This is a genomic window from Brevibacterium sp. CBA3109, from assembly GCF_040256645.1.
In the GTDB taxonomy this organism is placed as follows: domain Bacteria; phylum Actinomycetota; class Actinomycetes; order Actinomycetales; family Brevibacteriaceae; genus Brevibacterium; species Brevibacterium koreense.
Genome location: NZ_CP158281.1, coordinates 400,442 through 456,402, shown reverse-complemented (window position 1 = coordinate 456,402; position 55,961 = coordinate 400,442). Strand labels below are relative to the sequence as shown.

The 55,961-nt window shown below is 59.7% G+C and carries 53 protein-coding genes and 4 pseudogenes (2 of these 57 running past the window's edge); 19 read left to right on the top strand and 38 right to left on the bottom strand.

The genetic code is table 11. The features are described from left to right. From AAFP32_RS02065 to AAFP32_RS02035, 7 genes are all read right to left on the bottom strand, one after another. A protein-coding gene (locus AAFP32_RS02065) for an alpha/beta hydrolase (RefSeq protein ID WP_350270420.1) crosses the window boundary here: on the bottom strand, positions 1–604 show its 5' portion. It extends 353 nt beyond the left edge of the window; 604 of the gene's 957 nt are visible here — the first part of the coding sequence; its start codon is at positions 602–604; its stop codon lies off the left edge, out of view. A gap of 63 nt (positions 605–667) precedes the next feature. After that, positions 668–1,378 carry a TetR/AcrR family transcriptional regulator gene (locus tag AAFP32_RS02060; protein WP_350270419.1) on the bottom strand — a complete coding sequence of 237 codons (711 nt, stop codon included), beginning with the start codon at positions 1,376–1,378 and terminating at the stop codon, positions 668–670. Between the two features lie 50 nt (positions 1,379–1,428). Next, complete coding sequence (locus tag AAFP32_RS02055) at positions 1,429–2,454, bottom strand: phosphotransferase family protein (RefSeq protein ID WP_350270418.1); 1,026 nt, start codon at positions 2,452–2,454, stop codon at positions 1,429–1,431. Then, positions 2,451–3,674: an acyl-CoA dehydrogenase family protein gene (locus AAFP32_RS02050; protein ID WP_350270417.1), complete on the bottom strand. Its 1,224-nt coding sequence runs from the start codon at positions 3,672–3,674 to the stop codon at positions 2,451–2,453. Before AAFP32_RS02050 ends, AAFP32_RS02055 begins: the two co-directional genes overlap by 4 nt. Before the next feature lie 66 nt (positions 3,675–3,740). Next, positions 3,741–4,736, bottom strand: coding sequence for an NADPH:quinone oxidoreductase family protein (locus AAFP32_RS02045; protein WP_350270416.1), 996 nt, complete (start codon positions 4,734–4,736; stop codon positions 3,741–3,743). A gap of 29 nt (positions 4,737–4,765) precedes the next feature. Continuing rightward, positions 4,766–5,569, bottom strand: a complete 804-nt coding sequence (locus AAFP32_RS02040) for an SDR family oxidoreductase (RefSeq protein WP_350270415.1) — start codon at positions 5,567–5,569, stop codon at positions 4,766–4,768. A gap of 117 nt (positions 5,570–5,686) precedes the next feature. Further along, positions 5,687–6,166 carry a MaoC family dehydratase gene (locus tag AAFP32_RS02035; RefSeq protein ID WP_350270414.1) on the bottom strand — a complete coding sequence of 160 codons (480 nt, stop codon included), beginning with the start codon at positions 6,164–6,166 and terminating at the stop codon, positions 5,687–5,689. A gap of 179 nt (positions 6,167–6,345) precedes the next feature. On the opposite strand from AAFP32_RS02035, the gene AAFP32_RS02030 reads away from it, so the two are divergent. Next, on the top strand, positions 6,346–7,305 hold the full coding sequence (locus AAFP32_RS02030; protein WP_350270413.1) for a phosphotriesterase-related protein: 960 nt from the start codon (positions 6,346–6,348) through the stop codon (positions 7,303–7,305). A 69-nt stretch (positions 7,306–7,374) separates the two neighbouring features. Here the strand turns inward: AAFP32_RS02030 and AAFP32_RS02025 are convergent, their stop codons facing one another. After that, positions 7,375–8,169, bottom strand: a complete 795-nt coding sequence (locus AAFP32_RS02025; RefSeq protein ID WP_350270412.1) for an SDR family oxidoreductase — start codon at positions 8,167–8,169, stop codon at positions 7,375–7,377. A gap of 96 nt (positions 8,170–8,265) precedes the next feature. Between AAFP32_RS02025 and AAFP32_RS02020 the strand changes: the two genes are divergently transcribed. Further along, positions 8,266–9,801 carry a class I adenylate-forming enzyme family protein gene (locus AAFP32_RS02020; protein ID WP_350270411.1) on the top strand — a complete coding sequence of 512 codons (1,536 nt, stop codon included), beginning with the start codon at positions 8,266–8,268 and terminating at the stop codon, positions 9,799–9,801. A 63-nt stretch (positions 9,802–9,864) separates the two neighbouring features. On the opposite strand, the gene AAFP32_RS02015 is transcribed toward AAFP32_RS02020, so the two are convergent. Next, complete coding sequence (locus AAFP32_RS02015; protein WP_350271438.1) at positions 9,865–10,209, bottom strand: nucleotidyl transferase AbiEii/AbiGii toxin family protein; 345 nt, start codon at positions 10,207–10,209, stop codon at positions 9,865–9,867. Between AAFP32_RS02015 and AAFP32_RS02010 the strand changes: the two genes are divergently transcribed. Next, a complete protein-coding gene (locus AAFP32_RS02010) occupies positions 10,132–10,353 on the top strand; it encodes a hypothetical protein (RefSeq protein ID WP_350271521.1) in 222 nt (73 codons plus the stop codon). The genes AAFP32_RS02015 and AAFP32_RS02010 overlap by 78 nt on opposite strands. 429 nt (positions 10,354–10,782) lie before the next feature. On the opposite strand, the gene AAFP32_RS02005 is transcribed toward AAFP32_RS02010, so the two are convergent. The 3 genes from AAFP32_RS02005 to AAFP32_RS01995 all read right to left on the bottom strand — a co-directional run bounded on the left by AAFP32_RS02005 (position 10,783) and on the right by AAFP32_RS01995 (position 14,285). Continuing rightward, the gene (locus AAFP32_RS02005) at positions 10,783–11,322 is read right to left on the bottom strand and encodes a type IV toxin-antitoxin system AbiEi family antitoxin domain-containing protein (protein WP_350270410.1); all 540 of its coding nucleotides are present in this window, start codon (positions 11,320–11,322) and stop codon (positions 10,783–10,785) included. A 181-nt stretch (positions 11,323–11,503) separates the two neighbouring features. After that, positions 11,504–12,625 carry a response regulator gene (locus AAFP32_RS02000; RefSeq protein ID WP_350270409.1) on the bottom strand — a complete coding sequence of 374 codons (1,122 nt, stop codon included), beginning with the start codon at positions 12,623–12,625 and terminating at the stop codon, positions 11,504–11,506. 277 nt (positions 12,626–12,902) lie between these two features. After that, positions 12,903–14,285 (bottom strand): NAD-dependent succinate-semialdehyde dehydrogenase, encoded by a 1,383-nt coding sequence (locus AAFP32_RS01995; protein ID WP_350270408.1) that lies wholly within the window; start codon positions 14,283–14,285, stop codon positions 12,903–12,905. 422 nt (positions 14,286–14,707) lie between these two features. Between AAFP32_RS01995 and AAFP32_RS01990 the strand changes: the two genes are divergently transcribed. Both AAFP32_RS01990 and AAFP32_RS01985 read left to right on the top strand, forming a co-directional pair. After that, complete coding sequence (locus AAFP32_RS01990) at positions 14,708–15,166, top strand: MarR family transcriptional regulator (RefSeq protein ID WP_350270407.1); 459 nt, start codon at positions 14,708–14,710, stop codon at positions 15,164–15,166. 247 nt (positions 15,167–15,413) lie between these two features. Beyond that, a complete protein-coding gene (locus AAFP32_RS01985) occupies positions 15,414–16,073 on the top strand; it encodes an oxygenase MpaB family protein (protein WP_350270406.1) in 660 nt (219 codons plus the stop codon). A 184-nt stretch (positions 16,074–16,257) separates the two neighbouring features. Here AAFP32_RS01985 and AAFP32_RS01980 read toward each other — a convergent pair whose 3' ends face one another. From AAFP32_RS01980 to AAFP32_RS01970, 3 genes are all read right to left on the bottom strand, one after another. Beyond that, positions 16,258–16,725, bottom strand: coding sequence for a response regulator (locus AAFP32_RS01980; RefSeq protein ID WP_350270405.1), 468 nt, complete (start codon positions 16,723–16,725; stop codon positions 16,258–16,260). A gap of 168 nt (positions 16,726–16,893) precedes the next feature. Next, positions 16,894–17,304, bottom strand: a complete 411-nt coding sequence (locus AAFP32_RS01975; protein WP_350270404.1) for a hypothetical protein — start codon at positions 17,302–17,304, stop codon at positions 16,894–16,896. 36 nt (positions 17,305–17,340) lie between these two features. Beyond that, positions 17,341–17,745, bottom strand: coding sequence for a hypothetical protein (locus AAFP32_RS01970; protein ID WP_350270403.1), 405 nt, complete (start codon positions 17,743–17,745; stop codon positions 17,341–17,343). A gap of 160 nt (positions 17,746–17,905) precedes the next feature. Between AAFP32_RS01970 and AAFP32_RS01965 the strand changes: the two are divergent. After that, positions 17,906–18,289, top strand: a pseudogene (locus tag AAFP32_RS01965) (cation:dicarboxylate symporter family transporter); the annotation flags it as partial. Here the strand turns inward: AAFP32_RS01965 and AAFP32_RS01960 are convergent. The 3 genes from AAFP32_RS01960 to AAFP32_RS01950 are packed head-to-tail and all read right to left on the bottom strand — an operon-like array spanning position 18,210 to position 20,985. Next, complete coding sequence (locus AAFP32_RS01960) at positions 18,210–19,151, bottom strand: hypothetical protein (RefSeq protein ID WP_350270402.1); 942 nt, start codon at positions 19,149–19,151, stop codon at positions 18,210–18,212. The pseudogene AAFP32_RS01965 and the gene AAFP32_RS01960 sit on opposite strands and share 80 nt — an antisense overlap. A gap of 42 nt (positions 19,152–19,193) precedes the next feature. Continuing rightward, positions 19,194–20,282, bottom strand: a complete 1,089-nt coding sequence (locus AAFP32_RS01955; protein ID WP_350270401.1) for a hypothetical protein — start codon at positions 20,280–20,282, stop codon at positions 19,194–19,196. A gap of 40 nt (positions 20,283–20,322) precedes the next feature. Then, on the bottom strand, positions 20,323–20,985 hold the full coding sequence (locus AAFP32_RS01950; protein WP_350270400.1) for a TetR/AcrR family transcriptional regulator: 663 nt from the start codon (positions 20,983–20,985) through the stop codon (positions 20,323–20,325). 284 nt (positions 20,986–21,269) lie between these two features. Here AAFP32_RS01950 and AAFP32_RS01945 point away from each other — a divergent pair, with 284 nt between their 5' ends. Together AAFP32_RS01945 and AAFP32_RS01940 are read left to right on the top strand one after the other, a co-directional pair. Beyond that, positions 21,270–21,539 carry a general stress protein gene (locus AAFP32_RS01945; protein ID WP_350270399.1) on the top strand — a complete coding sequence of 90 codons (270 nt, stop codon included), beginning with the start codon at positions 21,270–21,272 and terminating at the stop codon, positions 21,537–21,539. 117 nt (positions 21,540–21,656) lie between these two features. Next, a complete protein-coding gene (locus AAFP32_RS01940) occupies positions 21,657–21,836 on the top strand; it encodes a hypothetical protein (RefSeq protein WP_350270398.1) in 180 nt (59 codons plus the stop codon). A 324-nt stretch (positions 21,837–22,160) separates the two neighbouring features. Here the strand turns inward: AAFP32_RS01940 and AAFP32_RS01935 are convergent, their stop codons facing one another. The 6 genes from AAFP32_RS01935 to AAFP32_RS01910 form a co-directional block, all read right to left on the bottom strand. Then, on the bottom strand, positions 22,161–22,688 hold the full coding sequence (locus AAFP32_RS01935) for a Dps family protein (protein ID WP_167193787.1): 528 nt from the start codon (positions 22,686–22,688) through the stop codon (positions 22,161–22,163). A gap of 449 nt (positions 22,689–23,137) precedes the next feature. Continuing rightward, positions 23,138–23,440 (bottom strand): DUF4235 domain-containing protein, encoded by a 303-nt coding sequence (locus tag AAFP32_RS01930; RefSeq protein ID WP_167193785.1) that lies wholly within the window; start codon positions 23,438–23,440, stop codon positions 23,138–23,140. Between the two features lie 31 nt (positions 23,441–23,471). After that, entirely contained in the window at positions 23,472–24,566 is a 1,095-nt protein-coding gene (locus AAFP32_RS01925; RefSeq protein ID WP_350270397.1) for a YihY/virulence factor BrkB family protein, read from the bottom strand. A gap of 68 nt (positions 24,567–24,634) precedes the next feature. Next, on the bottom strand, positions 24,635–25,075 hold the full coding sequence (locus tag AAFP32_RS01920; protein WP_350270396.1) for a DUF3618 domain-containing protein: 441 nt from the start codon (positions 25,073–25,075) through the stop codon (positions 24,635–24,637). Next, on the bottom strand, positions 25,059–25,478 hold the full coding sequence (locus tag AAFP32_RS01915; RefSeq protein WP_350270395.1) for a phage holin family protein: 420 nt from the start codon (positions 25,476–25,478) through the stop codon (positions 25,059–25,061). The genes AAFP32_RS01920 and AAFP32_RS01915 overlap by 17 nt, the downstream gene beginning before the upstream one ends. A 129-nt stretch (positions 25,479–25,607) precedes the next feature. Next, a complete protein-coding gene (locus AAFP32_RS01910; protein ID WP_350270394.1) occupies positions 25,608–26,054 on the bottom strand; it encodes a hypothetical protein in 447 nt (148 codons plus the stop codon). Between the two features lie 204 nt (positions 26,055–26,258). Here AAFP32_RS01910 and AAFP32_RS01905 point away from each other — a divergent pair. Continuing rightward, positions 26,259–27,540: pseudogene (locus tag AAFP32_RS01905) on the top strand (ISL3 family transposase). A 553-nt stretch (positions 27,541–28,093) separates the two neighbouring features. Here the strand turns inward: AAFP32_RS01905 and AAFP32_RS01900 are convergent. Then, on the bottom strand, positions 28,094–28,426 hold the full coding sequence (locus tag AAFP32_RS01900) for a hypothetical protein (protein WP_242780242.1): 333 nt from the start codon (positions 28,424–28,426) through the stop codon (positions 28,094–28,096). A gap of 221 nt (positions 28,427–28,647) precedes the next feature. Then, positions 28,648–29,997 (bottom strand): NAD(P)/FAD-dependent oxidoreductase, encoded by a 1,350-nt coding sequence (locus tag AAFP32_RS01895; RefSeq protein ID WP_242780243.1) that lies wholly within the window; start codon positions 29,995–29,997, stop codon positions 28,648–28,650. Between the two features lie 317 nt (positions 29,998–30,314). Here AAFP32_RS01895 and AAFP32_RS01890 point away from each other — a divergent pair, with 317 nt between their 5' ends. The 5 genes from AAFP32_RS01890 to AAFP32_RS01870 all read left to right on the top strand — a co-directional run bounded on the left by AAFP32_RS01890 (position 30,315) and on the right by AAFP32_RS01870 (position 34,003). Beyond that, positions 30,315–30,533 carry a universal stress protein gene (locus AAFP32_RS01890; protein WP_350271437.1) on the top strand — a complete coding sequence of 73 codons (219 nt, stop codon included), beginning with the start codon at positions 30,315–30,317 and terminating at the stop codon, positions 30,531–30,533. A 148-nt stretch (positions 30,534–30,681) separates the two neighbouring features. Next, positions 30,682–31,977 carry an NAD(P)/FAD-dependent oxidoreductase gene (locus AAFP32_RS01885; RefSeq protein ID WP_350270393.1) on the top strand — a complete coding sequence of 432 codons (1,296 nt, stop codon included), beginning with the start codon at positions 30,682–30,684 and terminating at the stop codon, positions 31,975–31,977. Positions 31,978–32,041: 64 nt separating this feature from the next. Beyond that, positions 32,042–32,800, top strand: coding sequence for a BPL-N domain-containing protein (locus AAFP32_RS01880; RefSeq protein WP_350270392.1), 759 nt, complete (start codon positions 32,042–32,044; stop codon positions 32,798–32,800). 239 nt (positions 32,801–33,039) lie between these two features. After that, positions 33,040–33,741, top strand: coding sequence for a YceI family protein (locus tag AAFP32_RS01875; protein ID WP_350270391.1), 702 nt, complete (start codon positions 33,040–33,042; stop codon positions 33,739–33,741). A gap of 139 nt (positions 33,742–33,880) precedes the next feature. Beyond that, a complete protein-coding gene (locus AAFP32_RS01870; RefSeq protein WP_350270390.1) occupies positions 33,881–34,003 on the top strand; it encodes a hypothetical protein in 123 nt (40 codons plus the stop codon). Between the two features lie 339 nt (positions 34,004–34,342). Here AAFP32_RS01870 and AAFP32_RS01865 read toward each other — a convergent pair whose 3' ends face one another. From AAFP32_RS01865 to AAFP32_RS01840, 6 genes are all read right to left on the bottom strand, one after another. Further along, positions 34,343–35,563 carry an amidase gene (locus AAFP32_RS01865; RefSeq protein WP_350271436.1) on the bottom strand — a complete coding sequence of 407 codons (1,221 nt, stop codon included), beginning with the start codon at positions 35,561–35,563 and terminating at the stop codon, positions 34,343–34,345. A 26-nt stretch (positions 35,564–35,589) separates the two neighbouring features. Continuing rightward, positions 35,590–36,354, bottom strand: a complete 765-nt coding sequence (locus AAFP32_RS01860; protein ID WP_350270389.1) for an aspartate/glutamate racemase family protein — start codon at positions 36,352–36,354, stop codon at positions 35,590–35,592. Positions 36,355–36,358: 4 nt separating this feature from the next. Next, positions 36,359–37,357 carry a D-cysteine desulfhydrase gene (locus AAFP32_RS01855; RefSeq protein WP_350270388.1) on the bottom strand — a complete coding sequence of 333 codons (999 nt, stop codon included), beginning with the start codon at positions 37,355–37,357 and terminating at the stop codon, positions 36,359–36,361. 85 nt (positions 37,358–37,442) lie between these two features. Next, positions 37,443–38,741 (bottom strand): histidinol dehydrogenase, encoded by a 1,299-nt coding sequence (gene hisD, locus AAFP32_RS01850; RefSeq protein ID WP_350270387.1) that lies wholly within the window; start codon positions 38,739–38,741, stop codon positions 37,443–37,445. Positions 38,742–38,793: 52 nt separating this feature from the next. Continuing rightward, positions 38,794–40,023: a DegT/DnrJ/EryC1/StrS family aminotransferase gene (locus tag AAFP32_RS01845; protein WP_350270386.1), complete on the bottom strand. Its 1,230-nt coding sequence runs from the start codon at positions 40,021–40,023 to the stop codon at positions 38,794–38,796. 43 nt (positions 40,024–40,066) lie between these two features. Beyond that, complete coding sequence (locus tag AAFP32_RS01840) at positions 40,067–41,539, bottom strand: Na+/H+ antiporter NhaC family protein (protein ID WP_350270385.1); 1,473 nt, start codon at positions 41,537–41,539, stop codon at positions 40,067–40,069. On the opposite strand from AAFP32_RS01840, the gene AAFP32_RS01835 reads away from it, so the two are divergent. The 3 genes from AAFP32_RS01835 (at position 41,538) to AAFP32_RS01825 (ending at position 44,691) form a co-directional block, all read left to right on the top strand. Beyond that, positions 41,538–42,350, top strand: a complete 813-nt coding sequence (locus tag AAFP32_RS01835; protein WP_350270384.1) for a GntR family transcriptional regulator — start codon at positions 41,538–41,540, stop codon at positions 42,348–42,350. The two genes, AAFP32_RS01840 and AAFP32_RS01835, sit on opposite strands and share 2 nt — an antisense overlap. Positions 42,351–42,817: 467 nt before the next feature. After that, complete coding sequence (locus AAFP32_RS01830; protein WP_350270383.1) at positions 42,818–43,654, top strand: hypothetical protein; 837 nt, start codon at positions 42,818–42,820, stop codon at positions 43,652–43,654. A 113-nt stretch (positions 43,655–43,767) separates the two neighbouring features. Then, positions 43,768–44,691, top strand: coding sequence for an LCP family protein (locus AAFP32_RS01825; RefSeq protein WP_350270382.1), 924 nt, complete (start codon positions 43,768–43,770; stop codon positions 44,689–44,691). Between the two features lie 14 nt (positions 44,692–44,705). Here the strand turns inward: AAFP32_RS01825 and AAFP32_RS01820 are convergent, their stop codons facing one another. From AAFP32_RS01820 to AAFP32_RS01800, 5 genes and pseudogenes are all read right to left on the bottom strand, one after another. Further along, on the bottom strand, positions 44,706–45,260 hold the full coding sequence (locus AAFP32_RS01820; protein ID WP_350270381.1) for a hypothetical protein: 555 nt from the start codon (positions 45,258–45,260) through the stop codon (positions 44,706–44,708). A 31-nt stretch (positions 45,261–45,291) separates the two neighbouring features. Continuing rightward, a pseudogene (locus tag AAFP32_RS16675) lies at positions 45,292–45,816 on the bottom strand (IS1634 family transposase); the annotation flags it as partial. Then, positions 45,807–46,067 (bottom strand): hypothetical protein, encoded by a 261-nt coding sequence (locus AAFP32_RS01810; RefSeq protein ID WP_350270380.1) that lies wholly within the window; start codon positions 46,065–46,067, stop codon positions 45,807–45,809. The gene AAFP32_RS01810 and the pseudogene AAFP32_RS16675, both read right to left, overlap by 10 nt. A gap of 548 nt (positions 46,068–46,615) precedes the next feature. Further along, positions 46,616–47,419: a glycosyltransferase family 32 protein gene (locus AAFP32_RS01805; RefSeq protein ID WP_350270379.1), complete on the bottom strand. Its 804-nt coding sequence runs from the start codon at positions 47,417–47,419 to the stop codon at positions 46,616–46,618. 48 nt (positions 47,420–47,467) lie between these two features. After that, positions 47,468–47,803: a CDP-glycerol glycerophosphotransferase family protein gene (locus AAFP32_RS01800; protein ID WP_350271435.1), complete on the bottom strand. Its 336-nt coding sequence runs from the start codon at positions 47,801–47,803 to the stop codon at positions 47,468–47,470. Positions 47,804–49,155: 1,352 nt separating this feature from the next. Here AAFP32_RS01800 and AAFP32_RS01795 point away from each other — a divergent pair. Next, on the top strand, positions 49,156–52,827 hold the full coding sequence (locus AAFP32_RS01795) for a bifunctional glycosyltransferase/CDP-glycerol:glycerophosphate glycerophosphotransferase (protein WP_350270378.1): 3,672 nt from the start codon (positions 49,156–49,158) through the stop codon (positions 52,825–52,827). A 666-nt stretch (positions 52,828–53,493) separates the two neighbouring features. Then, positions 53,494–54,923, top strand: a pseudogene (locus AAFP32_RS01790) (integrase core domain-containing protein). 212 nt (positions 54,924–55,135) lie between these two features. Here the strand turns inward: AAFP32_RS01790 and AAFP32_RS01785 are convergent. Continuing rightward, on the bottom strand, positions 55,136–55,961 hold the 3' end of the coding sequence (locus AAFP32_RS01785) for a bifunctional glycosyltransferase/CDP-glycerol:glycerophosphate glycerophosphotransferase (protein WP_350270377.1). It continues 2,669 nt past the right edge of the window; only the last 826 of its 3,495 coding nucleotides appear in the window; its start codon lies off the right edge, out of view — the gene reads right to left on this strand; it ends in the stop codon at positions 55,136–55,138.

Genomic DNA, 55,961 nt, shown 5'->3' with positions numbered 1-55,961 from the left:
CACCTCGCAGAAGAGTTCGCGCAACTCCTTCCGGATGGTCCTGGATCGCTCGCATGTAGCCCATGCGCTGGTACTGATCTGGGTCCGTCTGCACCTGCTTGACATGGGCGATCGGGTGCGGGGTCGACACAACGGTGCTCGTGCGCAGACGTTCCGGATGGTTTGCCGCAAAATGCCAGGCAACCATCCCACCCCAGTCGTGACCGACAAGATGGAAACGGTCGAGCCCCACAGCACGAGAGATCTCGTCGAGGTCGGCGACCAGGTGGGGCATCGTGTACTCGTCCACGGATTCGGGCCGTGCTCCAGGAGAATATCCCCGCTGGTCATAGGCGAAGACACTCATTCCGTGTTCAAGGAGGATCGCTGCGGTCTGCTCCCAGCAGGACGCGAATTCGGGCCACCCGTGCAGCAGCAGCGCATCGCCGAGCTGCGGATCCGGATGAGCCGGCGTCGCCCGGAATCCGGCGAAGTCCCCGTGCTCTGTGCTTACCGTCAGTGCTTGCGCGTGCGCAGTCGAGGGCAGTTCGGCCAAGCGAGCTGCCACCGACGCGTTGTCGAATGGGTCACCACTGTTCAAGTCAGACGTCGTTGTCGATGCCATAGGTCAGCCTCCTCGCTGAACACAATCCGTTGTTTTACCTGCCTTCACCGATACAGGCATTGTTCAGTGTCTAAGACCCTGTGCGCTTGGGCCTCGACGAGAACCATCCCCCGGGATGCCCAGGGCATTGACCCACAGCTTCGTGGCGTTCTCGATGAGAAGGTCGTCGCTGCCCCAGCCCGACTCTTCCAATGCGTACTTGTGATACGCCATTCGTCCGACCATTGCCGATAACGCGCGTGCCGACATGTCCGGGTCGAGATCGGGATCAGCGAAGCCTCCTTCTTGGAGCTTCGTAATCCATCGGCAGTTGCGCTCAGCGAAAGCTCGCCCCCGTTTGAGCCGGAGCCGGCGAAACTTCGGGTCGATCGCCGCAACCTGCTCCAGCAGGAGCATCAGCTTCGCATTGCGCTTGTACGATTCGATATACGCTCGATTTCCGGCGTCGAGTGACTCGACGACAGTGCGATCCTCGTTATTGCCATCCGGAGGTCCGGGATGGAGCATATCGTCTTGGGCTTCCTGCAGAACTGCAGTGAAGGCCTCTTCCTTGCTGTCGAAATAGGTATAGAAGGTGCCAGTGGAGCACTGGGCTTCCTTGGTGATGTCCGTCAGCCGGGAATCGATGAACCCGTCTCTTTCGAAGACGGCGCGAGCAGCGGCTACCAGGGAGGCTCGTGTGCGCACTCCCCTGGCAGTCGAGGGCAGATCGCGCAGCAAAGCGGCATCCACGAGTGTCGGGAGGTCTTCACCCTGGTCTTCGGTCTTCGTCATGATCAGCCCATCTTACAATCCGCCTTCGGAGCTCTGGCCAACTGACGATTTCATGTCACCAGCCCGTTCTCCTTGGCAACATCCCAGCCATGGTCGACCAGCGCCTGGATGTTCTCCGGGGTGAGGGTGACCCCGGCGGCGTTCTCAGGTTCGTCGAGGACCCTGCGATAGACCCCCTCAGCGATGATGGCGACCTTCCACACTCCCAGCACATGCCAGAATCCCAGAGCCTGCCCGCTGCGCCCCGAGGCACGCAGATATTCCGCTGCCATCTCCGCCCGCGTAGGAAACCCGTCCAATGTGGAAGCAGCGAACATTCCGCCCGGCATGTCACCGGCCTGCGTCCAATAGGCCAGCGCACTGCCCATATCAGCCAGAGGATCGCCCAGGGTCGAGAGCTCCCAATCCAGAACAGCACGAATGCCACCTGTGGCTTCGTCGATGATGACGTTGCGGACGTGGAAGTCACCATGGACCAGTGCGATCTCATCCGGCTCCGGGATGTTCTCGCGGAGTAATTCGGTGAGGGCGTCGAGGTCGGGTCGGTCCTGAGTTCGACTCTCCTCCAGTTGCCGGGCCCACCGTTTGAGCTGCCTTGGCGCGTACGGCTTCCGTGAGGCCAGGTCGCCCAGTCCCACAGCATCGATGTCGACCGCGTGGATCTTCGCAAGCGTCCGTGCGAGGTCGAGGCCGAGCCTCCGACGCACATCTGGGGTCAGTGCACGGGCGGTCTCCTCATCATCGACAACCGTGCCTTCGACATGAGCCATGACGAAGACCGGAACATCGGCAACACCCACGTCGGTGCAGACACCGATTGTGGGCGGCACAGGAACCCCCGATCCCCGCAGCGCCGACATGATCCGGTACTCCCGTGCGACGTCGTGCGCCGAGGCCAGAAGCTTCCCCAGTGGGGGCCGGCGCGCAATCCAGGAATGTCCGGCCTCGTCGTCGATGCGGTACGTGAGATTCGACTGTCCTTGCCCGACTCGTCTCCCCGTGAGTTCGCCGACCACCGACTCCCCCGCACTCCGCATCCAAACGGCGAGCGCACCCAGGTCGAGTTCGACGCTCATCCGGCTTCCCGAGCGGTCTTCCTGCGGCGCAGTTCGCGCCTGGCGATCGAGCGCTTATGCACCTCGTCGGGTCCGTCAGCCAGTCGCAGGGTGCGCAGATGAGCGTAGAAGCCAGCCAGCGGGAAGTCATCTGTGACACCGCCGCCACCGTGGACCTGGATGGCACGGTCGATGATGGTCAGCGCCATCTCTGGGGCCTTGACCTTGATGGCTGCGATCTCCGTCGCCGCTTCCCTGTTGCCCACGGTGTCCATCATCCATGCCGCTTTGAGCACGAGGAGGCGAGTGGCTTCGATCTCGATGCGCGCTTCGGCGATCCAGTCCTGGATGTTGGCCCGCTCCGCGACCGGCTGTCCGAATGTGACCCTCTCCTGGGCACGATCGATCATCAGCTCGAGTGAGCGTTCTGCCATACCGATTGTCCGCATGCAGTGGTGGATGCGGCCTGGACCCAAGCGGGCCTGGCTGATGGCGAATCCTTCGCCTTCGCCGGAGAGCAGTGCGGACTTCGGCACACGGACATCCTCGAAGAGGATTTCGGCATGGCCTTCGCGGTCCATGTATCCGAACACGGGCAACCCACGGACAATGGTGATTCCGGGAGTGTCCTTGGGCACAACCAGCATCGATTGCTGACGGTGAGCCTCAGCATTCGGGTCGGTCTTGCCCATGACGATGAAGACCTGGCAGTTGGCGTGCAGCGCGTTCGAGGCGAACCATTTCCGCCCGTTGAGCACGTAGTCATCGCCGTCGGCCACGATGCTCATTTCGATGTTCGTCGCATCGGAGCTGGCGACGGCGGGTTCTGTCATGCAGAAGGCGGAGGCGATCTCGCCTGCCAACAGCGGCTTGAGCCACTTCTCTTTGTGCTCCTCGGTCCCGAAGAGGGTGAGCACTTCCATGTTTCCCGTGTCCGGTGCATTGCAGTTGATGGCTTCGGGGGCGATCTCCGGGCTGCGTCCTGTGATCTCTGCGAGGTGGGCGTACTGCAGGTTCGTCAGTCCCGCACCCCAGCCCTCATACGGCAGGAACAGGTTCCACAGTCCCTGAGATTTCGCCTCTTGCTTGAGGTCTTCCAGGATCGGCGGGTGGAAGTTCGGATCCCCGGACTCCGCCCGCTGGTGGTGATAGACCGACTCTGCGGGGTAGACGAATTCGTCCATGAAGGCGTTGAGCCTGGTTTGATATTCGTGGGTCTTCTCGTCAGGTGCGAAGTCCATAGTTCCTGCTTTCTGGTCAGTTCTCTCAAGTAAACGAATTTCTTCAGTACAGCGACGTTGTCAGCGTCATTGGGCAGCAGGCTCCTTGCCTTCGCCGTTGACTTCGAGGAGTACTTTGCCTCGAACTGAGCGGGAGTCGATGATCTTCAGCGCCTCCTCTGCCTGTGGCAGCGGGAGGACAGTGTGGATGGTCGGGTCGAGCACTCCTGTTGACAGATGCGGCCACAGAGATTCCCACTGCTTCGCGACCATGTCGGGCAGGCCTGCCAGAGCAGCGCCCCATCCCACTCCCGCCACGGAGATGTTGCCCAGCAGCAGGCGGTTGACCTTCACCTCGGGAATGTCTCCCGCCGTGAATCCGAGCACGAGGAGCGTACCGAACGTCGTCAGGCATCGCAGAGAATCCGTGAAGCGATCTCCACCGACAGGATCTGCGACAAGGTCGACTCCGTGCGGGAAGATCTCTTTCACCGCGTCCTTGAAACCATCGGCGAAGACCACATGCTGTGCGCCGAGGTTGGCCACCGTGTCCGCCTTCTCCTCAGTGGAGACGACGGCGACAACCTGTGCACCGTAGGCGAGTGCGACCTGGACCAGTGCGCTGCCGAGACCGCCGGCAGCACCGTGGACGAGGACGCTCTGCCCTGCTTCGAGTTTCCCCCGCACACGAAGTGCGAAGTCTGCCGTCAGCAGGTTCATCGGCATTCCGGCACCGGATCGCAGGGACACTGACTCGGGCAGCGGAAGGACACTCGCGGCGGGTACTGCCATGACTTCTGCGTATGCTCCGGTACCTGCGACGCCGACGACGCGGTCACCGACGGTGAAGCCGGTGACTCCTTCACCGAGTTCGCGTACCGTGCCGGCGACTTCCGAACCCATTGTGTAGGGCAGCGGTGGCTGCATCTGGTACTGGCCGCGCGATTGCAGCAGTTCGGGAAATGTGACGCCTGCATAGGCCACGTCGATGAGCACCGTGCCCGGTTCGGCTGCGGGTGTGTCGACGTCTGCGAGCGCGAGCGAACTCGGCCCGTCTGTTGCACTCAGCTGTACTGCTCTCATGATGCTCCGTCTTCTTTGTTGACTTCGATCTAGATGATTCCGGTGGATGCGACGACGCCGCCATCGACGACGATGGTGTCCCCGACTACGTAGTCACCGGCACGCGAGGCAAGGTAGGTCGCGACTCCGGCCATGTCCTCGGGTCCGCCGATGCGCCCGGCGGGGACGCGCTGCTGGACTTCATCACCGTGGTCACGGGCTTCCTTGTTCATCCGTGAGGGGAAGGCTCCGGGTGCGATTCCACTGACGATCACGCCCTCTGGTGCGAGTCGGGCGGCCAGACGTTTGGTCAGGTGGATGACTCCGGCCTTGCTCGCGTGATAGCTGTACGTCTCGTTCGGGTTTGTTCGGATGCCGTCGATGGAGGCGACGTTGATGACCTTGGCGAGGTGGTCCCCACCGGCAGCGGCTGCCCGCAGTTCGGGGGCGAGCTTCTGGGTGAGGAAGAACAATGCCTTGAGGTTGAGGTCCATGACCTTGTCCCAGCCGTCTTCCGGGAACTCATCAAAAGGTGCGCCCCAGGCGGCTCCCGCGTTGTTGACCAGGATGTCCAAGGTCGATTCGTGCTCACGGAGTCGGGAGACGACTGATTCGAGTCCCTCCGGTGTGGAGATGTCGCCGGGGATGGAGATGCAGGTTCCCTGCTCGGACATCTCGGCGGCGGCTGCGTCGCACTCATCGGCCTTGCGTGCGGTGATGTAGACGCGCACGCCCAGTTGGACGAACCCTTCTGCGATCATTCGGCCGATGCCGCGTGAACCGCCGGTGATGAGTGCGCAGCGTCCGTCCAGATCGAACAGTGTCGACATGTTCATGTGGTCTGACTTGGTCATTCGGATTCCTTCGTTCGGGTCGGGTGGTTCAGGTCCGTCGCCCTCGTCTTTGAGTGTGATCCGACCATAGTTGAACCTGACCTCAACTTCAATACTGTGGCTTCACTACCGCGACGCTCAGACCTCGGCGCCGTGCTCGGTGAAGAACCCGATCGACTCGGCAACGCAGACCGGCTTCTCGATCCCCTCGGCCTCAAATACTTGAGTCGTCGTGATCTGAGCGGAACCGGTCTTACGCCGCTCCACCTCGGTGACCGTGGCGCGCATACGAACCCGCGAGCCCACGGGGCGAGGATTCGGGAAGCGCACCTTCCCGTACCCGTAGTTGAGGCTGTGCGCGAAGCCGTCGAAGGCCATCAGCTCCTCCATGAATGCCGGACCCAGGGAGAGGGTGAACAGGCCGTGGCCGATCGTTCCCGCGAACGGCCCCGTCGCCGCCCGCTCCTCGTCGACGTGGATCCACTGATGATCATTCGTCAGGTCGGCGAAAGCGTTGATGTCGTCCTGAACCAACATGTGCCAGCCGGTCGGGCCAAGCTCCTGGCCGACGAGTGCCTCTAGGTCAGAGATCGAAGTGGGGCGAATAGGGCTTGTCATTGTCTGCCTTTCGGTTGGCGCAGCGCAGTGCAGGCGAGCGCAGAATGAAGGAATCCGAAGCCATACTTGAAATTGACTTCATATTCGATAACGTAAGGCTAACCGTGTGAGCACCATCACTTCAAGTGGCGCCAGTGCCCACCACACGGCCGAGCTACGTATGCAAAGGAGCAGCACGCATGGCAGAAGTGCAGACAGTCACCGGCACCATCGACAGCAGCAATTTCGGCAAGACCCTTGTCCATGAACACATATTCGTTCTCAGCGAGGAGATGCGGCAGAACTATGACTCAACCTGGGATGAAGAGGCGAAGATCGCCGATGCCGTGGCAAAGCTCAACGACCTCAAGGATGCTGGAATCGACACGATCTTCGACCCCACAGTCGTGGGCCTTGGCCGCTACATTCCGCGCGTGGCGAAGGTCGCGGAGCAGACCGACCTCAACATCGTCGTAGCCACCGGCCTCTACACCTACACCGACCTACCGCACCGGTTCGACATTCGCGGACCCGGTCTCCTCATCGATGAGCCCGAGCCCCTCGTCGGCCTGTTCGTCAGCGACATCGTCGACGGAATCGCGGGCACCGGGGTCAAGGCAGCATTCCTCAAATGCGCCATTGAGGAACCGGGTCTGACCACCGGAGTGGAGCGGGCAATGCGCGCGGTCGGGCAGGCCAGCGCGCAGACGGGCGCGCCGATCACCGTTCACACCAATCCGCACACAGAGTCGGGGCTCGTCGCGCAGCGGGTACTCAAGGAAGAAGGCGCGGATCTGAGCAAGGTGGTCATCGGGCACTCGGGCGATTCGACGGACCTCGACTATCTGATGAAGGTCGCTGACAACGGCTCGTTTCTGGGTATGGATCGCTTCGGTCTCGACGTCTATCTGCCGACACAGCAGCGCATCGACACGATCGTCGAACTCGTCCGCCGCGGCTACGCCGAGAAGATCACGCTGGCCCATGACGCCTCGTGCTACATCGACTACCTCTCGCAGGAGGAGAAGACGGAAATCCAGCCCAACTGGCACTACCGTCACATCCCAGACGACGTCATCCCGACGCTGCTGAAACGTGGTGTCAGCGAAGACGATATCGACACAATGCTGGTGAAGAATCCGCGCCGCTACTTCGAGTAGGACCCACGCCAGGCGCACACGGCACCAGATACCACCGCTGATCTCAGGCGCGGCGACGCTGAGGCAGGTTCACCCCTGCCTCAGCTTGGCTTGGTAGCGGCGCATTCCGCGGATCCAGCGGTCGTAGTCGGATCCCTTCATGCGATACATGTCGAGGACTTCGGGGTGGGGCAGGATGAGGAAGGTCTCTGCTTCGATCGCGGCCATCACGGTCGTGGCGACCTCGGCCGGCTCGAGGACATTGCCTGCTTCGGCGACTGCGCGCTGTCCCGTCAGGGCTGTCCCGGTGGCCGCTTCGGAACCGTCTCCCCACAGAATCTTCGTGTTCACTCCCATGGGGGCGAGCACTGACACGCGCAGTCCATCATCGCCATAGGTCACGGACAGCCATTCCGCGAAGGCGAGGGCGGCGTGCTTGGTCACCGAGTACCCGGCCGATCCGATCTGTGTGAGCAGTCCCGCCGCCGAGGCGGTGGCGACGAAATATCCTTCTCCACGAGCCTGCCACTTCGGTACCAGGCGTTCGGCTGCGCGGATGTGGGCACGCAGATTGACGTCGATGATCCGGTCCCAGTCACTTTCACCTCCCAGCCCGGTGACGCCGGTGATCCCGGCGTTGGCGAAGTAGAGGTCAACCTGGCCCAGTTCACGCTCGGCGGTGTCCACCAGCTCGGCCACGCCGTCCGCAGAGGAGACGTCCCCTCTCCAGTGCGGTTGGCCCAGCTGTGCCGCAGTATCACTCACCTCCTCGGCGAGGTCGGCGAGGAGCACGCGCGCCCCGCGCTCGCGCAGGGCCGCTGCGACTGCGGCACCGATCCCTCCGGCCGCACCGGTGACTACTGCATTCCGTCCCTTGAGTTCCATCGTCTCCCTCTCCACGAATCGCCCTCACCTCATTGTGTGCGGGGCCACACCCATCTATAGTTGAACCCGCACTCAGTTTCAAGTAAAAGGAGTCTCATGGCCGCGACCGACCGCACTTCAATCATTGATCTGCTTGTCCCCTGGGCGGAGACGATCCCCGATTCGGTTGCCGTTCGCACACCTCCTGGACCTGCCCGGGTCACGCTCTCGCACGTACGCTTCCTCGGCGAAATCGGGGCGGCACGCGACCGGTACCGAGCGGCAGGACTGGCCCCGGGCGATCGCACCGTCCTCATCTGCCCCTCCTGCCCCGAGTTCCTCATCGAATTGTTCGGCGCGCATGCCGCCGGGTTGGCGGTCGTCGCGGTCAATCCGCTGTCGACGACCAGAGAGCTCGACTACATTCTCAATGACTCAGGAGCTCGCCTGCTCGTGGCCCACCCCGCTGTGGCTGACGCGGCAAAGGCCGCTGCCGCCGGAAACGAGGTCGGCTTCGAAGCGCTGCCGCTTGTCGGCAATGAGGGGCCAGTCGTCAAGGCAGGGCCCGACGGTGCCATCGGCTTTGATCGTGCCGATTTTGAGTGGAACGATCTCGCCGCACTCCTCTACACGTCTGGAACGACAGGAAAGCCGAAGGGCGCGATGCTGTCGCTGGGCAATTTCGTCTCTGCCACGGACATTGTCAGGGAGATGATCAGGATCAGCCCGGATGATCGGTCCGCGACCGGTCTCCCCCTGTTCCACGTGTTCGGCCTTGCCGCCATGTCCCTGCCTGCTTTGGCCGCTGGTGTGCCCCTCACCCTCTTCCCGCGGTGGGATCCGCAGGCCTTCGTCTCAGCTCTCGCCGAAGATGCAGTGACCATCATCTCCGGGGTGCCGACCATGTGGATGTCCGTGCTCACGAACGCACCGAATGGCCAGGCGCCGAATCTTCGCCTCGTGAGTTCAGGCGGCGCGTCGATAGCAGGGGAGGTCATCAGGAAGGTCGAATCACGACTTGATGCTCCCCTTACCGAAGGGTACGGGCTCACGGAGACCTCCGGACTGGGAACATTCAATCCGCTGTTCGGGACGAGGAAGGTCGGCAGTGTGGGCGTAACCGCCCCCGGCTTCGAGGTGAAGATCATCGATCCTGCAGGTGCCTCACTCCCGGCCGGCGAAGTGGGTGAGGTCGTGTTGCGCGGTCCCGCAGTCATGCTCGGCTATTGGAAGAAACCGGAAGCCACCGCCGAGGTGCTCGATGCCGAGGGTTGGTTCCGCACAGGAGATCTCGGCAGATTGGATGATGACGGGTACCTCTTCATCGTCGACCGGATCAAGGACCTCATCATTCACGGCGGATACAACGTCTACCCACGCGAAGTCGAAGAGGTTCTCTACGAGATTCCGGGAGTCGCCCAGGCCAGCGTGGTCGGAACCCCGGATGAGAAGTACGGACAGCAGGTGACCGCTGTCATCGCCCTGTCACCCGGCGCACACCTCGACGCCGCCGAGGTGGAGAGGTACACCCGGGAGAGCCTGGCCTCCTACAAGATTCCGCGGATCATCGAATTCGTCGAAGAGCTGCCCAAAGGCCCGAGCGGCAAGATCCTCAAGCGCGAGATCGTGGCCATGTACACGCAGGGGACTTGATTTCAGGCGCGAAGGCAGCAATACCGGAAGGCACGCTGACACGCGCCGACCGTAGTCGTGCTTTCACGTCGTTGCAGCTGAATTGATGGACGTGACTATCTGCTTGAACCACGCTCGTGCCGAATCTATATCTGCCAGCACCAGTGAGTCACCATCAATCTCTGTCTCTTCGCGGGAAAGTTGATATGCGGGCTCCCAGCCGTCCATCGGGCGCATCTGCAGGGGAGGCCACTTCTGTGCGCGACGGAAGTCGAATGTGCGCACACAGAACTCTCGCACAGAGTCCAGCTCAGGATCAGCGGCCCACAGCAGCTGCAGATCCACCAGGTCATGGGCACGAGAGGAGTCGGGGTCCGTCAAGACGTGGATCTTCTGCGCAATCTGGTACTCCAGGTCGATCAGCTCCACTGGCTGCAGCGCTCCGAAGCCAAATCGATCACTCAGCTCAATGAGCTCGCCAACTATCTGGCGACGGGTATGAGCATGCGACTCGATCTCAGGATCGGATACCTCCTCCACATCGAGACCGCCCCATTCCCTACCGAGAAATGACAATGTGACCCGGTAGGGGTGCATCACGTACTGGGGCTGAGCAAGCCCCGGGTCGTGCAGCGGCCGAGGCTTCAAGTCCGCAGTAAACGCCACGCGATCCGGCGCGTCAGGGTCCTTTTTTGCGTGCGCCCTTGGTCGCGGGCACCGTGCCCCAGCCCGGTGCCAGACCTGCCCGGAACGCCTCTTCAAACTACTCACCCCGCCGCAGCGTGGAGACATCAAGGTCGGCTGTGGCTCGTGTTCCACTCTCCCCCATTCGGAGCTTCACGCCCATGCCGCCCTTGATGGCGACGGCCTCAGGCAGCATTTGGGACACGATGAGCGTGCAGAGCATTCTACGCACACGAATCGAAGGCACCCGAAGGTCTCGAGCAACCCCTTCCACCCGGGTGTTCAACTGCGCAAAGTTCAGAGGTGGTGTCGCGATGTTCATGCAGCGCCCTGTTGACCTGTCAGATTCGCGACGTCGTGGTTGTCGATCATCTCGCGCTGACGTGCCTGTTCGACCAGCGTTTTCCACCGCTCCGGTGGCATCCTGTCACGCACGTCGACGAGAGCGCGACGAACAGTGGTCGTGGGGATGCCTTCGTAATGCGTCAGGTCCTCGTCGGGGACATCCACCCGCGTCTCGAGGTCGACCCACTCGGGAAGGGTCCTGCGCACTCGGCGACGGGTCGCCACCCGGATGCGGTGCGGATTGAACTGTCCCAGATCCAGCAGATCGAGCACGGTCTCCCGCTCAAGGAATGCCCCGTCACCGGCCAGCGCCGCCGCCGCCGCCGGCTCGGTCAGCTCTGTCGTGGGCACACTACGGTGGACGTACACGCCCTTGCCATAAGCCTGCAATGCGCCGCGATGGGCAAGCTTGCGCACCTCCACAGCGGGAACTCCTGCATCCTCAGCCTCGGTGATCGTGACGACACCGTGCCGTTCTGCAGCGACCTCCCACAGATCGTGTCGGTAGCCCATGATCCCGCCCCTCTCCTTATGTCAGAACTGTACCATTTTCGGTACGGTTTTGACAGATTCGGGAGACCGAGTCGTCGTCAACATCTGCTTCAGCCCACTTGGGTCCAGGGGTCGTACGACAATTATGCTTCCCAGGACTACGCGCCTTCATCTCAGGCCACGTTCGGACACAGGCTCCCCCTCACACCCACCGATACTCATACTCAGGCCGGCCCGGTGTACCGTGTCGGGGCTGCTTGACCGCCTGCTTGATCTTGACCAGATGCTCCAGGTGCCGGCGCACCGTCACACGTGAGAGAGCCAATGCCGTTGCGACCTCGGTCGCGGACACCGTAGAACCAGCGTCCCGCACAACACCAGAGATCGCTGTGAGAGTCTCCTCGATCAGCCCCTTGGGCAACCGTCCCGACGAGACCGACCGCAGGGCGCTGAGTGCATTGTCGACGGTGGCCTGCGTCGCCAATGCCCCTCCCCTGCCCTGGTTAAGGCGGCAGTCTCGCTGGTTCTCCAGCTTCTCGCGGAAGATGGCGAAGGTGAACGGTTTGATCAGATACTGCGTCACCCCACCCGAGATCGCCGAACGGATGACCTGGAGGTGGCGCACGGCGGTGATCGCGATGATGCCGGCGCCATACCCCTTGGCGTTCATCCGCTTGGCCACATCGATGCCGTGCGAATCGGTGAGGTACATGTCCAGCAGAACGATGTCCATCGGATCCTCAGCAGCTCCGAGCGACTCGAATTTCTCGAGAGCATCGTGGCCGGACAGGCAAGTCCCGGCGACTAAGAATCCGGGCACTCTGCGCACGAAGTCCGCGTGGGCTTCGGCAGTCATCGGATCGTCTTCAACAATGAGCACCCGCAGTTCGCGTTCACTGACCATCGCTGCCAATTCGGTCAACGGCAATGTCACCGTGAAGATCGCTCCCCCGTCGGATTCGACGTCGAGATCCCCGCCGAGACTTGTCACGGCCTGGCGTGCAAGCACCCGCCAGAACCCGCGACCGCCGGAACCTGCCGGAGCCGCTTTCGCAGAGGCGCCGAGGTGGAAGATCGCGTCGATCTCATCCGTGTCGATGCCCGGGCCTGAGCCCGCAACCGTGATGATCAGCTCCCCGTCGGCGGCCACCAAGTCACGGGCGTCAAGACTGTTCGGCGGCAGCTCCACCGCGACGGTGACGGTAAGCTCGATTCCCCGCTCGTGGACCTGAGAGGCCTTGCCCAGCTGCCGGGGTTCGGGTGCGTGTACCCGGGTACGGTCGCGGTGCCGGGCGGGGAGTGTCGCAGCAGTGACCGTGGGCATGTCAAATAGTTTGTGCTCCGCATGGATCAACCACGGTGCCGCCAAGCCATCCGCTGCTTGAGAAACCAAGAAAAGCAGCCTCTATGAAACCCGATCGCTGCATGACGAAGTGTCTCAAGAACTTGACCCGCGCACACCGCCGCACAACACGGCCCCCAGACACCTGAAGCCAGTTCCGAGACTCTGCCCCGGACCGATCAGCCCGGCCTGGCGAACGCACCCCAGACAGAACTGCGGTGCGGGCTCCGGAATCCGGGGCCCGCACCGCACCTGCTATTTACTTCTTGGTTGCCGAGGTTCGACGCAACCGGGTGTTGACGAATTCTCCCATTCCCCAGCGGCCGAGTTCGCGTCCGAATCCGGATCGCTTCACGCCACCGAAGGGCAACCCGGGAAGCGTCGTGCCGTGCTCGTTGACGTAGGCCATTCCGACCTCGAGTCGGTCGGCAATCTGCTGGGCATGCGTGATGTCCGTGCCCCAGACCGAACCGGACAGGCCGAAGCTCACATCGTTGGCGAGTGTGACCGCGTCATCGGTCGAGTCGACGCCGTACACAACCGCAACGGGACCGAAGATCTCCTCGGCGTATGCGTCCATGTCCTTGGTGACACCGCTCAAAACGGCCGGACGCATGAAAGCGCCGTCCCCGGCGATCGCGTCACCTCCGGTATGCAGCGTGGCGCCTTGCTCGACCGCGCGTTGGACTTGTGCCACAACGTTGTCGCGGGCCGTGACCGAGGACAGCGGGCCCACCGTCGTGGACGGGTCGGTGGGATCTCCCACCTGCGCGGCATCGAATTCCCGCACGATCGTGGCGACAAAGTCATCGACGTGATCGGACGGGACGATCATGCGCTTGGGAGAATTGCATGCCTGCCCGGTGTTCGACATTCGGGCTGTCGCAGCGATCTTAGCGGTTGTCTCAATATCGCCGTCATCAAGGACAATCAGTGCATCCGAACCACCGAGCTCCAGGACGGCCTTCTTCAGGTTCTTTCCGGCAGTCTCGGCGACGGACGCCCCGGCACGCTCACTGCCGGTCAGAGAAATACCCTGCACGCGAGGGTCGGCAATCATGTCCGCGATCTGGTCGTTAGTCGCAAACACGTTGATATAGGCGTCCTCAGGGATACCGGCCTCATGAACGATTTCGGCCATGACCTGAGCAGAGGCCGCGCAAATCGAAGCGTGCTTCAAAATGATGGTGTTTCCGGCCATCAGGTTCGGGCCGGCGAACCGAGCCACCTGATAGTAGGGGAAGTTCCACGGCATTACCCCGACGAGGGGGCCAACGGGTGCAGTCTCAACGAGCGATTCGTCAGAGCCTTGCGGATCGAGAACCTCCGGGGCGAGCAGGTCCGGTCCGTGCTCTCCATACCAGCGATAGATTGCCCCGGCCAGGGCGGCCTCGCCTTGGGCTTCAGCCAGCGGTTTGCCCATCTCAGTGGAGATCAACGTCGCGAGCTCGTCCTTCCGTGCGTCATAGGCATCAGCGATGCGTGTCAACAACTTCGCGCGCTCCGCAACCGGTGTTGTCCGCCACGAGGCGAACGCCTCGGTTGATCGGGAGAGGACCTGTGGAACCTCGGCATCGGTCAGTTCAGTGAACTCGCGCTCGATCTGGCCGGTTGCTGGGTTAGCTGTTACGTACGTGGACATGTGTGATGTCCTTTCCGTTGCTGTTATGGGATCTCGTCGTCACGCGGACGACGAGCGGTGTTGGGGTCTCACCGGGAAGCATGCGGCCCGAGGCTGAGCGGGAGGCATGCGGTCCGATGAGCGGAGTCACCCGGTATAGGTGGTGCCTGTACCGATGGGGGCTACTCCCGGTCGGTCGATATGAGATCTGCCGTCATTCCCAGGGCAGGACTCCGAGAAGCTGTGTCGGGCCGTTCGTGCCCTGCTCTGTCGGATATTTGCACGTCGGCGTCGGTGTTTGTGCGATCTTCGCTGCTGGCAGTTGTCGAGTAGATCGGGTCAACCGCGATTCATTATTGGCGGTCCGATGAAACCATCGGGTACGTGACGATTCTATCGTGCACGCTAAGATCGCGCAAGAGAGAACACGATAGACTGTGTCGATGAGATCCACACCCGCCCTTAGCCTCGATCTAGACAGCCAGCTCTGCTTCGCCCTCTACGACGCAAGTCGCGCGGTGACCAGGGCTTACGGCCCCCTGCTGGGCGAGCTCGGCCTCACCTACGCGCAATACATCACGATGCTGGTGCTCTGGGAGGCATCCGGGCCTCTTCACGTCGGCGCGATCGGTGTCCGCCTGCACCTTGACACCAGCACGCTGACCCCACTGCTCAAACGCCTCGAAAGTCTCGGGTTCTTGAGCCGAAGTCGCGACCCTGCCGACGAGCGTCGGGTCCTCATTACGTTGACCACAGCTGGCGCAGAACTCCGCGATCGAGCCACAGCGATCCCGTATCAGATCGCGTCACAGCTGGGCCTTGATCGTGCCGCGGAGGAACGACTTCGAGACACTTTGCGCCACATCACGCATTCTCTCGACTCAGAGCAGTCGTCCGCTTAGGCCCTCACTGCTGATTTGGAGGGCGGCGCCGCACCTGTCTGGCATTCCGTTCGCCGATGGCCGTCTATCCCTGACACACACCTGTTCGAGCCCAGCGATCGCCTCTGTCCTCGCCGGCACGGGTCGGCTGGTCGATGGTGAGCTGCGGCGACTGACCGATACACGAAACTGGACCTAACACATAGTCTTCGCCGATGCTCTGCGCCCCGGCCAGGGAGGCTTCGAGCACACTGGCATGGTGCGAGCAATGCATGCCTTCTCACGCGCTCAGTACTTCAGTCGAGACGGTGGAACCGAGGACTACGGGGTCCCGATCAACGCTGTCGACATGCTGCGCACATGGTTCGACTTCACGTATGTGTCCTATCGCGCGCTGCACAACATGGGCTACGAAGTCGCAGACGAGCAGATCCGCGATGTCTGCTATTTCTGGCGTGTGGTCGGCCGGGTCCTCGGCATCGCCCACGACCTGCTCGAGGGTCTCGACGATCACGAGTCCTCGGAGGAGACTGTGGCGGCACTGGGCATGGTCGCCGGTGAACCCAATAACGACTCACGTGCACTCGTCGATGCCCTTGTCAACGCTGCGGCAGAACAGCTCGCTGTGGTCCTCCAGCTGCCCAAAGAGCCTCTGGCCGAGCGCACGCAGGCACATATCCGCATCATCCATGGCGACGAACTCGCCGATCAGCTGGAGGTCCCTCGCCGTTCCATCCAGGTCGCCGAAATGCTGTCTGTGCCCCTGGCGCGTCAGACCTTCAACTTCCAGCAGATGCTGCCGGCTGAGAGGCAACGGGAGATCGCCGCCGATGAGGCGATGATGGCTCAGCTGCTTCAGATGACCGAAGACGGAGAGTCCGCGCATGAAACGGCCCCGACGGAGGCTGCGACCTCACCGGCGTCCTGAGGCTGAAACAGTCTCACCCCCACCGGTACTCATACTCCGGCCGTCCCGGCGTCCCGTGCCGCGGCTGCTTCAACGCGGTCGCGACCTCCGTCGCCGACACCGGTGCAGACGCGGTGCGCACCTGCGTCGAGATCGCCGCCAACGTCTCTTCGATAAGACCCTTGGGCAAGCGCTCCGAGGACACCTATCGCAGCGCACTCAGCGCGTCATCGACCGAAGACTGCGCCGCCGACGACCCATTGCCGGTGAGGTTGAGCCGAAACGCCCGCTGATTCTCCAGCTTCTCCCGAAACACCGCGAACGTGAACGGCTTGATCAGATACTGCGTCATTCCCGTCGCGATCGCCGAGCGAATGACCTGGAGATGACGCACCGCGGTGATCGCGATGATGTCAGTGCCATGCCCGCGCCCGTTCAGGCGTTTAGCCACATCGAGTCCGTGGGAATCCGTGAGATTTATTACCAGCAAAACGATGTCAACGGGAGTTCCCGCGGCGACCAGCAGGTCGTAGCGCTCGAGCGCATCGTGCCCACTCGGTGCCACCGCCGCGACGGCGAATCCCGACACTCGCCGGACGAATTCCGCGTGTGCCTCAGCCGTCATGGGGTCATCCTCGACGATGAGAACCCGCAGCTCGCGCTCACGTCCCATCGTTGCCTCTTTCATTGTCCACACGCCGATCCGAGGTCAGGGGCAGTGTCACCGTGAAGATCGCCCCACCATCGCAATCAACGTCCAATTCCCCGCCGATGCGCGCCCCCGCCTGCCGCACCAGCAGGAGCCCGAACCCACGCCCGACCCAAGTACAGCACTGCCTCTTTAACCGTTGCGCCGAGGCGGAAGATCGCATCCCGGTCCGTCTCGTCCACACCCGGTCCGGAATCTGCGATCGAAATGATGAGCTCCCCATCGGCTGCCGCGAAGTCCGCCTACACATGACGCGGCCGCGGACTCCGCGGCCGCGACGAAGGCATTGTCGAGCAGGTTCCCGGCCACCGTGACCAGATCTCGAGCATCGAGACTGCCCGGCGGAAGCTCGCCCGTCGCCGACAGCGTCAGTTCGATCCCTCGCTCGTGCGCCTGGGCGACCTTGCCGATCATCAGCGCCGTGATGAATGGTTCGTCGAGGGAATCTACGAAGGAGTCGGTCAGCCGCTGCGACTCCTGCTCGTCGCGAACCGCGAAGTCGAGCGCTTCGCTCGAGCGCCCCAACTCGATGAGGGTGGCCACCGTGTGCAGCCGGTTCGCATGCTCGTGCGTCTGGGCTCACAGCGCATCGGAGAGCGTGCTCATCGTCTCAAGCTCCCCGGTCAGCTCCTGAATGTCCGTGCGATCGCGAAGCGTCACCATCGCCGTGACCTCATCGGATGAGTCGGTGATGGGCACCATCGCTCGCACATACTCTCCCAGGGTTCCCGCGTAGGTCTCGATGTGACTGTGGCCGGCGAGTGCGCGGTCGATGCTGCCGATGTACGGCTTACCCAACTGCTGGGGGTCCGGGTGGGTGTAGCGGGTGCGATCGCGGTCCATGATCGTCACGAAGTCGACGTCGGTGGTGGAGGTGACTGTCAGCGCATACGGTTGCAGCTTCGCAGAGGCAGCAGAAGCTTCCGAGGCCTCGACGGACTCGACAACGAAGGGGTCGTGGGCCAGTGTTTCGGCGATGGACAAAACACGCTGCGAGGTGGCGGCCCGGGTGAAGCCCAGCGTCGAAACGTGGCTGGTGATGGACAATGCGGTGCAGACGACGGTGATGAGCGCGAGCTGTGCGAAGAAGAGCCTGCGCGCGAGAGGTCCGCTGCGACGCCGGCCTCGGGCGCGACCACGCGCCACCGGGTATTCGTTCAACCTCGACGGCACCGCGATCTACCTGACCATGGCCTCGCTGTTCGTCTCCACCGCGATGGGCATGCCGATGAGTCTGGGCGAGCAGATCTCGCTGCTGGTGTTCATGATCATCGCATCCAAGGGTGCCGCCGGTGTCTCCGGTGCGGGTCTGGCAACTCTGGCCGCTGGTCTGCAGTCGCACCGCCCGGAGCTGCTCGATGGCATGGGTGTCATCGTCGGCATCGACAAGTTCATGTCCGAGTGCCGTGCGCTGACGAACTTCACCGGCAACGCCGTCGCCACCCTGCTCATCGGCAAGTGGACGAACGAGATCGACCTCGACGTCGCCCGCGCCCGTGCTGGATCCTGCGAACTCCTGAGCAGATGATATTGCGCACCGTCAGGGCCAGAGTCCAGGCACGTGCGCGGGAATACTCGTCACACCCGTCGGCTGCGGCCGCTGCCTGCGCGAGGACGCTGCGAATCGAGAAGATCTCAGCCTCGAGCTGACCGATGAGCATCTGACCGACTGAGGATGGGTTGGAGCGCTTGCTGTGCCGTCGCACGGCGTTTCTTGCCAGTCCCACGGCTGCGCCGAACCAGCACGCTGCCACTCGGATGCCTCCCCATGCGAATGCAGTTCGCTCCAGATACCAGTTCGGCGATCCGAGGACGGCGACGGGTGCTTTCGTGAACGCGACACTTCCGCTCGGGATCTCTTGCAGCCCTACGCTCGGCCAGGCAGTCGGCTGGACCTGCACTCGGGGGTCCCTGAGGTCCACGGTACAGGCGTACGATCCCCCGTCGCTGCCGGCGATGACGATCGCGTGCGTGAGCTCGGCGGCCAAGGAACACCAAGCTTTCTCCCCATCGATTACGGTCTGTTCGCCATCTGTACACACGGTGAGGACGTGAGCTGGAGACTCGGCGGCGTAGACGCCCCAGGTCGAGCCATCAGGTGCGTCGTGTCCGGCTTCGGCAAGGATGCCCAGCGCATCCACATGGGGTTCGAGCATCCGAGCGACAGCGACATCGATGGCCGCCACCTCGATCAGCGACTCCCACTGCCGCATGCGAGACGAGGTCCTGGTGAGTTCGAGACATCGACCTATGGCGAGAACCTTGTTAGCGGTCTGCGCAGTGCTGGTGACCAGCTTCCTGAGATCATCCTGGCAGGAAGGTTCGTTGCGCCAGGAGGCCAGAGGCATTGAAATCATCCCGGTGACATCTAAACGATGCTGCGTGTTCATGTCATTTCTTTCTGGAGTCGCTGGACGTGTCCTCATCAGCCATCAGGAGTTCTGGCTGACATCATCGGTGTCCGGGTCGTTGTCGGTGTATACCCGCTGTCGCATCCGCTGTCCGTGAGTCAGTCGCTTCACATCTAGGTCTGAGTCGAAGCTCGCACCGATACCGCCGGCGACGACGCCCATCGCTGCACTCAACCAGGCGAGATCGAGATAGTTCGCCACCGTCGCCTCCTGCCGGATCTGGGCCGTCATGAACTCGGGATCGATGACGATGAGCCCACCCAGCAGAATGAGGCCCACCAGTCCAGCGTAGAGCGCGAACACCGTGATCAGCAGCGTCAGGACGGTGGAGAGGTTGTAGTACATCACTACCGTGGCCAGGCTATCGCTGCGTGGCTCGTCCCAGAGTTTGTGGTTGACGATCAGCCAGGAGACCATGACCAGAATGGCTGTTGCACCGATCGACAGCAGCCGCGCGGTGGACAGATAGGTCGACATCTGCCAGATCGAGCTGTAGAAGATGCCGAAAGCTCCTGTAGCCGACGCCGCCGCGAGCGCTCCGGAGAGCTTCGGGACGGTGCGCCACGGGTCGTTGGCCATCGTCATTCCCAGCACCAGACGTGGGCCTCCAGTGAAGGTGTGGGCGTGCAGCGATTGGTGCTGCGTGTCTTCGTTCCTCGACCAGTTCGACCAGCGCAGCAGGAATCGTCGGGTCGCCTCTTCGGGATCCCACGGCACCAACTTGTTGACCGAACTCATCAGCACTTTGATGATGCGGCGCTTGGTCGACCATGCGCCAAGAGTGGGACAGGACACGATCGCTAAGTTGCTGTCGGAATGGACCTCGGCGATCAGCGGGTCGCCCTGAGTATGGCGCGGGATCTCGGTGAGGATCAGAACGATGTTGACGTCCGGGTAGTCGGCCCGAAGGTCCTCGACAGCGCTGAGGTCGAGTTCGCTTTCCGGTGTCAAGCGGATGGTGTCAGTCGCCGTGTACAGGGTCGTTGTGACCCCATACGCGTCTTGCAGAAGCCTTTCGAGCCGTTGATGAATAGCCGTGGCTCGGCGGCTGGGCAGGCCCGGGTCGGCCACGAGAAGGACCTGGAGGGCCTCTGAAGAGGTGTCGAGCATATTGATCCTTCTCAGCTCAGTGAGCTGTCTGAGTGTATGGCTAATTGGTTGGTGAGAGGCGGATGCGTTCTATGAGTTCGTCGAGGGCATCGTCGAACTGGCGTTGGCGATGATCTTCGCTGAGCAGGTCACTCAGCTCGTTCACGGTGGGATACTCCGATAAGTCGGAGTCGTCATCGGACCTCTCGTGATCGTCTTCGTCGGTGATGGCGAAATTCGTGGAATGGACTTGCAGGAGCAGATCCCCGATGAGGAAGCTGGTGAACGATTTGTAGGCACCGACCGCGGCCGCATCGGAGAACTCGAATTGCTGCAGCGTGGAAAGGAACTCTTCGACCCAGCGCAGGCTGCGCAACGGAGGGCGCAGCCACGGAGCTTGGGACGGTTGAGTAGCAATCAGAGGAAAGATCCCGGGATGATCGAGCGCCAGTTCTTTCGTCGTATTTGCCACCCGCTGGAGATAGTCCTCCCACGACGACGGCGTCTGCCTCATCAGCCGGTTATCGAACAGACTGTCGATGAGAGCTTCGACCATCGCTTCGAGAAGGTCTTCGCGTCCGGAAACATGCCTATACAACGCCATGGCTTCGACCCCGAGGGACTGCCCGAGACGTCGCATTGTCAGCGCATCGAGTCCGTGTACGTCGACGAATGTGATCGCCGCTCGCACGATGTCGTTTCTGGTCAGACGGTTCTGGGCCATGGGATCCTCCCTGCCCGGATTGACGAAGGTTGAACCTGCTCGCTCATCTTGCGTGTCACACAGGCGAACACATCCTCTCAATTCCCTGACGCGATTAGTGTGTAAACATTTTTGGGTTGCGCCCTCTAGGCCACATCGACTCCGCCACCAGGAGAACCCCCTTGAAAGTTCGGCTTCGGCCCCTCGGTCAGACGCATGGCTTCTGTTAGCGTGATTACGTCGTAAACATGAAAGGAGTCGACATAAAACCCGCAGTCAAAGAATTCCAGGACGATACCGAGCTGATGGGTGAAGTGAACCGCCAGGCGGCAGCGGGCATCGCCAAAGATGACCTCTTCGTCATCTCACATGACGATGACCGCACCGACCGCGTCGCAGGCAGTGTCAATGCCAACGAACCCGACGATCTCAGCAATCTCGTAGGCACGCGGTATGACAAGAAGGGCGACGAGCTGCGCGCGATCTTCGAGGAGTTCGGCTTCACGTCGAACGAGTCCGACGACCTCGAAGAGAAGCTCGACCACGGCAAGATCCTGCTGCTGATCAACAGCTGACGCACAGGCAGCCGAACACTTCTCAGACAGGATCTCCCTCACCCTGACGACAGGCGCTCAATCGCCGTGGAACCCACCGACTTGGCGAGTCGTGATGTACGGCGGAGACTCGTAGACATGCACGCCCGAATGCTGGACGTCACTGATGCGATGACTCCCCACGAGCGAGGTGTCGTCACTCGGTTTCTGCGTGACCTCAATCATGCGATGAACAAGCGCCCGGAGGATGCCGGCTCATCAACGACGAGCTTCACCGAGATACGCCAGCCGGGGCACGCCTCAGCCGAGACCAGCTGAAGCGCAGCACAGCTTTGAATGCTCGGGCGACCAAAGCCCGTACTCGTCAGCGCGATCATCGCGTTGCTGCTGAACTAGCTCACCGAGCGTTCTGCGGTGAAGACAGGCGTCGGCGTCATTTGCCTTAGAACTTTCTCGGCGCCGGGCGGCGCCTGTCAATGATCGCGTGGAGAAAGGCAATGTATGAGACCGCTCAGCAGCCGGTCACGGCAGGATCTGGTTATTGTCTTTCGGGGAGGAACGTGAGTGCGCCGCTGGTGAGTCGACGATCGACTCGCCAGCGGCGCATAGTCAGCCTGAAGAGCGGACCTCAGGCCCTACCTGTCAGTTCTCGGGACGTCGATTCTCGGCGCTGAGGAACCAGGCCTGCTGCTCGAGACGCGCGATGAAGTCATGGAAGATGTCGGCGGTGGTCGCATCCGCCTCATCAACTTCATCATGCACTTGCCGCATCGTGGCCACGGTAGTCTCGACCGCTCGGACAGCGAGATCAACCACGTCGCCGGTCAGCACTTCACCTGCCGGGAACTCCGGCAATGCAGTCTGCTCAGCGACCACAGCGGGACGTCCATCAGCGGTGGCGTGGAGTGCGCGCATACGTTCGGCGATTGTGTCGGCACCCTCTCGGGCGATATCGACTACCTCGTCGAGGTTGAGATGAAGGTCCCGGAAGTTTGGGCCCACAACATTCCAGTGCGCCTGTTTGCCGACGAGCTGGAGGGCGATGAAGTCAACGAGAACTGTCTGCATGTTCTTCGCCAACGCCGGCGACGCTGCGAAACCGCGCTCCGCGTTCTCAGTCCGTGTCGTCTCGCTCCCAGCCGGTTGCGGAACTTTCACTGTCTCAGTCATATCTGTTCCTTCCTGATTCTCACGGTCAGTCACGTGGCTCATTTTTCTGAGGCGTGAAGTCTGTTCGTATTACCCCGTCTTGGAAACGACAAAGAATCGTCGCGTCGATCATCGAGGCAGGCGCACTGATCAACAACGCAGACTCCCTGGTGAACAACATATCGACGTTCACATTCTAAGCGGGCCATCTGGCCGATATTCCAGGTCGCTGGAACGGCATTGCATGCCTACACATCGGGAATCCTGGCAAGAATGCTCTCGAACTCATTCGCCTTTGCGTAACCACGGTCTCGCAACTCAGCCAATGCGTCGAATCTCTCGAAACCGGCTCGTCGTCAATGACTTCCACGGTTTCACCATTGCCGTCGAAGGCTGCGTCGTTCATTCTTACACTGGCACCCACATTGGACGCGGTCGTGTCAGAAACTTCAGGACCGTGTGTGAAGTACTCAGTCACCCGGCCATTCGCCGATGAACTTTGTGAACACGTTTGCCATGCCCCGATCGACCAATGCTTTCACCAGAGCGAAGAGCGCACCCTGCAAAGCGGCTGCCACCAAGATCTCACGTAGCCTGTGCTCAGACTCCAAGGCACCGGGAGCATCGGCGTTGTCACCAGGAGTGGCACGCTTCCAGATCTGTTTGAACACCACCCCAGCCACGGCACCACCAGCGACGCTTCCGATCAGCCCGAACGGACGATACAACAGTTTAGCCGCGGTATTGCCGGTTGTGTCATCGGTCTTGACCATGTCTCACTCTCCTACGAGTCATCATTTCCTGTTAATCGTTGCGAGTCGGCTGGGCGCTTTCGCCTCGGGTTTTCCTCAGGGCCCGTGCTCTCCGAGCATCTTTGGCGTTCTTCCGCTCTGCCTTATCCAGTGTCGTCGTCTCACGCGGAGGCAGTTGAATATCCTCTTCGGCCCGTATACCGCCCTGAAGCTGACGCCCGCGTTCGATTTCAGCATTGAGCTCAGCCCCCAGCAGCAAGGCAATGTTCGTGATCCACAGCCAGAGCAAGAAGATGATGACCCCTGCCAGGGACCCATACGTCTTCGCGTAATTCGAAAAGTTCGCGATGTAGAACGCAAAAGCCGCCGAGGCCAGCACCCACACGACAATCGCGAAGACCGATCCGAGACTGATCCACTTGACCTTCGGCTGTCGAACATTCGGTGTCGCATGATAGAGCAAAGCGACCAAAGCGATCACGATGATGAGCAGAACGGGCCATTTCGCGATCTGCCACACCAGCAGAGCACCCGAGCCGAACCCGATCGCACCACCAACCGCCTGTGCCACCGGCCCCGAGACCACGAGGATCAACGCTGCGATGACAACCAGAATCACAGCCACCAGGGTGACAAGAAGCATGAGAGGGCGAAGCTTCCAGATCGGGCGACCTTCGCCTTTCTCATAGATGCGATTCATCGCCTTGCCGAAGGCAACTACATATCCAGATGCCGACCACAGAGCCACGAGAAGACCAATGACGAATGCCCATCCCGCCGACGAGTTCTGTGCCAACTGCATCAGAGTCGGCCTCAGCGTATCCGCGATGGATGTTCCGCCAAGATCGGTGATGATGCCGGTGACCGTCTCAACCGTCTGCTGACTTTGGCCCACCAGACCCAGGATCGACAGAATCGCCAGAAGAGCCGGAAACAATGCGAGAACCAGATAGTAGGTCAGACCAGCAGCTAACTGCAGGCAGTCATCGCCGAGGAATTCCCGCAGTGTCTTGCCCGCCACGTACTTCCACGTCGGTCCGGTCAGCTTCTGTGGAGTATCAGGTTTGGTCGGATGCTCAGCTGCGACACCGTGCCTCGAATCCTTCGCCTCGTCATAGGATACCGGACCAGTATCATCAGCATCCACACGCTCATCGCGGCTCGATTGCCGGTCAGAGCGTATCGGAGGCCCGGATGCTGACCGTCTTCTGCCGGTCATCGCCGCCACCCCACCGCAACAATGACAGCAGTCAGGGCCAGGCCCGAGGCGATCATCAACGGCGCAAGACTGGCCCAGTCAGGTCGAGACCTCAATGCCAGATGGGTCTCTGCCGTTGTGTCCGGTCCGGCTCCGGCAGCCGCGGAGGTGGTCTCATCGTCGTAGGAGAACACAGACTTCACTGCACCGGTGGCTGCTGAGAGCTTCTCAGTCACCTTGTGACCCGCCTCGTCGAGAGTATGGGTCGCGTTGTCTTTGATCTCCTCGATCGTGCGCTCGGCCCCGGCTCTGACGTCGAATTTCTCGACGAGCTGGGCCAGTGTCTGGCCAAGCTGCTCACGGGTACGGGCAATGTCAGCCTCGACCTCGGCTTGGGAGGCGTCCGGACCCGGTCTATCCGACGACGAGGCGGGACCCGCATCAATGGTGTCCGCCATCACGGGCTCCTTTCTTCACTGTGTCCACAGAGCGCTTCGTACCCTCGATTGCGCGCTCGGGCACGGGCGTAGTCGCAGTGACTCTAGTCTTCCCGACCAGTACGGCAATCCCTGCGACAGCGAGCAGAAAAACGGTGACAATCAGACCCGCTAACCATGCCGGCATGACGAGAGCGAGGGCGATGATGCCGGTCGCGATTCCCGCACCGAGACCAAATAGGGCGATAATGCCGCCCGCACCGAGCAGGCCCGCACCAACGCCGGCCTGTTTGGCTTTCGCGCTCATCTCGATCTGCGCGAGCTGAATTTCATCACGGACCAGGCGTGTAGCCTGCTCTGACAATTGCGAGACGAGCTCACCAGTCGAGACGGCGCTCGTTGAACTAGGGACATAGTCAGACATCAGGCACCTGCTTTCGAAGGCGAGGGCGGACTGGACCCTCTGTTTCTGAGATAAGAGAATCGGCACACACGCTGACCCAGAGGCCGTTCAATACGATGAGCTGCGGAGGCTGATCGTTGTCGAAGTCTGCTAGGCGTCCGACTCGTGGCGAGGTGCCTGTGTCGGCGCAGCCTCAGGCGAGGTCTCCGCGCTGGTGTCAGTGGGTGAGCTCCCACTGGAATCGTTGCTATGTCGAGCGGCAGCATTTGACGCGGCCTCCCCCACGGACTTGGCTGCGCCTTGCGCGAAGTCGCCGGCCTTGTCGAGAGTATCGGCTAAACCGGCTTGTCCACGCGAACGAGCCTCATCCGCGGCTCCGGCTCCGAACTGCTTCGCTTTCGCGCCCGCCTGTCCGGCGATGTCAGGTGCACGGTCTTTGACCGAGCCAGTCACAGCACCGATGAACCGCTGGAGCTGAGGACTGTTCCACATCTCGCGGGTCCTGGCAACGAGGGCGTTGTACTGTTTTCGGCCCGCTCGAGAACCGAGCACGAACCCGACCCCGATGCCAGTCGCTAGGATTAGCTTCTTCTTCATGAAAATCGATCCCCTCACCTTTGTGCGAAGTCATCGTCGTGGGTAATCACCCATTTCAATGCGGTGTAGATTACAGTATAAACACGTTTGGGGGCTCTTCATAAATAGGGCGGTGCTCAAGAGCTGAGGCAACCTCGAACGACAACGGGACCCTGGGTGCAATGATGTAGGTGTTCAAGACTCCATCACGACCCAAGGTCCCTGATGCACAACTTTACCCCGCCCTGCCTCGACACCACACTCCGCCTGGATGAGCTCGGGCTCACCGCGATCGGCCAACACCACACAGGTAGGCACTTGACCGTGTTGTGCCTGATCACCGACGGCAACGCCGACTGCCCTGAATGCCAGCGGCCGGGACGAGTCCGATCCACACGGATTCGCCGGCTCGTCCATCCCCCCGATCGGGCTTACAGCCGTGACCCTGGCCATCCGCATCCGCACGTACGCGTGCCCCAGTTGCGATCGCCGGTGGTCGCAGTCACCGGCGAAGGCGTGTGTGGGCCGCTCGAAGCTTTCTCGGCCTGCACGTCTTTGGGCTTTGAAATCCGTCGTGATCGACAAGATGAGCATCCACGCCATCGCGAAGAACCTTGCGACGTCGTGGAACACAGTCTGCTCGGCAGTGCTTGATCTCGGCCGGACGTTGCTGCTTGCCGATGCGACCAGGCTTGATGGGGTCACCACGATCGGAGTCGATGAACATTGCTGGTCCCATCGCGGTCTCGACCGGTGGGTCACCGTCATCGTTGACCTCGCCAACAGGCCAGCAGGGTTGATCGACATCGTTCCCGGCCGTTCGGCCGACGTGTTCTCTGATTGGCTCAACAATCAGCCCGATGATTTCCGGACCGGGATCGCCCACGTCGCTATGGATGCCTTCGCCGGGTACAAGAAAGCCGCGACCGAAGTAGTCCCCGACGCGGTCACGGTCATGGATCCGTTCCATGTTGTTGCTCTCGTTGGAACGAAGCTCGGCGAGACAAGGAGACGACTCCAGACCGAGCTCCATGGTCGTCGGGGCCGGGCTGGAGATGACTTGTACGGGATTCGGAAAGCGATCCGTACCCGAGTTGGGCTGCTATCTGAGAAGCAGAAACACCGACTCAACACGGTCTTCGCAGCCGATAATCATGCGGCTTTGGTGGTGTGTTGGCAGTTCTACCAAGACACGATCAAGGCCTATGCCGCCGCCCCGAAGAAAGGCAAAACGATCATGGCCGGGCTCATCGACAAGCTGGCCGACACGATCCCGGACGAGTTGAAGGAGTTGCGGAGTCTACGAACGACGTTTCAACGCCGTCGTAGCGATGTTCTGGCGTATTTCGACCACCCGGGAACGTCGAACGGGCCCACGGAAGCGATCAACGGCAGGCTGGAGCATCTGCGTGGGATCGCGTTGGGATTCCGTAACCGGGGCAACTATCTCATCCGGTCACTCCTCCATGCCGGAGGAATGGGCAGGCTCCTACAGCCCTATTTATGAAGAGCCCGTTTGGGGCGCGGATGGCAATGTCGTCAGTGCGCGTCATGGCTGGGCCACTTTCATCCCAATGCCCACGCGTAGTCCGGTACTCGGCAATTATCTGCTCTTTAGGCAGTACCTTCTTCTCGGCTGCTGGCAGAGCCTCATAGGTATAGGTGGCCACAGACATAGAAAAATCTGATCGTGTCAAGGCGTAGCGGACACTGTGGTCGTTGGAACGCGAATCGCTCCGGCCTCCTTGTTTCAAGTTTTCAGCTCAGCCACCCGCGCAGCACACGCCGTAGAGCGGAGTATGTGGCCGATCTGGCTCTCCCCAGAGACGTCCTTGGCGGCGCGGCGTCAAGAGAAGGCAGCCGTTCGTTGCAGATTCGACCGCGAATCGCCGCCTGGCCGGCCCCGTCCCATCACCGACAGTCAGATCCGCAACGCGATTCGACTCATCGACAGTGGTGAAACTGCTGCACAAGCAGCCCGGGGCCTCGGAATGTCCACAGCTGCGCTTTGTCGAAGAGTCCGCCTACTCAGCGACTAGCGCTATCATCGCGCCCGGGACTCAGCCCAGCCCGGAGGCGATGTAGTCGTCAAGCTTGCCCGCGTCCCGGGCCGCTGCGACAGCCAGCGCCTCGTTGGGGTCTTCGAGATGGATCACCAAAGCCGCGTCATCGTAGGCTCGACCCGCGCAGATCATTTCGCCATCGTTCTCACCACCGTCGATGATCCAGACTTTCAGATCCTGCTCTTCCAGCGCATCCCAGACATCCGCTGCTTGCTTCTCATAAGCGGGAGAGAAGCGCTCGAAGACCTTCTCGACCTCGTCACCGGTGGGAGCCTGTGCCCGCCCAGGTCGGGGAAAGTCTGGTCGCGTCGTTATCTTTTCAGTGCTCATAATCACAATCTAGCACTCCCCCGATTCGGCGAGTGCCCACCAAGCCCGACCACGTCGATGAGAGCGGCATCTTTCAGTGCGCACAATTGAGCGTGTCATCTTCGCCCAGAGCGTTGCCTGACCTAGAACGCCTCGGCCGCCGGGAGATCGCGGAACTTAAGGACCACGCAGGACACCGGGCGCACCGTACAGTGCGCCCGGTGAACCACCTCAACTGGTTCTCAGACTGCGGATGGATGTTCTGTTCGGGCATACCTGGCGATCTCGTAAGCCTCTGGTCGATAGACCACGGCGTGAGGCCGACTCGTCGTCAGATAGTCACGAGCCCAGGACAGCACCGCCCCGGCACGTTGTTGCCAGCCTGAGAGGAGAACTGCGTGGACTGCCAGCCAGCCAAGGAATGCCGGCATCCCTTGCACTTGGTATCGGCGCGGAGTCAGCTCGGCCACTGACTGCCCTCGACCGATCATGGCCATATACCCCATATCGACGAACTTGAATTCGCGGCGGGGCCGTCCAGTCAGGTCGGCTCGAATATTGTCTGCCGCCCATCGGCCCGACTGTTTGGCCACCGATCCCAGCTGCGGCAGCTTCCGATCCTTGGCATCGACGATATTGGCGGCATCACCAAGGACATAGACTCCCTGGCAGTCCGGTGCCGTCAGGTCTTTGGCCACATCGACCCGTCCTCCACGACCGGTCGTGAGTCCGGCAGGCTCCAGTAGGTGTGAGGCTTTCAATCCGGCGGCCCAGATGACGATCTCCGCATCGATCTTCGTCCCATCGGCAAGGGAGATATCTGTATCGGAGACTTCCGAGACCGCACTGCCCAAATGCACCTTGACGCCGAGTTTCTCCAACCGGTCCCTGGTGTATTGCTGCGATGCCTGCGAGAAGGGCGGCAGCACAGTGTCGACCATGTCCACCAGGTGGACCGCGCACGACGACGCGAAATCGTGCGAATAGTACTTGCCGACTACGTCCCTGATGTTTTCGGCGATCGCCCCGGCGGTTTCGACACCATTGGGCCCGGCGCCGACCACGGCAACCGCGAACTTCCTGTTGGCGGAGTGATCTTGGTTCGCGGATGCTCGCTCCACAGCTCCGAGCAGTGCTGATGACAATCGGGCGGCGTCGTCGACCGAATACAGGGGGTAGGCGTGATCTTCCGCTCCGGGAGTATCGAAGAAGTTCGGCTCCGCACCCGAGGCGATCACTAAGATCTCCGCTCGGTAGCGCACACCGTCTGCGGTGGTGACCGTTTTCCTCGCTGCATCGATCGCAGCTACTTGCGCAGTGCGAATTGTGACATGCCTGCTCTCCCTGTGGAGGATGGAGCGCAGTGGGCGAGCCACCGTCGACAGGGCGATCTGGGCGGTTGCCACTTGGTACAACAGGGGCTGGAACTGGTGATAGTTGTTCTGATCGAGCAAGAGCACGTCGACTCCGCCCCTCCCGAGGCGTTTGGCTGCTTCGAGGCCAGCGAAGCCGGCGCCGACGATCACGACTTCGTAGGTTCGTGCCACAGATTCCTCGCCCGCCGCCCGCGGTTCGGCAATAGTTTCGTTCATGCTGTCTGTCCTCCTAAGACATGCTGTCGAGCAACCGTGTCGCAGACGCAGTCGCTGAACTGGTGCCGTCCTGCTTTCTGCGAGCAGATCGCGCCCACAACCGGCGGATGATGGTCGGACTCTTGGACCAAGTCTGTCAGCGATGATGAGAACGCGATAGACCCATCTACTCGACCGGGTATTCCAGCTGTGAATTCCTCGCAAGCACTGAAACGAAGCTCTGCCGCCATCGGACCTCGAAACGGCAGACGCGGCTTGGGGTGAGCCCGCAGCACTGAGGATCCGACGCGGCCGCCTTCGAGGACAAGGCCAAAGAACTGCAGGCAGACGCGATCATCAGGGCCTTCGACAACGGCTGTCCCGTGCCGGCTCGCCAACGGTTAACACATGGCCGTCCCGCCACCGAGCTCATCACAGTCAGCGAGAATGCCCAACTGTTGGTCCTGGGAACCCACGGCCACGGGGAGTTCGCCAGCCTCATCCTCGGCTCCGTCAGCCTCGAGTGCATCGCTCACGCTCATCCACCACAGTCTTGACCGTCCGCGCACAATGAGCAGCGACTTCGGCACGCCCGCTATGACCTGAGCTGGCGTTCTCGGTCTCGAAGCCCACAGCATTCCGATGACTCAATGTTCCACGGTGGCGCGACGCGTATGCTGGTGTCGAACCGAGAAGAGGAGAATCGTGGACGCCGACGTTGTAGTCGTGGGAGCAGGTCTCGCAGGCCTGCAGTGTGCCAGACGGTTGCAGCGCAACGGCTTGACTGTCCAGATCTGCGAATCGCGTGATGGGGTGGGCGGTCGTGTGCGCACCGATCGAATCGACGGCTTCCTCTGTGACCGCGGGTTTCAGCTGCTCAATCCTGCGTACCCCGCAGTGCGCGCCTTCATCGACGTCGCCTCACTGGACCTGCAGACCTTCGGCGCAGGAGTGATGGTCCGCAAGGGACAGCGTCTGACCACGCTGCGCGCATCCTTGAGTCGGCCTGGCGGCGAGTCATCGGTGTTGAGCTCTGGACTGATCAAACCGAAGGAGATCCGCGGACTTCTGAGGTGGCTCGGTCCGACTCTGCTGCGGCCATCGTCAGCCTCGCGGGCGACGCGGGACTCAACTCTGGCAGACTCTTTGGATGCTGTGGGAGTCACGGGAGCATTGCGCCGAGACGTCATCGACACGTTCCTGGCCGGTGTGCTGGCCGACAGTTCTGGCGCAAGCTCAGCGAACTATGCCCGCCTGCTGATGAGATCGTTCGTGCGCGCGATCCCCGGTCTGCCCAGTAAAGGCATGGCGGCTCTGCCCGAGCAGATGGCGGCTTCTCTCGGAGCGCCCGTGCGCGTGAACACCGCCGTGCGAGACCTTCGCGAGACCGACAATGGTGTGGAAGTCGACACCGACCGGGGACGGATACGGGCGCGTGTCGCTGTCACCGCAGTCGGTGCTGAGGATCTCGAGGAACTGACCGGCGAGAAGACTCCTCCTACACGCGGACTGACGACCTGGTGGTTCCAAGCTCCGGAACCTCCACTCGAGGATCCGCTGTTGGTGCTGGATGCCTCGGCTCCCCAGGGAGGCCCAAATGGGCCCGTCTGGCACACGGCAGTGGTCTCAAATGCAGCACCGAGCTACGCGCCTGCGGGATCGGCGCTCATTGAGGCGACGACGCTGCTCGATCGGCCCGACGGTCTGGCCGACGAACGGGAGATCCGGCAGCATCTCGAACGCATCTACGGCGCGTCGACGCGCCGGTGGCAGGTTCTGATCAATCATCGGCTTCCGCACGCACTGCCGGTCTCGACTCCCCCTCTGATCGACCGATCGGTGCAGCGGATCTCTGAGAGAATATTCGTCTGCGGCGACCACCGTGACACCGGCTCGATCCAAGGCGCTTTGGTCTCCGGTGATCGAGCCGGGCAGGGAATCGCCGGAATACTCGCCCCTGCCTCTCGTCGCTCCGACAACGAACCTAGTGCGAAACGATGATCGCAACCTGCGCAACTCCCCCATCTGTGTCCGAGGAGTCCGGGTATGCCCCGGGCCAAGCATCATGACCACCCCCATCCGACGGGCTGTTGCGGCCCTCCTGACCGGTCTCTTCACCGCGGCCGCCTCCGTGGGCTGCGCCGCCGCAGACACTTCAAGTCCGGATTCCCCGCTCGTGGCCGTGTACCGCGGTGAGGCCGCGTGCGACGGGTGCCCCGAGACAGTCGCACAACGGCTGAGAGCCTCGTTCGCCGACGCCGAGGTGGTCTTCATCGGTCGCGGTGAACGTCTGCCGCTGCAGGCCGATGCCCTTGCAGACGTGGACCTCTACGTCCAACCCGGTGGCGGGGATGACATCGACGCTGCCGCCGACGCGCTGCCCCCTCGATTCGTCGGGGGCCTTGAACAGTATGTTGCAGACGGCGGTCGTTACCTCGGTCTGTGTATGGGCGCCTACCTGGCGGGGCCGGTCGCCTTCGGCCTCGTCGAATCGGACCTCGACGGTGAGGTCGGCCGTCCCGAATTCCCAGTCACCGACAGCAGAGAGACCGTGGTCGACGTCGCGTGGGACGGTCATCATCGCCAGACTTTCTTCCAAGAGGGCGCAGTCCTTCCTCCACCCGAGGATCGCGCCGACGTGTTCGCGCGCTACGGCAACGGCGACATCGCCGCAGCACGCTACGACCACGGTGACGGTATGGCAGGTCTGGTCGGCCCGCACCCCGAGGCTGACCAGACCTGGCTGGACGAGGCGGGAATTGCCGATCCGGACGGAGACGACTGGAATTACGCCGTCCCCTTCGTCGCAGCACTGTTGGATTGACTTCGATACGAGGGCGAAAATCGAGTCTGCGGCGGGTGATCTCTGAATCGGACGGTCGGCGGTCGACGTCAGCGCCGCCATCGCCTCACCAGCCCGCACCGAGGTGGCACACACCCGACCGCCCGTGTAAGACTACGTAGGCGATTGCTCATTCAATGATCACTTGATCAGCGAATGAGCACACCGACTACGACAGCCTCCCCTACAGGAGCGCGGAGGAACCGAAGGAGCTATCCCCCATGACAGAAACTCCTGGGATCACAGGTCATTGGGACATCGATTCCTCACATTCTCGACTGGGATTCTCCACACGCCACGCCATGGTCTCGCGTGTGCGCGGAGCGTTCAATGATGTGTCCGGATCGGCCGACATCGCCGACGATCTTGCCGACTCGACCGCCGAGGTCATCATCCAGACCGCGAGCATCGACACCCGCAGTGAGGGTCGCGACGAGCACCTGCGTTCGGCAGACTTCTTCGATGTGGAGACCTACCCGGAGATCCGTTTCGTGTCCTCCGCCATCGATGAGGTCGACGAAGACTCCTACATCGTCACTGGTGAACTGACGATCCGCGACATGACGAAGACCGTCTCCGTTCCGCTCGAGCTCATCGGCATCGAGACCGACCCCTTCGGCAACCTGCGCGCCGGCCTCGAGGGCTCGCGTCGCATCGACCGCAAGGACTGGGGCGTGACCTGGAATACGACGCTCGATTCCGGTGGCGTCCTCGTCAGCGACAAGATCACGCTCGAGTTCGAGCTCTCCCTGATCAAGAACCTCGCCGAGGCGGCCCCGGCCGCTGAGTCGGCCGGTAAGGAATTCCCTCCCCCGCCGCCGGTCAAGCCCGCTGACAAGCCGGCGGAGACGGCCCCGGAGGCCCACCAGCCGGATGCCCAGTCGTCCGGAAACAGCTTGGGAAAGCTCTTCGGCCTCCGCTGAGCCCAGCAGCGCAGTGCTGTGACCGTTCGGTCATGGTCGTCGCGGCACCAGTGGGCGTAAGACGCTTCTTGCGCACCAAGACGGAGCCCAGCGCCTGCGCGGTCTCTCGCAGGATCGCAATCGGAAACGTCTGATCTTCATGGTTGGCCTGACCGATCCACCAGTCGGCAATGCCGGTCCGCTGTGCAAGCTCGGCGACCACGACCAGCTTGAGCTCTCCCGCAGATGCGAGCTCCGTGCCTTCAACGGCAACCTCGAGTAGAATGCGCTACGACTTGGTAGCCGAGGCACCTCGTCGGCAGTGCGCACCTCAAGACCTCGCTCGGCGGGACAGGCGAGCGCACGCCGCAGACCGGATGAACCGCATCGCTCTCCCACAACTGTTCGATGAGCGGGCACAGACCCGGTGGCGGCGGTGGTGGTCAGACATCATGTGTTGTGCCCAGGTGTCTAGTTGCCGTCTCAGACGGTTGTTGAAGGTGGTCGCCAGGGTATCCCTCGTTGACTATGTCGTAGCACAGGCATGTGGGCGCCGAGACGGCATAGTGTCCAGCGCTGATGCCCACTCGCGATACCGGGGTCACATGGTTCGGCAACAGTCTCATCGAGCAAAGAAGTTGTCGGCAAACTCAAGTAGGTCCAGGTCAGTTTCAGGCTTGGCGACGATTTGGACGGAAGAGTAGACCCCCTGACCGAAAGGTACAGTGATCGCTGGCCATCCCAACGTACTGATCGGTTGAGTGTACCGGACGCTGTCTTCAGCTGCGTTGGCCGAAGGCAGATCTGACCATCTGAGTTCCGGACCCGCCACGCTCGGGATGATGAGGAAATCGAGGTCGTCCCATACCGCAAGAGCGTCCTGTCTCAAGATCTCCAGATCGTGCTGAGCCTGCTGATAAGCACTAACATCGACTTCTGACCCGGTTCTGAGTTTCGCTCGAACACCGGGCTGATATCTCTCTTCGGACGTGACGAGATTGTCGCGATGGATCTCTGCAGCTTCATAGTCGCGAATAATGGGAAACAGTTCGCGAGCGCGATCGAAGAGGCTCCGCAACCAGGTGGCCTTCGGGCCCGTGGCCGTGTCAGGGGCGAATCGCAGGGCAGAGTCCACAGTCTGAAGAGGCGCCGCGGCTTCGTCGAAGAGCTGAACATCGATTCGCAGCGGACTCTGCGACGTGATGTGACGATCCTGCGCATTGGATGTTTCCTGCCGAAGCAGAGTTTGAAGCGCGTATCGCATGACCTCAAACGATGAGGAGAATAGCCCGACCGTGTCGAAGCTTGGTGCCAACGGGAAAATACCGTCTGTCGCCACCATGCCCAGAGTCGGCTTGAAGCCGAGGACTTCGCAGTAAGCCGCGGGAACTCGTGTGGATCCTGCAGTGTCGGTACCTACAGCCAGGTCAACAGCGCCGGCTGCCACGAGCGCGGCGGAACCGGATGATGATCCGCCGGTGATTCTTCGCCGATCGCGTGGGTTGAGGGTGCGGCCGAAGGCTGATTCGTCTCCGAGGATCCCGTAGGAGTATTCCTGACAGTTCGTCTTCGCGACAGTCATAGCACCTGAGACTTCGAGAGCTTCTACGACGGAAGCTGTTTGTGAGGCCGGGTTCGGGTCGTGGACTTGCGATCCCATTGTGGTGACACTGCCGGCGACGTCGATGACATCTTTGACCGCGAGACTCACGCCCTCGAGCCTTCGGCTGCAGTGGGACCAGGGTGAGGACGAGCGACTGTCGGACCCGAGGCGTCGAGCACGGGCCTCAGTCAGCGATGTCACTGCGTTCAAGTCTTCGCCAACCTCGCGGACGCGTTCCATCAGGGCGTCAATTTTTGCCGATTCCATTATTGACCGACCGTCGTCGAGGTTGGCGGGGTGACGTCCTCCCTTGACTCAGGGGGCCGTTGGGCGGCGGCGACGGTATGTCGCGCGAGTTCGGCTGCTGGATCGATGACGTTGAGGGACAACGGCTGCTGCAGGGTCTCGATGAGAGCTGAAAGTTCGGTGCATCCGGCGATGACGGTGGTGGCTCCGGCCGCGCCGAGGGCGTCGACGATTCCATGCAGGTGAGCCCCAACGGTGACCGGATTGGCTCCGCTCTTGACCTGATGGACTGCCTCCATAAGCTGCACCTGAGCGCCTGAGTCTGGCAGCACGAAGGTGCGGCCGGCGTCGGTCAAAGCCTCCTGGTAGATTCCCGCACGCAACGCGGCATCGGTGGCCAGCACACCGACAGGGGTGCTGCGATCGTCCGGGAGCGCGGTCAGAGTGGCCGTGATGATGCTGATGAATTGCATCGGACGCTCGGCAAATACCGAGTCAAGGTACGGGTGCACAGTGTTGCAGGGAACGACTACGATCTCGGCACCGCAGCGTTCAAGCTGATCAGCGCCGAACTCAAGTGCCGGTGTCGGATCTTGCCCACCAGACAGGAGGGCGTCTTGTCGGCTCGGGATCGTCGGATCGGCCCACATGACCACCCGGACATGGTCTTGGTCGATGGTGGCCGGTGTTGCAGCGATGAGCTTGCGGTAGAAGTCTGCTGTGGCTGCCGGCCCCATCCCGCCCAGTATTCCGACCAGGCGGGATGGGTGTGCATTCTGGGTCATGTGATCAGCCCAGGACTTCGTCACGGTAGGCGTAGATGGCGGGTGATCCGCCGGTGTGGACGAAGAGGACATCGCTGTCGGCGTCGAAGGCACCTTCCTTGACCATCCCGATCAGGCCGGCAGCAGTCTTGCCGGTGTAGACCGGATCAAGCAGGATTCCTTCTGTTCGCGCGAAGAGCTGGATCGCCTCGGTCATCTCGGTTGTCGGCAGTGAATAGCCGGGCCCGACGAATTCGTCGCGGACGACGACGTCGGAGGCGCTGACGTCTTGACGTGCACCGGCGAGTTCGGAGGCGGCGTTGGCGAGGTTGCGGATCTTCTCTTCCTGCGGTGCCTTTTCGGCCCGAACGCTGATTCCTGTCATGGCAATGCCGGCCTGGTTGCCGACCAGTCCCGCCACAAGGCCGGCGTGGGTGCCACCGGATCCGCTCGAGGACACGATGTGATCGAGTTCGAGGCCTGATTCGAAGCACTGCGCAAGAATCTCTTCAGCGCAGGCGACATAACCCAGCGCACCCAAAGCGTTCGACCCTCCGCCGGGGATGATGTACGGTGTCCGTCCTTCACTGCGGGCCTCTTCAGCCATCTGTTCCATCCCAGCAGCCAGATCGGTGCCGCCTGCTACCGGTCGCATGGTCTCTGCACCGAGGAGATGGTAGAGAAGGTTGTTGCCGCTGGCGTCGACGTTGTACGAGCCTTCGACACGTTCTTCGAGCAGCAGTCGGCACTTGAGTCCTTCCTTGACCGCGGCTGACAGCGTCAGACGGCAGTGGTTGGACTGGACGGCACCTGTGGTGATGATGGTGTCGGCACCTTTCGCGAGTGCGTCGGCCATGAGGAACTCAAGTTTGCGGGTCTTGTTGCCGCCGGAGGTCAGTCCCAGCAGGTCATCGCGTTTGATGTGAATGCGGGGACCGTTGAGTGCCTCGGACAGGTTGGGGAGGAATTCGATGGGCGTCTGCCCTTCTGTGTAACGGCGACGTGCAATATGTGTGAGGTTCATGGTCCTTCTTTCTTTGAGTGCGACGAATTTTCGTCAGTGCGGTTGAGACTCCGTGCCAGTGGCGCGGAGGGATCGGAGAGTCCCCTCATGGAGTGGAGTCAAGGGGCTGATCGGGGAAGTACTTCTGCAGGCGCACATCGGCGGCCAGGGCGTGACCTTCCATGCCCTCTGTTCGGGAGATGCGTGCTGCGACGCGCCCGACGCGTTCGTTGGCTTTCTGAGTCATGCGCTGATAGGTCACCGTTTTCACGAATTTCCCGGCCCACAGTCCCCCGGTGTAGCGCGCACCGCCAAGGGTGGGCAGGATGTGGTTGGGGCCGGAAGTTTTGTCGCCGTAGGTCACAGTCGTCTCTTCGCCGAGGAAGAGTGACCCATAGTTGCGTAGACGGTGGAGCCACCAGTCAAGGTCGGCAGCATGGACTTGCAGGTGTTCGTTTGCATATTCGTCGGCCAACCTCGCTGCTTCTTCGCGTGAGTCGACGACGGCGATTTCGCCGAGATGATCCCATGCTGTCTGGGCCACCGAGTCTGCGGGGAGCTGGTCAAGAGCCTGTGGGATGAGCTCGAGGACGCGATCAGCGACAGTCCGTGAGGTGGAGATGAGGATGGTTTGGGATTCGATACCATGCTCGGCCTGGCTGATGAGATCGACGGCGACCAGCCAGGGGTCAGCGGTGTCGTCGGCGATGACGAGAGACTCGGTGGGGCCGGCGACGACGTCGATGCCGACTTCTCCGTAAAGGAGGCGTTTGGCTTCAGCGACGAATCGGTTGCCCGGCCCTGCCAAGAAGCTCACGGGCTCCCCGGTGAAGTGACCGAATGCCATTGCACCGATGGCTTGGACTCCTCCAAGGCTGAGGATCGAATCCGCACCGGCCTGCGCCAACGCATACAGAGTGGCAGGATGAATGCCTTCCCCGTCACGAGAGGGTGAGCTGGCCGTGACGTGACGGACGCCGGCGGCTTTGGCTGTGATGACGCTCATCGCCGCCGAGGCGAGGTGGGCGAACCGGCCTCCTGGCACGTAGCAGCCAGCGGCATCGATCGGGATCTGTCGCTGCCCCACGACGAGACCGGGGTGTGTTTCGACTTCGAACTCTGTCAGCGTCGCCCGCTGCTTTTCGGCGAAGGCTCGCACTTGGGACTGGGCGAAGAGGATGTCATCTTTGAGTGTTGTGGACAGGCTGCGCTCGGCGCGAGCGATTTCCTGCTCGTCGACGACGAAGGATTCGGGATTCCAGGAATCGAGACTCTCCGACAGGCGTCGGGTGGCTGCTTCTCCCTCCGAGCGCATCTGGTCGAGCATGTCTTCAACGATGCGAGTTGTTTCGGTGGCGTCGGGGCGTGCGCTGGGCTTTGCGCGTTTGAGGTAGTGGGTAGTCATAGTGGCTCCTTCAACTGTGAGTGCGGACCGGCGACGAGGACGAAGGATGTCTTCATTCTTGGTGAGTGGCGTTATGGACGGCTGCGGCGATGATTGTCGCGATCTGGCGGCAGTGATCGGCTGTCATCGATGGCGGTATCCGCATATCGCAGAGGCTGCGCAGGATCTCCTCGGTGCGCGGTGCTTGCCCTGATGGTGTGATGTACTTCCATTGGGCAGGGCGGCTGGTGAAACCTTCCATCCGTTCTTGGCCGAACCATTTGAGATCGAGTTTGTGTGAGCGACAGAAGTCGATGATTGCGGCGATCTGCCCTGAGTCGAGGCTCGGCAGTCTCAATTGCAGTGAGCTTCCGACGAACTCTTCACGTGGATCGCGTTCGATGACTTCGACACCGTCGATTGCGGACAGTTCCGCAGCGAGACGTTCGTAGGCGTGGTTCATCTTCCGAATGCGCTCATCGAGTTCGTCGAGTTGAGGCAGTGCCACTGTGGCAGCGAGGGCGGAGAGGCGCAGGCTGAAGTTCGGGGTCACCGCGCGCCACTTTTCGAAGGCTTCCTCGTCGGGGCGGGCTGCATGCTGGGGGTAGAGCATGTAGCTGCCCGAGAGGATGATCGCCTGAGCCGCGAGATCAGCATCATCGGTGACGATGATGCCACCTTCACCGGCGTTGATGTGTTTGAACGTCTGCAGGCTGAAGCAGCCCGCGACACCGAAGCTGCCTGTGGGACGACCTGCCCAGTTCGCACCGAGGGTATGGGCGCAATCCTCGATGACGTTGATGCCGTGGCGCGTGGCAATAGTCATTACCTCGTCCAGGTTCGAGATGTGTCCGCGCATGTGCGATAGCAGAAGAGTCTTCGCCCCCGTCGCTGCGGCCTGCCGTTCGAGGTCATCAAGGTCGATCATGCATCGGTGATCGATTTCGACGATGACTGGTACGCCGCCGGCATGGGCAATCGCTCCAGGCACTGGCGCCAGGGTGAACCCATTGACGAGAACGTGGTCCCCTGGGGCAACTCCGCTGGCGCGCAGAGCCAGGAACAGTGCGGCACCGCAGGAGTTGACACCGATGGCGTAGCGGCGACCGATCGCTGTGGCGAACTTCTGTTCGAGGTCGGCGGCCGGGCTCAATTGTCCTGGTGCCGTTTCGCCGTAGCGGAAGAGGCGGCCGCTTCGCATGAGATCAAGAGCTTTCGCGATTCCGGCTTCGGGGATCGGTTCAGGGCTGGTGAGATCGAGATCGAGCGTCGGCACTGCGGCCTGGTCATCGGTCGGGGTCATCGTCGCTCCTTTCGGACTTCGCATTTGTCATGAATGAGACTGATCAGATGGTCGGGACTTCAGTCGACTTGGTCGCATATCGACGATTCCATCCGGTGATGATCGAGACGATGAGCACGATGATGAGAGTCCACGCATACGGGTTGAGTGCGGCAGAACCGATCGAGATTTCAGGTATGGAGTACTTCTGCGCAGTGGCCAGGGCTGTCGCGTACCAGATGATTACCGCATTGTGCCAGGGAAGCATGTAGAACACAGTGTTCGCGCTGCAGTCCATGAGGTTGGCAATGCGCGCTGGGGCAAGATTGTGTCGAAGACCCAAAGGCCGCCCGATGGTCGGACCGACAAGAAGAATGGCGGGTGCGTTCGCCCCGAGGGGCACGGTGAAGAGCATCGTGATCCCGGCAATTGCGAACTCCGCGCTGCGCACACCTCGTGTGGCGTGGACTTCCAGGCGCTTGAGAACGCTGGTCATGAAACCGCTGTCCGTGAGCACCTGAGCCAGAGCCAAGATGAAGAGCACTAGCACGATCGCTCCAGTGATATCGGCGATACCGTCCTGGATGAGTCCGGTCGACTCCTCACGGGTGGCAGGGATGGAGAAGATGTCGGAGAAGTGGAGCAACCCGGTCGAGACACCGATGACGATGCTGGTCAGGCTTCCCCACATGAGGGCGATTATGATGTGGTGGCGTTTCATCGCGAGGACGATCACGACGATGAATGGGATGAGCATGAGCAGACCGAGCGGATTGGCATCGACATCGATCTGGTTCGCTGAAGCATCCCCGCCGCCACCGAAGATCGCAAGAATCACGATCGTGACTCCAGCTGAGATGAGAGCCAGAGGTAGCCGCGATTTGACGACATCGGCCATCGTCGCTTTGGCGGTATAGGACGAACTGATTGTTGTGTCGGAGATCGGCGCGATATTGTCCCCGAAAGCACCGCCCGCGAGGATGCCGACCGCCAACATCGTAGGGTCAGCACCAAGTGCCACGCCAGTTGGATAGAGCACAGGGACGAGCGAGAGAGCAGCGCCGACACTGCTGCCGGTTCCGGCAGCAAAGATGCACGACAGCACAAACGCCAAAACAGTGAACAGGGCGCCTTCGAGCCCGATGTTGACACCGAGCCACAGCAAACCGTTGACAAGACCGCCGCCGGCGAGAAGGCTGCCGAAGACTCCGGCGAAGATGTAGGCGGTGATGATCACTGCGCCGGTGTTGTCCGAGAGACCGCGAATGATCGAGTTGGCGAATGCCCGTGGTGTGCGGCTGAGAATCAAACCGACAACAAGTGCGACCCAACCTCCGACCCAGAAACTTGACAGACTCGCTCGCTCTGTCGCCGAGAGCAGCACGAGCACGCCGACGAAGACGACGGCCGGAACGAGAACGGTGACTGGTCCGCCGAACATACGAATGGTCGGGGCCACCTGATCAGCAGGAGACTCGACTGTCGGCGCGGTCGAGGGTGACGATTCTGACGCTGCGCCTTCGGAGCGTTGGCTCATGGGACATCCCATCTTAGAAGTGATTTTTAATCAAAAATTAGATTGTCATCAGTTTTCGCTCTTGTCAAGGTATTATCGTGTCGATATGTCGACCATTTCAGAAAGTTCCAGCGATCCTGGAGGGCGCACGCCGGTGCGCGGAGACAGTCTCGTCTCTGTCGCCTACGCCCAGATACGAGAGCGCATCCTCTCTGGGCGACTTGCCCCCGGAGAGAGAGTGACGGTTCGCCCCCTCTCAGACGAACTCGACCTGTCCCCCACGCCGATTCGAACAGCCCTGACTGCTCTCGAACGCCAAGGACTGCTGGAAGCCCGAGACCATCGGGGCTTCTTCGTGCCCGAACTCGGGGCAGAGGATTTCGAAGAGATCTATGAGCTGCGCGAAGTGCTTGAAGGCGTCGCGTCGAGGCATGCTGCTCTATCGGCATCACGAATAGAGCTGGGTGCAAAGTTGCGAAATCTCCTGGCTGCCCAAAAGACGGCCATCCAAGACCAGGCCATCGATCGATATGGGGATCTCGACGTCGATTTTCATCGCGAGATCTGGCATGCCTCGGGTCGCTCTCGTTTGGCGAGCGTAGCGGACAACCTTTTCGGCCAGATGAGGGTCGGAAACAATATTTCCGCCCATGTCCCCGGCCGGCCTGAAGCCTCTCTTAATGAGCATGTGGAAATCATCGAAGCCATCGAATCCGGCGACGCCTCCCGCGCTGAGAACGCAGTTCGCGAACATATTCGATCAGCTAGTCAGGCATTGCTCGGATCGATTACTTCCGACAACTCAGTTGAGAAAGCAGCATCGCTGGATTGACATCGATAAGCGGCGGAGCGAGCCTCCGGGCGGAGTGTGTTTGAGTACGCACTCTCTAATGCCCCCGCAGCGGGAGCGACGCTTACCCCGTCAAACCTCTCGCCAAACATTATCTAAGCCCTTCATCTAGTCGAAGAGCTTTCGGTCGACGGCCCCGGAGACCAAGCAGCCGGATGCTCAACCGTCCGGAAACGGCTTGGGAAAGCTCTTCGGCCTCCGCTGAACCCAGAACATGACTCGACCGAGCAGCCCATAGCTGCTCGGTCGAGTTTTATGTGCCGAAAAATTACTGCACAGGGAACATAGTCACTCTCATTCCAACGAATTGATAACCCTTGCCTTGGTCCTCCGCCGGAGGCAATCTCATGCGTGATTGAACGGTTACGATAAGGCGTCTGCTTCGGTCAGAGTCGAATCGAGGTCCCGTGAAGCATCGCTCATCTCTACTGAGGTACTTGCCGTGGCAAATGAACACCAGACGCACCTTTGCCGCGATGGTCTTGATCCTTGCTCTCGTCGCACTTTCAGGTTGCTCAGCGTTCGGGGAGCAGTCAAAGAATGATGATTCGACAGGCTCAACTTCCAACCCGGCTGAGGACGTCAGCCCCGCAGCAGTAGCCGAACCAGCGCCTGAAGCAGTTGTCGAGGATCTGGACCCGTACTCGGCGGAGGAAGAAGAGCTCGTTTACTACGGTGAAGTGCTCGCCTATCGCTACGGAATCGACGTAGAACCGGATGAATGGCTGTCGCTCGCAGACAAGGAATGCGACTCGTATTCTGAGGCTGGTAGCACTCGCGTCTATGGTCCGAGGTCTGCCGACACCCTCGCCGACGATCCGCGATCAAGGCTTCTGCTCGAAACCTTCGTCTTCATGGTGAACGGTTCATTCTGGTGCGGCATCGACGATTACGGCGAGAGTTTCAAAAGGTACGGGTCTGAAGCTGAGCTGATCTCATTGGCTTTTCTCGAAACTGTCAATGCCACCGGTCCTGTCCACCCGCCGGTTGCGGACTTCTCGGACTACTACGACAATCAGCTGTTCATAATTCGATATGAGTTCGACACACCGCCGGACCCTGACATGTCAGGTCCAACGATGCCGGACGTTCCCGACCCGTATGAAAGCTCAGACCCGGTTGAGGACGAAGCACCCGGGTACGGCAGTTCCGACCCCGACTACCCATACCCGGGTCCGTATAACGAGTATGAAGGGAATGCTGGCGGACCAACCCAGTGCAACGACGGCACCGTTTCCAATTCGTCCGGCCAGGGGACCTGCAGTTGGCACGGAGGAGAGCGCTGAAAGTTCCTCTCGACGTACGTATCCCGCGGGTGAAATCGGTACACGAGCCGATCTCACCCGCGGCTACTATTGAGACCAGCACCAAATGACCGGACAGAGGAAGTAGGACTGCCATGGCCAAGCTGACGAAGATGGTTTCGGCCATCGGTTCTCTCAAGGACCTCAACTCCGCCCGCGCCGAGTTCGATGACGCATCGAAGACCATTCCCGCCGAGGCTGCTTTCCCACCCGCAGACATCCGTCCCACCGCGGACGAATCCCGCACCCTGATGCTTCGGGTGACGAATCCCGGAAACCCCGCCGAGGCAACCGAACAGCTATCGAGCCACGGTGACACTTTCGCTGTCATCCATGTTCCCGCCGCCGGCGACTTCGCTGCCGTGCTCGTGCTCAATCCCTCCACTCAGATCGAGGCCGGTCAGACGTTCGGCACCATCGCCGACGAGGGCGGATGGCCGGTCGTCGTCGCCATGGTCGAGGAGTTCCTCGGCATCCGCATCGATCACATCGCACAGCTGGAGGCAGACGCGCTGGGTCGCGTGATCGATGAACTCGGCGGTCTCCAGGCCTACAGCCGCACGGCGTTCAACGCCGACGGCACCGACTTCGTCGAGGGGACGAACAACCTCGACGGAGCGACATCGGCAATCTTCACCGCGGCAGACCCGGTCGATGATGCCGGCCAGACGCGAACCCGCAATCAACGCACGGTCGTACGTGCGCTCGTTCAGGGGCTCAAGTCAGGCGGGCTGGTCAAAGATCCCAACAAAGGCGCGGCGGTGCTTGGACATTTCGCGTTGGACATTCAGCACAACGCCGAGCTGACCACGAGTGAGCTCGTCAAGATCGCCAATGGCCTCCGCACCCTGCAGACGGACGACATCGCCGTGGTCACCGTGCCCACGAACTCCCGTCGCGAGGACGACGGCACGGTCATCATCAATTTCGACCCCGAAGCAGTACCGGTTCTCAAGAACGTTTTGGCCAGCAACGAGCTCGCCGACTTCTTCCGCTACCTCGTCTCACTGGGATATTAGAAGATCACGTCGATCTATCCGCGCAGAGACGCCCCTGGTACAGCCGCTACACTGGTCGTCGCATAACCCAGGTCGAGGGTTCCTCGTCGCTCCCAGTATTCAGCTGCAGAATCCAAGAGAGTGATGAAGCAGCGAGATGCTCTGTACCATGACTCGGTTGTCACCGTGCGCAGAGACCGGACGCCCAGACGGACTCGGTCGCCTGGCAGAAGCCCGTACACGGCCCAGTAGCTGGTGTCCGAGTCGAATCCGATCTTGTGGGCGACAAGAGTCTGACCATTCACCACGACCTCAAAGCGCATATAGTCAGTGCCTCTCGAGTTGACGTAGTTGCTGCGCAGGCTGAAAGTGAGAACGCTCGAGCTCTCGTCCGACCATGTCATTTCTCGTCTGGCGAATGCTCCGACTCCGAGCTCTTCTGCTGGAATCTTGAATTCGCCCCGCGGACAGTCGATCGTGTGATTGTTGGATTCCATCGACAGTGGCCCGGCCGACAGGGGATGGTCCTGGTTGTTGCCTGCTCGTCCGATCCAGGGTGGAGCCGCGGCTGCTTGTGACCTGAGTTGCACAACTTTTGTTACCCACCGCTGACAGCCGAATTTACGACTCTTCCAGCGCCTGGAGCATGTTCTCGACGGCCCTAGGTACTTCCGGTGTGAACGTGATGTCCTGCCCACCGACGCGCCCGGTGAACTCCCGCAATGGCCGCAGACTCGTGATGATCCTCTTCAACGACGCCCCAGTCGCGGCCTGCATGAACCTCGATACGGCCAATGCTGTGAACACGACCGTCAAGTGCGCCTCAATCGCATCCCTGGTCCGGTGAAAGATCGGCCTGGCTCTCAAGTCGGTCTTCGACATCCGAAAGGACTGCTCGACCTGCCACAGGTCGTGATAGCTGCCGATGACCTCGGTCGCTGGCATAGTCCCGACGGGAATGTTCGTCACGTAGCCTTTGAACCCCGTCAGCTTCATCGCCCGCTCATACGCCTTCTCGTCGAAGGCTTTCTCCTCGTCCGTGATTTTCCCGAACCGGGCGCTCTTCGCCGGCTTGTCCCCATCGATGATTGCCAGTGCGCGGTTGCGCCGCAGGTTCAGCGTCTGCTCATCACGCATCACCCTCTTGGGGACTTCACGACTGCCGATGCCACTCGTGGTTTGTCGGCAATATCGAAGTCGAGTGTGGCCTGTCCGGGGTCGCGCAGTTTGGCTTTGCCGGCCTCGACGAGAGCGGCGAGGTCTTCGGGTGTGTGGGCTGGCCCGAGGTGCTCGACGATCCGGTACTTCCCGCCAGTCTTATCAGCGATCTGTACGGCTGTGGCGCCCGACGCGGTGGGGCCCGACGCGGTGGGGCCCTTGCGCACGAATGGGCTCATTGCACCATGATAAGGCTCAAATTAGTTACCCAAATCCGAAACAAGCAACCTCCTGACCAGGAGGAATATGCTCCGTGGCCCCGAAAACCTCATCTACTTGTGCAAGTCAGATCAAAAATTCAAAGTCCAAGTGGGCACGACAGACGACGACACAATCAGTTACTCAACTGACGTACGGGGCCAAGCTGGCAGTAGCTTCAGTATAAGCCCCCCGCCTTCAAGCTCATTGCATCGACCGCCGTCAGCAGCACAGGTCACCGGAGAAACGAATGAGGGATCGGCGGAGTCCACGGACACTCATACGCACAACTGCTAAATCCTTTCAATCTAAACGGCTCCAGTCGGCGAACCCTGGGCTACAGACGTAGACGATCACTACCGAAAAATACATCCAAATCCACCTCCAAGGAATCGGACCCATGAAGATGAACTCGGCATAGGTCGAAGTGCGAGAGGCCACAGAACGACCGAAACATCACGAGAACCTTGTTGCTTTCAATCAACGCAAACAGAAGTATACGAACGAGCCTCTACACTTCACAGATTGGTCAAAGTGTCTCGTATCGGTCCACTGCATTCAGTACGTAATTGGTACCGACATTGCCATCGCCCGCACGTGCCCTTTCCATAGCCCATTGTGCCAGCTCGACGTGTTCCGACATCTCAACAGCGACGGACGACCACTTCGGATCCCGTTCAAGACCGCGGATAAAACAACGGCCAATCAAAGTATCCGAGCTAAGGATGTCAGAGCGAGTCATATCCCCGTACGTCTTAAAGAACATCTTGTTGTAAAGCTGCATGACCACGGTCTCCGGCTTCAACACCTGATCTGGCTCTAATGCTTCGACGAACTTCGCCGTCTCCGTGTAGTGCGTCGGCGCACAAATGGTGTGAGCAATATGCGTGTACGAAATCTCCTTCGCCAATGGCCACAGTAAATCGTAACCAATCCCTGACCAGCGCTGAGAAAGACCGCTATCAAGTCTAGAGTCCATCTCCTTTTTCCACCGAAGAATCAGTTGATGTCCGGGCTCGGCAGCAATCAGCCCGATGCTCGGCTGAAACGACTTCCAACCGTAAAATACAGCCCCCGACAATGGAAGCAAATCAGTAATAAGTGACAGTGGCCGCAAAGCGATTGTGTCGATGTCCATCCACATCCCACCATGACGGGCTAACACCGCACCACGAATATAATCCGCGCGATGAGCTACCTCGGGTATGTCGAAAAAGTCGGCACGCAAATCCGGAACGAAATCTCTAACGTTATCCCGGTCCAGCAAGACCACATTCCACTCCCCAGCCTGAGCTTCTATGGTTTCACTACAGAGTCTAATATAGTCGGGCATCGAGTCAGAATACACATTTTCCCAATACAGCCATATATTGTTCATTTTTTACCCTTCCAACTCCGGAGTTTCAATGAGGCCCGAGTATCTATTCACGAACCTCGCAGCACTCACACCGTCGACCATCGGTGCGAACCGCGAAAGGAAACTAACGTATCTTTCAACATGGTCGACATTTCCATTCTTGTTTGACTTAATCCATGCAGTAGTGTCATCTGTTCGACTAAAAATTGAACCCAAAGCATCGTCTACAAAGTCGAAGTAGAATCCACGCGTCTCGTTCCCATACTGGGAGAGGTCTGGCGCAACGAACGCAATCGGCTTCCCCGTCACAAGCGAACGCGCTCCGACTACAGCGCCTCGCCCTACCGTCGACACGGGCATCACCAGTACATCAACGCCCACCCAAACATGGTCTCCAATTTTCTTTCACAGATTTAGTTTAGACTTGCTGAGTCCATTACCAGCTCGGAGGTCACATATTGGACGCGAATCGTTCGCGCGCATCGCAACGCCTTTCCAAATCAAAATATCGGATCCAATATAGATCCGGGTCTATTCTCCACAGTTACATACCCATCGGGCCCCCAATAGAGACCATTATCCAGTATGATTTTGCAACCGAAGCCCGCGTTCATTCGCTCACGCAACATCGCCACATTTCCGAATCATATTTCAGAGCCATGTCTGCGGAAACCAAACGCGCCTCGGATTAACACACTATCATCAAAGAGTGAGGCGTTGTTTCTATCAATAAACTCAATTATAGATGGACCGAGAAACCTCAACATCCCAACCATATGGTTTCCAAACTGTTTGCTCCAAGGGACGATTTGGGTTCCCGACAAAACCGAACTCAAAACTACTATCCCATCTAAAGACTTCTCACAAAACAACAAAGACATTTGCGTGCTAACCGAGAGCATCGCCCCAGGGCAGGCGATTCGATTATACCGTAGATATCACCCGAGCCTTGGGCAATCAGCCAAATCCATTCTTCCACCCTGCACACGAGGACTGGCACCAGATTCTCGCAGTATACGTCTAGCCGAGATTGAATTTAGCGAACTGGCCCAAAGCGCTTGACGCCGGCGCACAGAGGCAGCGGCCTACACCGCACAAGCGTAGCCGGGTTCACTCCTCAAAATCGATGGACCCTTGCGATCCTTTCAAGCCGTTGACCCACATCGCTGCGGTCCCAAAGACCACAAACGTTGGAACTCAGTCGCCGACTGGCTCCGGCCTCTTATCTACCAAGAAGTACCGCAGCTAGCTGTCCTCTTGCGCCTCTTCCTGACCAGCGAAGCCTGGCAGGTCTAAACAAGGACCAGTCCATCACCCACAAAGACGAAGAGACAGAGGAAAGAGTGGGATAGATTAAATTTTCCTCTATTCAGCTTGATTCAAATCAATACGCTCGGTCGCCTGGTCAGCGAGCCTGAGCCCTGAAAACCACCATAAACAGCGAGTAAGTAACGTAGTCATGATTCACGTGTTTACATTTCTAGCATGTAGATATTTTATTCACAAACTGTCACAACTATTGCAGTTCCAAATAGACGGTCCCGGTTTTCCGTGACGCATACGACCCAATCAACCTTGCATACAATATCCCTATTAGTGCTCATTCTTGACATCGTCGGATTCGTTTAGAATCGTCCGCCACTGCTACAATCGCCTCTTGCCAGGCCGTTGGTGGGGCCTGTAGTTCAAACCTGCACGGGAGCAAAACGAGAATGACAACCAAAACCAACATCGCACGAGCTATGCGGAAGCTCGGGCTCAGTTCAGTTGTGGACTCCACGGCGTTCAGGCAGAAGGTCGGCGCTCCCGTGTATAAGCATCACCAACACGAACAGGCTGAACCAACTCCGGATTCACGCAATCTCAGGCCAGTTCTGGCAGTGGTAGTACCAGCCTTCAATGTAGAAAATTATTTGCGCGAGTGCTTGAATTCCGTGCTCGGTCAGTCATATTCGAACCTTGACGTTCTCATCGTGAACGATGGTTCCACAGACTCGACGGGTGCTATCGCCGACGAATATGCTAGAAATCACAAACGTGTTCGAGTAATTCATCAACAAAATGCTGGGCTTGGTGCCGCCCGCAATGCAGGACTGACTCACTCCACTAGTCAGTTCATAACATTCGTCGACTCTGATGACACCGTTCCTCCAGGCACTTATGAACGCGCGATGACTACGTTGGCCGGAACAGGATCGGATGTATGTATTGCGTCTGTCTCTCGATTCGACAGCCGGAACAAGTGGCTTCCCTTCTGGGTGCACCTTGCTCATGATGAAGAACGCCTCGCTATTAGAGGAACAGACTTTCCGCCAATCATGTGGGACGTGTTCGCCTGGAATAAAGTGTATCGCCGCAGCTCCTGGGACCGCCTGGTTGGACATTTTCCAGAGGGAACACTCTACGAAGACCAGGAATGTACCGCAAAGCTGTTCGTCGGAGGGGCCAAGCTCGACGTCCTGAAGGAGGTCGGCTACAACTGGCGACTGCGCGAAGACAATTCCTCTATAACTCAGCAGAAGACGAGTGTTTCAGATCTTAGACAGCGGCTAGACGTCGCGTTTAAGGTCAGGGAGGTAATCAGCGATTCCGACGAATCGTTCTTGCGATACTGGTATGCAAAGACTCTTGGCGAAGACCTTTATTACTATATTCGCGAAGTGCCCCGCGCCGATAACGAGTTCTTTGATGTGCTCGCAGAGGGAGTTTCGAGACTGTGGAACGATGCCCCGGATTTGGCGTTTGACGCGATCGATCCGATTCGTCGCATCTTGGCATATTACGTGGCGCACAGGGGCCGCGCTGATCTGAGTCGTCTACTAGTACGCCTCGAACAAACCAAGAATGCTTACAAGGGGCGGATAGAAGGTGACGACCTTAGGTTTTCCGTTGAGGATGAAGCGGGTGAAATCTTCGATATTCCCTCAAACCTACAGTCGGTTCCTTTGGACATCCTCAAACCACGCGTTGAGCTGGTTTCGTACTTCGCGAGCCCTAATGGTGACGTGAGATTTAATGGAATTGGATTCATTCCAAACTTTGATGTTCAATATGGATATTCTGCTGATCTGTTCGACCCTGAGACTGAAGAGATTGTAGCCACTCTCGAAGTACACAGCGTAAACGACCCGGTACCACAACGGCTGTCAGACGCGTACAACAGCTACCACGGTTCGCAGTTCGCGCTGAAAATCCCACACTATGTCGTTGACGAAGTAGCGCAGCATCTAGAATCCTCACAAGGGTCGAATCTTCAACTTAGACTTCATCTTCATCTGGCCAAATTCAGTTGGACTGATGCTTCGATAGTGCGCAGTCAGTATTCAGCAGCTGCTTATCCAGTGGCGTCGGATCTTACCAACCGTGGTGCTCGAATTGCAATACAGGGAGATCCGCGCAAACAGACTGAAATAGTGGTCCTAAAGCCCAAGTTCGTTGCCAAGGAAATCCGTATTGACGAAAATAGCCTGCACGTGAAGGTCGATCAGTGGTCGGTGGACTTGCCTACCTTCCCTTCAGCGCCCGCGAAGACCGGGCTGTACCTATCTTTGTCACAAGGGTCGACTGAGATCGCTCGAAGTGAGGCAACTAACGATGGAAATGCTCTAAGCTTCGAACTTGCGTTACCGCGAGGACCGCTTTCACTGTCGCGCAATCTTCACGAGCTCCAGTTACAGGTGGCTTCCTCCTCCGGAATGCGGTGGGCGCTTGCAATCAATCGTTCACAGACAGAACGACGACGGGACCGAGATTTCACTGTCGGAACAACAGGTTTTGGATATGCCGTTATTAACAGAGCCCATCAAGTGGCTACTGCCGACAAGATTGAGTTTTCCACAGAAGGCACAAGTGTTCGCGTAACAGGAACATTCACGATCGACACGGACGTTGCCCGTGCAGTTACGCCAACGTTCGCCCTTGTTGGCGCCAGGCAGATCATCCATCCAAAGCGGACTAGTGTAGATCACGCTTCACGTACTTTCGACGTAGAGTTTTCTCTCGTCGGTGCCGGGGGAAAGCAGTTGCCTGCTTGGGACCGCTATGTCCTTCAATTGCTCCTCGCAGCTGGAAAGTCGCACCCTGCATCGGCCTGGGTTTCAGCTTCTTACGAGCTAGAAGATTCGGCACCTAACCAAATTGTCACTCCTGTGAGCTTGATCACCGTGAATGCCATCGGCACTAGCCGCTCGGTGCGTATCGATGTTGACCAACCACTCGACCCAGACACCGAGTCCGGAATCTGGAACAAAGCGCAGAATTCAAAGGTATTCCTGTCTGCCAGTCGAAGTCTGGACCCGTCAGCGGTACTGTTCGAGAGCTTTTCAGGCAGTGCAGTTGCAGACTCACCACTGGCTCTTGACGGAGAAATCAGGCAACGCAGGCCCGACATTAAGCGCTATTGGACTGTACAGAATCCGCTCACCCCGGTTCCAAAAGGAGCCGTTCCAGTAGTTTTCGGTAGTCGCGAATGGTTCAACGTTGCCAGTTCAGCCAAGGTGCTTATCAACAATAATAATTTTCCCTACTTCTTTCACAAGCATCCAGACCAGTTCTATATTCAGACTTGGCACGGTACGCCACTCAAGAGAATTGGTAACCATGTTCCTCCTAAGAACCTGTCGCTCAGCTACAGGCAGCTGATGCGCCGAGAGGCAGAAGATTACTGGGACTTGCTACTCGCTCAATCAGAGTGGGCCGGAGACACTCTAAAAGACGCTTTCGGCTACGAGGGGGACGTTTTAGCAACCGGTTACCCGCGAAATGATGCGTTGGCAAATGCTGCTCAGCTTAAGGCTTCCCGAGACGCGACCAGAAAGAAGCTGGGGATCAATCCCGGACAACGCACAATTCTGTATGCACCGACTTGGCGTGACAACCTCAAGGAGTCTTCAGGACACTACAGCGCTGTCGATTTTCTCGGAGTCAAGTCCGCAGCAAAGAAGTTGGGAAAATCGTCTATTATCCTCTACCGAGGACATGCCAATTCATTGAATGCCGCGGCTCAACGTTTAGGAGAATCTGCTCTTGATGTTAGTCTTTATCCAAATGTCAACGATCTGATAGCAGCGTCCGATGTTCTCCTGACAGACTATTCTTCGATTATGTTTGACTATGTCGTTACAGGTAAGCCAATAGTATTCCTTTGCCCCGATTTGGACATCTATCGCGATTCGGTCAGAGGATTCTACTTCGACTTCGAAGCAGCCTCACCTGGCCCAATTGTAAAGTCGGCCGCAGAAGCCGTGGAAATACTAAAGGCAGATCGACAGTTCTCTGTTGATTCCACAGAACGATACTATAATTTTGTAGAACGTTTCGCCAGCCTTGACGATGGATATTCCTCAATGAGAGTGATCCAAGAAATTCTGCAGAATTTCGATTGAGACTATTTTAGCTGCTTTTAGAAGATCGTAAGCCATAGTCTGCCTATAGGTCATTCGGTATTTAGATTTGAATGCAGTCTGACTTATTTGGCCGACCCCATTCGTTCAGAAGCGCTCTATGGTTTTCGTCCATGGGCGAAAAGACTTCCTCAGATAGTTGCCCTGTTGATTGCTGGTAATGGTTATTGGCTTGGAACGCAGAATCAATCTGGATTCGCGTGCCTCTGAACCTGTCTACGCGTCGGTAACCTGCAGCGCTAACTGGAATATACGTACCGACGCGCGACATTGCGAACAACGCGTTGCAACGTCCGTATGAGCACTGTCTTGGCGCCGCGCGACGGGCGTTGACCACGGATCAAGGTTCCCGATGGCCACACGACACGTGTCGAACCCGCGATAGAGCGAAGCACCTGGCGGATTGCGACGTGCTTACCCACGATGTTCGTGTAAAGGCGATCTGGATGGCCAGTGCGGTGCCTCTATGTTATAAATCAAATGGCATTTCCGGTACTTACATAGCTGCTACCACTTCGTTACACAGGTGCTACCGAAAGGCGCTTCCTGTCCTGTCTCAACAGATCGTGGACACACGATCTCATGACATCGGAGACACTATGTCTCCTGCCATCGTGGACACTGGCAGCGTCGTGGTAGCCGGAGAGAATGACGAACTCTCTGACACCCCAGATCCGAGCAGCCATCATCAACTACGACCCGACGCAGCCGAACGCGCTGTCCGTCACCGAGTTCTGCCGCGCCCACAAAATCTCACGTAGTGCCTTCTATAAGATCCGCACCCGCAGCCAACAAGAATCAACCGCGGCGCTGCATCCCCGGTCGCGAGCTCCGAAACAACCCGCCCGGCGATACGGTCGCCAGGTCGTCAATGAACTCGTCCGAATCCGCAAGCAACTCAAAGCCGACGGATGGGACTATGGCCCCCGCACGATCTACTACGAGGCCGCAATCTCCGAGACGTTCCCGGCCACGACGATCCCGTCGCCGGCGACGATCGCCCGCCTACTGGCCAGCGTCGGCCACGTCGATGCCTCACCGAAGAAGCGCCCCAAATCGTCCTACATCCCTTTCATCCGCGCCACCGCAATGTCGTTATGCAACTTGATGCCTTCGAATACGACCTGACCGATGGTCAGACGGTGACGATCTATCAGCTCCTCGATGACTCCACCCGGTTCGACGTCGGCACGACCGCTCATATTCGTGCTGAGAACAGTACGGACGCCAAATCGGTGCTCGCTGACGCGATCGCTGCTCATGGTGCCCCGCAGGAGGTCCTATCGGACAATTCCTCGGCGTTCAACCAACTTCGGCAGGGCACGATCGGAGCCGTGGAAGTGTTCCTCGCCTCACATGGAACAATGCCCATCAGCGGCCTGCCAGGCAAGCCGACGACGCAGGGCAAGAACGAACGCTCCCACCAGACACTAGTGCGTTTCCTCGACGCGAACCGGGCCGCAACGGTCGAGCAGCTGCGGCAGATTATTCGGCGTTTCCGTGATCAGTACAACTCGCGTCGGCCGCACCAATCGCTCAACGATGCCACGCTGTCTCAAGCATGGAACCTCGTCGAGCACACTCCGGCCACCGAACCGATTCCGATGGCTGTTCTTGAGGCGAAAGCACGAGAATATCTACAGGCCCGTTTGCAGCGGCAGAATCAGCTCAACCGTGCTGGGCTGACGATCACGAAGAATGGACATGTCCTCCCGGTCACCGCTTCGGATAGGCAGCGTTCTGATCAGTCGGTGGTAACCGTCACGCGAGCGAACCGGCAAGTGTACTATCACGGCTATCACGTGTCGCTGCCGTCGACTTTTGCTGATCGGCAGTTTTATCGCACGATCACCGATGAGATATTCTTGCTCACGGACATGGGTACCGGTGAGATTGTGTTCTCCTTCCCCTTGCCGATGGTCGCTCTCGGCGTACGAGGACGCTTCATTTCTTCCTATGCGATCAGTGGAGTCTAGGTCGCGAATCCGACGAAGCAATGGCGCATAAAATACGAACAGTATGTTGAAGAGTTCGCCTCGCGTGGTGAGGATATGCCCGACGTATTCATGCTCCGGTAGATGAACTCGATTCCGCATCCGCTCCCTCCTCAGCGGAGGGAGCGGTAGTTGTGTACAAAGCTCTGAGATCAGTTGTCCCCGATGTGGTGAGGTTGCGTGTCCACGACGTTGCGAGGTTACACACCGAAAGGCGCTTCCGTACACTAAGGCAGATGCCTCTTCTATTTTGCCCATCCTTACAAGGATGTGGGCTAATTTAAAAGAAGCTAGCGCTACGGCGAAGTTGCGCGACTAGTAATTATATGGATTAGCTGGCTCAGTTCAGCTGCGTCGACTCCAGCTATTTTTCTTGATGGCCCTAACTCTTCAAGCTTTTCCTGCACAAGGAATATTAGTTTCGATAGATTGTCTGTGACCACCGCGTTTGTCGACCAGTCTTCGTAGAGCCCGCGCTCGCTGAGATATTCATTATAGTCTGGCGTGTAATGAATAACTGGTTTTCGGGTTAGTGCGAAATCGTAGGCAATTGAAGAGTAATCAGTCACTAATAAATCACAAATTGCAATCAGTGCCTCCACATGCGGCTCGTGAGATACATCGATCACTCCCGGATATTTCTCCAAAGGCATTGCAGTACTCACGTGATGGGCTCTGACCAATACCTTCGCACCGGTTTGCTCAGCTAGGAAGTACGGATTAAGTTGGTCCTTCCAGTTCATTCTCGTTCCGATTCGGTGGCGTTCTTTCCAAGTCGGTGCGTATAGTACGACTTTTTCGTCAAGTCTGATTCCTAACCTGGCACGAATGTCGACCGTGTGCTGAGCAAAGTCTCGAACTCGCAAGTTTCGTGGTGCCTCTACCAATATCACGTCGCCTTCGTAGCCTAGTCCTGAACGTAAGTGACCAGCAGTGGATTCGGACTGGGCGAGAAGCACATCCCACTGCGCAACTTGTTGACGCATAAGACGCCTGTAGGTCAGTGATGTTCGTCGCCGAGGTATGTCCCATAGCAACTTCTTGATTGGGGATCCGTGCCATGTCTGAAGATAGAACTGTCCGGGCAACTTTTGTACGTGGTGGGGGAAGTTGTTGTTGTTG

What these genes read in the sequence shown, in the direction of transcription:
- AAFP32_RS01930 (WP_167193785.1), bottom strand. Translation starts at nt 23,440, where the DNA reads ATGGTCAAGACCGATGACACAACCGGCAATACCGCGGCTAAACTGTTG.
- AAFP32_RS01870 (WP_350270390.1), top strand. Translation starts at nt 33,881, where the DNA reads ATGGTTGGCCTGACCGATCCACCAGTCGGCAATGCCGGTCCGCTGTGC.
- hisD (WP_350270387.1), bottom strand. Translation starts at nt 38,741, where the DNA reads ATGACTACCCACTACCTCAAACGCGCAAAGCCCAGCGCACGCCCCGAC.
- AAFP32_RS01880 (WP_350270392.1), top strand. Translation starts at nt 32,042, where the DNA reads ATGACCACCCCCATCCGACGGGCTGTTGCGGCCCTCCTGACCGGTCTC.
- AAFP32_RS01950 (WP_350270400.1), bottom strand. Translation starts at nt 20,985, where the DNA reads ATGGCCCAGAACCGTCTGACCAGAAACGACATCGTGCGAGCGGCGATC.
- AAFP32_RS01940 (WP_350270398.1), top strand. Translation starts at nt 21,657, where the DNA reads ATGCACGCCCGAATGCTGGACGTCACTGATGCGATGACTCCCCACGAG.
- AAFP32_RS01955 (WP_350270401.1), bottom strand. Translation starts at nt 20,282, where the DNA reads ATGCTCGACACCTCTTCAGAGGCCCTCCAGGTCCTTCTCGTGGCCGAC.
- AAFP32_RS02050 (WP_350270417.1), bottom strand. Translation starts at nt 3,674, where the DNA reads ATGGACTTCGCACCTGACGAGAAGACCCACGAATATCAAACCAGGCTC.
- AAFP32_RS02005 (WP_350270410.1), bottom strand. Translation starts at nt 11,322, where the DNA reads ATGGGCTACCGACACGATCTGTGGGAGGTCGCTGCAGAACGGCACGGT.
- AAFP32_RS01910 (WP_350270394.1), bottom strand. Translation starts at nt 26,054, where the DNA reads ATGAAGAAGAAGCTAATCCTAGCGACTGGCATCGGGGTCGGGTTCGTG.
- AAFP32_RS01845 (WP_350270386.1), bottom strand. Translation starts at nt 40,023, where the DNA reads ATGACCCCGACCGATGACCAGGCCGCAGTGCCGACGCTCGATCTCGAT.
- AAFP32_RS01990 (WP_350270407.1), top strand. Translation starts at nt 14,708, where the DNA reads ATGAGATCCACACCCGCCCTTAGCCTCGATCTAGACAGCCAGCTCTGC.
- AAFP32_RS01895 (WP_242780243.1), bottom strand. Translation starts at nt 29,997, where the DNA reads ATGAACGAAACTATTGCCGAACCGCGGGCGGCGGGCGAGGAATCTGTG.
- AAFP32_RS01795 (WP_350270378.1), top strand. Translation starts at nt 49,156, where the DNA reads ATGACAACCAAAACCAACATCGCACGAGCTATGCGGAAGCTCGGGCTC.
- AAFP32_RS01855 (WP_350270388.1), bottom strand. Translation starts at nt 37,357, where the DNA reads ATGAACCTCACACATATTGCACGTCGCCGTTACACAGAAGGGCAGACG.
- AAFP32_RS01825 (WP_350270382.1), top strand. Translation starts at nt 43,768, where the DNA reads ATGGCCAAGCTGACGAAGATGGTTTCGGCCATCGGTTCTCTCAAGGAC.
- AAFP32_RS01865 (WP_350271436.1), bottom strand. Translation starts at nt 35,563, where the DNA reads ATGGAACGCGTCCGCGAGGTTGGCGAAGACTTGAACGCAGTGACATCG.
- AAFP32_RS01945 (WP_350270399.1), top strand. Translation starts at nt 21,270, where the DNA reads ATGGGTGAAGTGAACCGCCAGGCGGCAGCGGGCATCGCCAAAGATGAC.
- AAFP32_RS01800 (WP_350271435.1), bottom strand. Translation starts at nt 47,803, where the DNA reads ATGCCCGTGTCGACGGTAGGGCGAGGCGCTGTAGTCGGAGCGCGTTCG.
- AAFP32_RS02025 (WP_350270412.1), bottom strand. Translation starts at nt 8,169, where the DNA reads ATGGAACTCAAGGGACGGAATGCAGTAGTCACCGGTGCGGCCGGAGGG.
- AAFP32_RS01980 (WP_350270405.1), bottom strand. Translation starts at nt 16,725, where the DNA reads ATGGGACGTGAGCGCGAGCTGCGGGTTCTCATCGTCGAGGATGACCCC.
- AAFP32_RS01840 (WP_350270385.1), bottom strand. Translation starts at nt 41,539, where the DNA reads ATGAGCCAACGCTCCGAAGGCGCAGCGTCAGAATCGTCACCCTCGACC.
- AAFP32_RS01875 (WP_350270391.1), top strand. Translation starts at nt 33,040, where the DNA reads ATGACAGAAACTCCTGGGATCACAGGTCATTGGGACATCGATTCCTCA.
- AAFP32_RS01960 (WP_350270402.1), bottom strand. Translation starts at nt 19,151, where the DNA reads ATGAACACGCAGCATCGTTTAGATGTCACCGGGATGATTTCAATGCCT.
- AAFP32_RS01805 (WP_350270379.1), bottom strand. Translation starts at nt 47,419, where the DNA reads ATGCCCGACTATATTAGACTCTGTAGTGAAACCATAGAAGCTCAGGCT.
- AAFP32_RS01995 (WP_350270408.1), bottom strand. Translation starts at nt 14,285, where the DNA reads ATGTCCACGTACGTAACAGCTAACCCAGCAACCGGCCAGATCGAGCGC.
- AAFP32_RS01810 (WP_350270380.1), bottom strand. Translation starts at nt 46,067, where the DNA reads ATGAGCCCATTCGTGCGCAAGGGCCCCACCGCGTCGGGCCCCACCGCG.
- AAFP32_RS01985 (WP_350270406.1), top strand. Translation starts at nt 15,414, where the DNA reads ATGCATGCCTTCTCACGCGCTCAGTACTTCAGTCGAGACGGTGGAACC.
- AAFP32_RS01830 (WP_350270383.1), top strand. Translation starts at nt 42,818, where the DNA reads ATGAACACCAGACGCACCTTTGCCGCGATGGTCTTGATCCTTGCTCTC.
- AAFP32_RS02055 (WP_350270418.1), bottom strand. Translation starts at nt 2,454, where the DNA reads ATGAGCGTCGAACTCGACCTGGGTGCGCTCGCCGTTTGGATGCGGAGT.
- AAFP32_RS02020 (WP_350270411.1), top strand. Translation starts at nt 8,266, where the DNA reads ATGGCCGCGACCGACCGCACTTCAATCATTGATCTGCTTGTCCCCTGG.
- AAFP32_RS02035 (WP_350270414.1), bottom strand. Translation starts at nt 6,166, where the DNA reads ATGACAAGCCCTATTCGCCCCACTTCGATCTCTGACCTAGAGGCACTC.
- AAFP32_RS02045 (WP_350270416.1), bottom strand. Translation starts at nt 4,736, where the DNA reads ATGAGAGCAGTACAGCTGAGTGCAACAGACGGGCCGAGTTCGCTCGCG.
- AAFP32_RS02010 (WP_350271521.1), top strand. Translation starts at nt 10,132, where the DNA reads ATGGGCACGAGAGGAGTCGGGGTCCGTCAAGACGTGGATCTTCTGCGC.
- AAFP32_RS01915 (WP_350270395.1), bottom strand. Translation starts at nt 25,478, where the DNA reads ATGTCTGACTATGTCCCTAGTTCAACGAGCGCCGTCTCGACTGGTGAG.
- AAFP32_RS01935 (WP_167193787.1), bottom strand. Translation starts at nt 22,688, where the DNA reads ATGACTGAGACAGTGAAAGTTCCGCAACCGGCTGGGAGCGAGACGACA.
- AAFP32_RS02030 (WP_350270413.1), top strand. Translation starts at nt 6,346, where the DNA reads ATGGCAGAAGTGCAGACAGTCACCGGCACCATCGACAGCAGCAATTTC.
- AAFP32_RS01860 (WP_350270389.1), bottom strand. Translation starts at nt 36,354, where the DNA reads ATGACCCAGAATGCACACCCATCCCGCCTGGTCGGAATACTGGGCGGG.
- AAFP32_RS01835 (WP_350270384.1), top strand. Translation starts at nt 41,538, where the DNA reads ATGGGACATCCCATCTTAGAAGTGATTTTTAATCAAAAATTAGATTGT.
- AAFP32_RS02000 (WP_350270409.1), bottom strand. Translation starts at nt 12,625, where the DNA reads ATGCCCACGGTCACTGCTGCGACACTCCCCGCCCGGCACCGCGACCGT.
- AAFP32_RS02040 (WP_350270415.1), bottom strand. Translation starts at nt 5,569, where the DNA reads ATGACCAAGTCAGACCACATGAACATGTCGACACTGTTCGATCTGGAC.
- AAFP32_RS01920 (WP_350270396.1), bottom strand. Translation starts at nt 25,075, where the DNA reads ATGGCGGACACCATTGATGCGGGTCCCGCCTCGTCGTCGGATAGACCG.
- AAFP32_RS02060 (WP_350270419.1), bottom strand. Translation starts at nt 1,378, where the DNA reads ATGACGAAGACCGAAGACCAGGGTGAAGACCTCCCGACACTCGTGGAT.
- AAFP32_RS01900 (WP_242780242.1), bottom strand. Translation starts at nt 28,426, where the DNA reads ATGAGCACTGAAAAGATAACGACGCGACCAGACTTTCCCCGACCTGGG.